This is a genomic window from Gluconacetobacter dulcium (assembly GCF_014174165.1).
Lineage (GTDB): Bacteria > Pseudomonadota > Alphaproteobacteria > Acetobacterales > Acetobacteraceae > Gluconacetobacter > Gluconacetobacter dulcium.
This window is the reverse complement of record NZ_JABEQN010000001.1, coordinates 1-56,609: the sequence shown is the minus strand read 5'-3', so window position 1 is coordinate 56,609 and position 56,609 is coordinate 1. Positions and strand designations below refer to the sequence as shown.

The window sequence follows — 56,609 nt, the reverse complement described above, 5'->3', positions numbered from 1 at the left end:
GCGGTGCGGGCCGCCGCCGAGACGCTGGCGCGGCAGGCCGGTGAGGGGGACGATGCGGCGCGGGCGATCGCGGCCGCGGCGTTGCAGCGGCTGTATCTGCTGGCGCGCGACGGGGCCGGAGGGGTGGCATGAGCGGCGGCATGATTCTCCGGGGGCTGGAAGTCGAGCAGGTGCGCCGGTTTGGCGACGCGGTGCGGCTGACGGGGCTGGGGCCAGGGATCAACCTGCTGGGGGCGCCGAACGAATTCGGTAAATCGACGCTGCTGGCGGCGCTGCGGGCGGTGTTTCTGCTCGCCCATGGGTCCAAGGCGGGGCCGGTCGCCGCCCTGCAACCCTATGGGGGACGGGGGGCGCCGCGTATCGCCGTCGATTTCACGCTCGACGGATGCGACTGGCGGTTGGAAAAGCGCTTCATGCAGCGCGCTTTCGCTCGGCTGGAGGGCGGGAGCGAACGGTTGGATGGTGACGCGGCGGAGGCGCGGCTGCACGATCTGCTGGGCGTGGAAGCGGGCCGGCGCGGCACGGAGGCGATGGGCCTGCTGAATGCGCTGTGGGTGACGCAGGGACACAGTCTGGTGCAGCCGGATTTTTCGGACCCGGCGCGGGCGACCATCCGCTCGTGCCTGGAAGCGGATCTGGACGCCATGACGGGGGGGGATGCCGCCGGGCGGGTATTGTCGCGGGTGGACGCCGACCTGGCTGTGCTGGTCGATAAACGTGACAATCCGCGCGGTCGCTTTCGTGCGGCGAAAGAAGGCGAGCAGGAGGCCGCGGCCGAACTGGCGCGGCTGGACGGTCGTCGGCAGGCGCTGGAGGATGATTTGAGCGCCATGGCGGATTTGCGCCGCCGCCTGGCGCATGAAGATGACGCCGATCGGCGTGAGAAGGAACGTGCCGATCTGGCCGAGGCCGGGCGGGTGCGCGATCGGTTGCGGGACTATGATGCCCGGTATCGGACCGCGCGTGCCGTGCGCGACCATGCGGCGGCGCAACTGGTGGCCGTGCGGCAGGATCTGGCTGCGCGCGCGGCCTGGGAGAGCGATCTGGCGATCGGCGTGGCGCGGATAGCGGAACTGGACGCGGCGTTGGGTGCCGCGCAGGCGGCGCAGGATGCGGCGGCGGCGGCGCATGCCGGGCGGCTGGAGGCGGTGCAGGTGGCCGATGCCGCGCGTCGCGCCGCACGCGAGGCGCTGGATCGGGCTGCCGGCAGGGTGGAGCGGGCGCGGCTGACGCATGAGCGGCGCGAGGCGGCGGCGGCGCTGGATCGGCTGGAGCAGGCGGCGCAGGCGGTGACGCGGGCGCGCGCGGAACTGGATGCCTGCGCGATCGACGATGCGCGGATGGGGACGATCCGCAAGGCGGAACGGGCGCTGGATGCGGCGCGGGCCGCCGGCCGGGCGCAGGCGACGACGCTGGACGTGGCCCTGGCCGATGGTGCGCGCGGGCGGCTGATGCTGGATGGGCAGGCGTTGGAAGACGGCCGCATTGTGGTGACGGATAATGCCGTGCTGCGGATCGAGGGGATCGGTACCATCACCATCGCACCGGCCAGCCATGGGCGCGATGCGTTGCGCGCGGAATTGGTGAGGGCGGAAGAGGGGCTGCGTCGGGCGCTGGAGGCGGCTGGGTGCGTTGATGTTGCCGGTGCCGAGGCGGCGCTGGCCGTAAGGCGGCGGACGGAACTGGTCTTTCAGGCGGCGCAGACGGTGTTGGGCGGCTTGCTGGCCGCTGCCGGCCAGGTGCCGGCGACGGCGACGGAGGCCGCCCGGCAGCGGCTGGCGGACCTGGATGTGCGCATTGCCCGGATCGGTGAGGCCGAGGCGGACGGTGCGGCGGGCGACCCGCTGGAGTTGCTGGATGCGGCGCGTGAGGCGATGCAGGTGGCCGAGGATGCGTATGAAGCCGCGCATCGGGCGCTGCTGGCCCCTGACGGGACGATGCGTCGGGCGGCGGATGAGCTGGCGCGCCTGCGGGCCGAAGCGCAGGTGGCGCGCGATGGCGTGGCCCAGTTGGCGCGCGACCTGGAGGCGGCGCGGGCGGTGGAGGCGGATGATGCGCTGTCGGCCCGGCTGGCGGCCAGCCTGGACGCTGCCGGGATGGCGGAGCAGGCGTTGCTGCGCATCGAGGAGACGCGGCCCGACGGGACCGAGGCTTTGGCCGATGCCGCGATCCTGCGGTTGGAGCGCACGATTCAGGACGGGCATGCCCGTCTGGCGGCGCTGCGGCAGGAGATGGCGGCGCGCGAGGCCCGTATCCGCGCGGCGGAGGGCGATGGGCTGGACGAGCGGATTGCGGCGCAGGAGCGCCTGCGCGCGGCCCATGCCGCCGAGGATGCGGCCTGCGAACGCGAAGTGGCGATTCTGAAGTGCCTGCGCGATGCGGTGGCGGCGGCGGAGCGGGCGGCGACCGAACGCTATCTGGCGCCGTTGGCGCGCGCGGTGCAGCCGGCGTTGAGCGCGCTGTTTCCGCGCGCCGTGGCCACGGTGGAGCCGGATTTCAGCATCTCGGCGCTGTCGCGGCGGATCGACGAGCCGTTCGCGACTCTGTCGGACGGGACGCGGGAGCAGATCGCGGTGCTGGCGCGGCTGGGACTGGCCGACCTGATGCGGGCGCGGGGGCGGCCGGCGATGCTGGTGCTGGATGACGCCCTGACCTATGCCGACTCGGGGCGGCTGGACCGGATGTTCGACATTCTGACCGAAGCATCCGGGCGGATGCAGATTCTGATCCTGACCTGCCGGACGGAACTGTTTACCGGGCTGGGCGCCCGGCGGCTGGCGGTGGAGCCGGTGGGGGGGCAGGATCGGTCGGCTGGCTGATCAGGGGGCTGGTTGATCGGGTCCGGCGCGGTTCGCGGTCCGCGCCGTCGGGCCTTGCCGCATGAACAGCATCAGGGGAAAGCCGCACGATACGCCCACCAGAAGCGTTGCGGCGTAAATCGGCCAGATCCGGGGCAGCCTGCCGGCCCGCCGTTCGGCCCAGGAAAACCGAAACAGCACCAGCGCGGACACCACGATATCCGCGGCGAAGAAAAGGCTGATCCGGTTGGCGGCCAGATCACGCGCGAAAGCGCCGGGCGCCAGTCCGTGATCCAGCAGCCAGGGGATGAAGAAGGCATAGGGGATCACCGTCCCCAGGATGCACAGCGCAAGGTAGCGGTATCGTAAAGACATTGTTGTCTCCGGCGGTTTTGGCGGACGTTCAGAAGAGATGGAGCCATGACGCGGGGCTGGCGCCTCGGCGCCGCGCGACTGCGGTGCAGAGCGGGTAAAGCAGGCCCATGCCGGCCAGCCAGACCAGAAGCCCGATGGCGTAGTTGGTGCCGAAAGGGAAAAAAATCGTGCCGATTACGGCGAACAGCCACAGATGGGCCAGGTAGAACGCCAATGGCGCGCGTCCGAAGGCTATGCACAATCCTGCCAGCCGACTTCGGGGCGCGCGGGACAGGCAGCGGAACAGGCAGAGCGTGCCGCCCAGCATCGACAGGACGAATACCGGCGACGGCGGGTATTTGACGAGATTGAGAAATTCCCGCCACGACCCGTCGCGCGGCGCGCGCAGGTTGCCGAAGGTGCCGTGCCAGCGCAGCGCGAGGCCCAGCAGGAGGCAGGCGATGCCGATCCATAAGGACGCCTGTATCGTCCTGTCGGGGTGCCGGACCAGATATTGGCCGAAGAGATGGCCGAACAGCGCGATACCCAGCCATGGCAGCACCGGATATTCGACATAGAGTCCCCCCGTCTGCCCGGCCACCAGAGCCAGTCGGGCGAGCATGCCGACCGGCGATATCGGGCTGTCCGGCAGGAAGAGGGAAGGCGACGACACACAGAACGCGGCAAGACAGGCTGTGGCGACAGGTCGTCTCGACAGGGGCCTGAGCAGGGCGAGCAGGAGGGTACACAGCCCCAATGTGGTCAGCACCGTGACCGGCAGCCAGATGGCCGGCCCCGCCCCCGGCCAGCCTCCCGGAGCGGCGCCCGTGCGGTCGCCATGGATGCCGACCAGCCATGCCGGCACTTCCACAAACCAGCTCAGCAGCACGAGGAGGACGCCGCGCACGGCTGTGTGCCTTCTCAGTCGTCCTGCGGACCAGTCCGTCCGGCGGGCGGCCAGCAGGGCAATCCCGCTTCCCATCCAGAAGAAGAATCCTGGCGCGCAGAGATCGGAGAGAAGACGGAGACCCAGTTGGAGGCGGTCGGCCAGGGTGTCTCCGTAGCGCGTCCATGCGCCGGCCCAGAATTCGACCGAATGGCGGCGCACGACCAGCGCGTTGACGTGGTCCATGGCCATGATCAGCATGATGGCGCCGCGGGCCGCATCGATGCCGGGGACCCGGACTGGCTGCGTCATGGGGCGTGGCCCGCAGGGGGCAGGAGGTCGAGAAAGGCATCGACCGCTTCGGTCAGCCGTTCCACCTCGCCGGTTGCCGCCAGTTCGAGGGTGGCGCCGCGCAACATCGCGATCGTCATGCCGCCCAGCAGGCGTGCGGTTTCGGGCGATGCCCCCGCGTTGCTGAAGCGGGCGCTGATCGTGACCAGCCAGAAATGTGCGGTACGCCGCGCGTAATCGCCGAACAGGTCCGGATCGCGGGTGGCGATCGCGTACATTTCGTAGAAAAGGCAGAGGGTCGGCCGCATCTGGGGTTGGGCCAGGTACCGCCATGTCGCCTTGAAAATGCGTTTCGGATCGCCCTGCCGCGGCAGCGTCGCCTCCAGCGTGGCTCTCCCGGACTCGCGGATCGTGTCGAAGACGGTAGCGAGCAACTGCTCGCGCGAACCGAAATGATACAGGATCGTGCGGTGGCTGGTGCCGATCGCCGCCGCCAGGGCCCTGACGGAAAAGGCGGCCACGCCGTTTGCGACGACATAGGCGATGATCTGTTCAAGGAGGCGCGGGCGCAGGTCGGGGTCCACGGGGCGGGGCATCGGCACAGCCTTGTTTTTGATCCACGTGGATCATTAACAAAACATGCCGGGTATCTGTCAACCGCGCCGCGCCCTGTGGATTGATCCTGTGGATTGAAAAGACGTTGACGCCCATTCCGGCGATGGAGAACATGCCGCCATGTCGAAACTGGATCTTTCCCGTCCCTTCCTGCCCGTCCGTATCGCGGTGATGACCGTATCGGACACGCGCACCCTCGAAACCGATACCTCCGGCGCCTTGCTGGCCGAGCGGATCGTGGCCGCCGGGCATGAACTGGCGGCGCGCAGTATCGAACCGGACGATGTGGACCACATCGCCGGCTGCCTGAAGGAATGGATCGCCGATCCCGATATCGACGTGATCATCTCGACCGGGGGCACCGGGGTGACCGGCCGCGACGTGACGCCGGAAGCCTATGAGCAGGTGCTGGAAAAGCGCATCGAGGGGTTCGGCGAACTGTTCCGCATGCTGTCGTACCAGAAGATCGGGACCTCCACGATCCAGTCGCGTGCGCTCGCCGGGGTGGCGAATGGCACCTATCTGTTCGCGCTGCCGGGGTCGAGCGGGGCCGTGAAGGACGGGTGGGACGATATCCTGGTCTGGCAGCTCGACAGCCGGCACCGGCCCTGCAATTTCGTGGAACTGATGCCGCGTCTGCGCGAGCATATGCCAGCATCGCACGACTGAACGATCGACCATCGAGAACGGGGGGGGCGCAAGCCATGAGCGCGAAGAAAATCCTGCTGCTGGCGGGTGATTATGTCGAGGATTACGAGATCATGGTCCCGTACCAGGCATTGTCGATGCTGGGGTTTACGGTCGATGCGGTCTGTCCGGGCAAGAAGGCGGGCGAGCATGTGCTGACGGCGATCCATGATTTCGAAGGGGCGCAGACCTATAGCGAGAAGCCGGGCCATCGTTTTGCGCTGACGGCGGATTTCGATGGGGTCGATGTGGCGGATTATGCCGGGCTGGTGATTCCGGGGGGCCGGGCGCCGGAATATCTGCGGCTGGATCAGCGGGTGATCGACCTGGTCCGGGCCTTTGCCGGCCGGCCGGTCGCCGCCGTGTGCCATGGGGCGCAGCTGCTGGCAGCGGCCCGCGTGATCGAGGGGCGCACCGTGTCGGCTTATCCGGCCTGTCGGCCTGAGGTGGAACTGGCGGGCGGGGTCTATGCCGATATCGCGGTTGACGACGCGGTGACCGATGGCTGGCTGGTGACGGCGCCGGCGTGGCCCGCGCATCCGCGCTGGCTGGCGCAGTTCATCGCCGTGCTGGGCGTACAGGTGGCGATCTGATCGGTTCGCGGCCGCCCATGACGTGTCCCGGCATTGGCATGGGCGGATAGCTGTGCATCATGGACGGGCAAGGGCGGCGTTTCGGTCGCCCGGTCATGCTTGGGAGAATTCCGTCTTGCGCACCCGTCATCTTCTGGCCCGCTCGGCGCTGGCCGTTGCGATCGCCACCGGCTTTGCCTCCGCCTCGTTTTCCGGCCCGCAGGCCCTTGCCGCTTCGCCGCCGGCGGCCAACGCGCCGCTGAAGCTGAAATCGCTGGCCATTACCGGGAACAAGCTGGTCTCGACCGACGAGATCCTGGCGGCGCTACCGTTCCATCAGGGTGATACCGTGACCCGCGACCAGATCGCCGCCGGCGCGCAGGACGTGATGGGCGTGTATCAGAAGAAGAATGTGGGCCTGAAATTCGGCCAGAAGATGAAATTTGTCGGGGCCGCCGTCTATGTCGAGTGGATGATCGAGGAGCAGGCGCCGGAAGTGGTGCAGACCGCGCTGGTGGTCGACAAGATCGTCTTCGAGGGCAACAAGAAGCTGTCTGCCGCCGACCTGACCAATGCGACGAAGCTGCGCCCCGGATCGACGATCGATCAGGCGGCGATGGCGGCCGACCAGGCGGCGGTGCAGAAGGCTTATCAGGCGCATGATATCAGTGCGGCGATCCAGGTGGTGCCGTCGCAGGCCCCTGGGAGCAATCATGTCGTGCTGACGTATCAGATCAGCGAGAAATAATACGTGTATGGGCGGGGGACGGCTGTTGGCCGTGCCCCGCGCTCTTGGAACCGTGGCTGCTGCGGCGACCGCGTTGATCGGGACCATTCAGACGGCGGGGGCGCTGGTGGACCCGTCATATGAATCCTTTATGACATTGGCTGTCTGCCGCTTCGTTTCGTGCGCGGGAATGCGACACTGCCGGGATCGTTCATCGTGGCCCGGAGCATTTCTGCCATGTTTCAGATCAATCGACGTTCCTTTCTTTCCCTGACGGGTGGATTTGCGCTGGCGGGTGCCAGCGGCGCGCGGGCGGCGGTGCCGAACCGGCCGCCGATGCGCGCGCATGAGCCGTTCACCTTTCTGTTCATTACCGACACGCATCTTCAGCCGGAACTGAACGCGCGGGGGGGATGCCACGCGGCCTTTATCAAGGCGCGCAGGGTGCCCGCCGATTTCGCCATTCAGGGTGGCGACCATGTCTTCGATGCGCTCGGCGTCAATGCCGCGCGGGCCACGATGCTGCTGGACCTTTACAAGCGCACGGCCGACGACCTGACGTTGCCGGTTCATCATACGATCGGGAATCACGATTGCTTCGGCGTCTATACCAAGAGCGGGGTGCAGCCGACCGACCCGATGTACGGCAAGAAATATTTCGAGGATAATTTCGGGCGTCTTTATTACTCATTCGACCATAAGGGCGTGCATGTGGTCGTGCTCGATTCCATCGGGATTACGGAGGACCGCATGTATGAGGGGCGGATCGACGCGCCACAGATCGCGTGGCTGGCCAATGATCTCGCCGCCCAGCCTGAAGGGATGCCGATTATCGTGGTGACGCATATCCCGCTGGTGACGGCCGTCCAGGATTATGCGGCCCCGCCGGAGACGCCGCCCAAGCATCATGGGATGAGCGTCGTGAATGCCTACGAGGTTATTCCCCTGTTCGACCGTTATAATGTCATCGGGGTGTTTCAGGGACATACGCATGTTCTGGAGCGGATCGACTGGCACGGTGTGCCGTATATTACCGGCGGCGCGGTCTCGGGTAACTGGTGGCATGGCACGCGCTATGGCACCCCGGAAGGGTTCATGGTCGTGGACGTTGCCAACGGGGCCGTGACGACGCGGTATGAGACCTATGGGTTTCGGACGGTCGATCCGAAGAATACGTGAGGAAAGCCGGTTTATGGGCTGAGGTCTGACCGCCTTGCCGACGCGGCCGCCCTCTTCGCGAGAGAGCGGCGTGGTGGACGCACGCCGGGATTTGGTGCCGGCGTGCGTCTGTGGGGTGGGGTCAGTTCGGGTCGGTGCCCAGGATGCGGTGGTTCAGCATGGGGGTGATGTCGGGGGCCTTGCCGTAGAAGGCGCGGAACATCGGGCCGTAATCCTGCGTGTGGCCCTGGGAAAGGATCAGGTCGCGGAAATGCTGGCCGTTTTCGCGGGTGAGGCCGCCATGTTCGCGGAACCAGGCGAAGGAATCGTCGGCCAGCATCTGCGTCCACAGATAGGCGTAGTAGCCGGCGGAATAGCCGTTGGACCAGATGTGCAGGAAGTAGCTGGTGCGGTAGCGGGTGGGCACGAGGGCGGTGTTGAGGCCGGTCTTGTCCAGTGCCGCTTTTTCGAAGGCATCGACATCCTGCTGCGGGGCGCTGGCGGGGAGGGCGTGCCAGGCCATGTCGAGCTGGGCCGCCGCGATGAGTTCGCCCATATTGTAGCCGCGATTGAAGGTGGCGGCTTTCTTGATCTTGTCGACGAGCGCCTGCGGCATCGCGGCGCCGGTCTTGTAGTGGCGGGCGTAGTGGGCGAAGACGGTCGGGTCGAGCGCCCAGTGCTCGTTGAACTGCGAGGGAAATTCGACGAAGTCGCGCGCGACCTGGGTGCCTGAGACCATCGGGTAGGTCTGGTTGGCGAACAGGCCGTGCAGGGCGTGGCCGAATTCGTGGAACATGGTGACCACGTCTTCGAAACTGATCAGGTCGGGCTGGCCGGCCGCCGGCTTGGCGAAATTGGCGACGTTATAGATGACCGGCTTCGTGCCCAGCAGCCTGGACTGGCCGACGAAGTTCGACATCCACGCGCCGCCATTCTTGTTGTCGCGCTTGAAATAATCGAAATACATCAGTCCGAGCGTCGAGCCGTCCTTGTCGAAGACTTCGAACACCATCATGTCGGGGTTGTAGACGGGGATGTCGGTCCGCTGTTTGAAGGTGATGCCGTAGAGCTGGGTGGCCGCGAAGAAGACGCCGTCGCGCAGGACCGTGTTGAGCTCGAAATAAGGCTTCACCTGATTTTCGTCGAGGGCGTAATCCTGTTTGCGCACCTGCTCGGCGTAATGCATCCAGTCCCAGGGCTGCAGGGTGAAGGTCTGGCCGTCCTTGCGGATGGTTTCCTGGATGCGGGCGGCTTCGCGGTCCTGCTGCGTGCGGGTGGCCGGAGCCAGTTCGGCGATGAAATGCTGCACGGCGGCCGGTGTGTCGGCCATCTGGTCGTACAGCACGTAGGATGCGAAATCCGGATAGCCGAACAGGGCGGCTTTCTGCGCCCGGGCGTGGGCCAGGGTTGCGATCGTGGCGCGGGTGTCGTTGGCGTCGCCCTTTTCGGCGCGCGTCCAGCTCTGCTTGAACAGGGCCTCGCGCGTGGCGCGATCGGTCATGTCCGTGAGGTCGGGCTGCTGCGTCGTGTTTTGCAGCGGGATGACCCATTTGCCCGGCAGCTTGCGGTCGGCGGCATTTTTCGCGAAGGCGGTGATGCTGCCGTCATCCAGGCCGGCGAGGGCGGCCTTGTTGTCGACGACCAGCGCGCCGTCGCGCGTGGCGGCCAGCAGTTTTTGCTGGAACGCCGTTTCCAGCGTGGAGATCTGCGTATTCAGGGCGCGCAGCCTGACCTGGTCGGCGGGAGAGAGCTTCGCGCCGGCATGGACGAACTGCTGGTAATAGAGCGTGAGGACCTGTGCCTGTTCCGGAGTCAGGTCCAGATGCGCGCGGTCGTTGTACAGGGTCTCGACACGTTTGAAGAGTTTCGCGTCGAGATAGATCGAATCCTGATGTTGCGAGAGCAGCGGGGCGATGTCGCTCTGGGTCTTGTCCAGGGTCGGGTTGGTGTTGGCCTGATAGACGCCATAGAAGGTCAGCGACACGCGATCGAGCATGCGGCCCGAGCGTTCCATCGCCGCGATCGTGTTGTCGAAGGTCGGGGCGGCGTGGTTGTTCGCGATCCGGCGCATTTCGCCTTTCTGGATCGCCATGGCCTGGAGGAAGGCCGGCTTGTAGTCGCTGTCATGGATCACGTCGAAACGCGGTGCCTGGAGCGGAAGCGTGCTGGGACTTGCAAACGGATTGGGTGCGGCCATTGCGGCACCGGAAAGACCGGCGAGGGCGGTCGTGGCGACCAGCGCGCCGAAGCGGAAAAATCGTGTCATTCGGTGAACCCTTGGAACCCAGGCGGCGCCGGACGGTACCGCTGGCGGAAGCCGGATGATCCGGCCGATGGGTATTTATAGGCAGGCTGGGCCGGTGTGGGAACCCGCGCGGGGTGGCAGGCGCGGGCTTGTTTGGTAGTGCTATCTAATATAGCATATTGCATATTTTGGTTCGATACGATTGCGTGTCGCGTGGCGTTCCGTTGCTCTGGTCTTCGGCCGGAGCCGCGTTCGTTCCATGAGGTCCCTTGGGTTGTTTTTGGAATGTCTTCTGGAGGACGCATGTTTCTGATATCTCGCCCTGTATATAGCAAATGCTATAATTATGAGTGTATGCGTTTTCGTGGTAGGTCGGGAGGCGCGCGTCTCCGGCTGTGTGCGGGAGGGTGGCGGGCCGTCCTTGCCTGTCTGGTGGTCGGAACGGGTTTGCCGGGCAAGGGCAACGCATCGGCGGTGCCGGCGAAGGGAATTACTCCTGCTGCGGTGGATACGACGCGGAGAGGAGATGTGCGGCAGAATGTCGCCGATGCCGCGCCGGAACGCTCTGCGAAGAGTGTGCGGGGCCATGGCGCCGGAGAGGCGCGGGTTGCCGCGTCGGCACCGCCGGACGGTGGTGAGAGGGTCAATGTCGTAGGGTACCTCAATCGGGAGCGTGTCCGCATCTTCCCTGGGTTGGGGGCCGTCGATTACAGGATCGATCAGCGCCAGATCGCGGCCACGCCCCAGGGGCAGAATGCGGCGTTCAATCAGATCCTGTTGCGTGTGCCGGGCGTCGTGCTGGACAGTTACGGAGAGGTGCATGTGCGCGGCGAGCATGGTGGCCTGACCTATCGCGTCAATGGCGTGCTGCTGCCGGAAGGGCTCAACGGGTTCGGGCAGGAACTGGATACCCGTATCATCCAGTCGCTCGACCTGTTGACCGGCACGCTGCCTGCGCAGTTCGGCTTTCGCACCGCCGGGATTGTGGATGTCACGACCAAGACCGGCGAGAGTCTGAAGCATAATCAGGTTTCGCTTTACGGGGGGAGTTACGACAGCTTCGTTCCGTCGCTCCAGCTCGGTGGGCAGAGCGGCAGGCTGGACTATTTCACGACGCTGTCGTTTACGCGCAATGCGATCGGGATTGAAAACCCGAGTGACACGTTTCGCGCTGTTCATGATGTGACCGAGCAGGAAAAGGCTTTTTCCTATCTGTCCTACCATATCGACGAGGCCAGCCGGGTGACGCTGTTGACCAGCGCGTCCTATGCCGATTTCGAGATTCCGAATTCGTTCAAGACGTTCGATGTGAACAGTCCCGATTACACGACCATTTATGATGTGGCCGGCGTGGATCGGCACGATCCGGCCATGAACTGGGCCAAACTGGATGACAGCCAGACGGAGCAGAATTATTACGCGGTGCTCTCCTATCAACGGAGCACGGACAAGTTGAATGTCCAGGTATCGCCGTATTTTCGGTATGGCCGTATAGATTATACGCCGGATCGGGATCGTGACCTGATTTATCAGGGGGTTTCGGAACATGAGGTCAATGACTTCACGACCGGCGGCATGCAGTTCGATCTGTCTTACGAGATCGCACCCCGTCACACCGTGAGGGCAGGCGTTCTGGGGCAATATACGTCCGAACGGCTGGATACGAATACGCTTGCCTTTCCCGTCGATGCGCGGGGGGCGCAGGCTTCCGACGTACCGGTGCGCCTGATCGACAATACGGGGAACTGGTCGGTGGAGGCCGGGGCGTATATTCAGGACGAGTACAAGATTGCCCGTAACCTGACATTCAATTACGGGATTCGCTACGACCGGTTTGCGTCGTCCTTCTGCAATGAAGGCCAGTTGAGCCCGCGTGCGAACATGGTCTGGAAGCCGGCTGACGGTACGACCCTGCATATTGGTTATTCGCGCTATTTCGCGCCGCCTTCGCCGCAATATGTCTATCCCTCGACGCTGGCGCGTTTCGCGGGGACGACCAATGCGGCGGCGAACAGGATCGACGATGCGACGAAAGTTGAAAAATCGCATTATGTGGACGGGGGCATTCTTCAGAAGATCACGCCGGACTTTCAGATCACGCTCGATGCCTATGCCAAATGGGCGCATGACCTGACCGACCTTGGGCAGTTCGGTCGCGCGGTGATCCTGGCGCCGTTCAGCTACAGGCGCGGGCGTGTCTATGGCGCGGAATTCGGGAGTTCATGGCGGCATGGTCCGTGGTCGGTGTTCGGGAATTTCTCTTATGTGAAAACATCCGCGCGGGACATCAATTCGGCGCAATACCAGTTCGATATGGCGGAACTGGCTTACATCCAACGCCACGCGATCCAGCTGGATCATCAGGGGGAGTATACGGCGACGGCCGGTGCCTCGTGGACCACGGCGCATGACATGGCTTACGTTGATTTCGTATATGGCTACGGCCTGCGCAGCGGCTTCGCAAACCTTGAGAAGGAGCCGGAATACGACGTGTTCAATATCGGCTACGAACATCGTTTCACGAAGGTGCCGTTCGGGCATGACATCAGGGTTCGTGCCGATGTCGTCAATCTGTTCGACAAGCGCTACCAGCTTCGGAACGGGAGCGGTGTCGGGATCTATCAGGCGCAATACGGGCAGCGGCGGGGCACGTATTTTTCGGTCGTTACGGAATTCTGATCTTTTCCGACGGCAGAATGGCCCTCAGGGCGTGTTTTCGCAGCACGCGCGGAGGGCCTCGGCCACACGCTGCTGGTCGGGTTCGGGCAGGGGAAGGATCGGCCTGGGCGGCGTGGCCTCGGACAGTCCCAGGTGATTGAGTGCGGCGTAGGCGACGCGGAGGCTGCCGAACGCACGGAAAAGCGCCCATAATGGCCGGAGTTTCTGGCTGTAATGCAGAACCGTGGCGTGGTCGCCGTTTTGCGCGGCGGTGGTCAGGGTGCGCGCCAGGTGCGGCAGAAAGCCGCCAAGGACGCTGAACCAGCCGTCGTACCCCGCCAGCAGGGCTTCGGCGGCGATCCAGTCGCCGCTACAGCCGATCGCCAGTTTGCTCACCGGGCCGGCCCGGAGCCGGGAGAGTTCGTCGGCGAGGGTGCCTTCGGGCGGGGGCGGCATCTTGACCGCGGCGATGTTGGGGACGTCCGCCAGTCGTTCGAGCAGTTCCATGCCGAAGGTGAAATGGGTGGTGCTGGGGTTGTTGTAGATGCACAGCTTCAGACGGGTGGCGCCGGCGATCGCCACATAGTGCTGGTATGCCTCTTCCTGCGTCAGGGGCGTGTAGGAAACCGGAGCCATGAGCAGGCCGTCGGCGCCTTCGGCCTCGGCGTCGCGCGCGAGGGCCTGGGCGTCGTCGGTGCGCAATGTACCGATGCCCACAATCAGAGGCGTGCGGCCGCCGACGCTTTCGACCGCGGCAACGATGGCCCGGCGCCGTTCGGCGCGCGTGAGATAGGCATAGGTGCCGGTGCTGCCGAGCAGGCCGATGGAATCGACACCGGCCGCCGAGAGATACGCCGTCAGGCGGGCGACGCCTTCGACATCCACGGTTCCGTGCGCGTCGGCCGGTGTGATCGGGAAGGCGGACAGGCCGTGGAAGATCGACATGCGCGGACTCGGTGTCGGAGAGGGGATATTACAGGTGGGCTGTGGCGACCGACGGGCGGTTGAGCATGGACATCAGCTCGCGCCTTGTATCGGAATTGCTGCGGAAGACGCCCAGCATGCGGCTGGTGACCATCGAGACGCCGGGACGGTGGACGCCGCGCGTGGTCATGCACTGGTGGCCGGCTTCCAGGATCACGGCGACACCGTGCGGTTGCAGTACGTCGTTGATCGTGTTGGCGATCTGTGCCGTCAGGCGTTCCTGGATTTGCAGACGGCGAGCGAAGGCATCGACGACGCGGGCCAGTTTTGAGATGCCGACCACCCGCTTGCTGGGCAGGTAGGCGACATGGGCGACGCCGATGATCGGCACCATATGGTGTTCGCAATGGCTTTCGAAGCGGATGTCGCGCAGCAGGACGATCTCGTCGTAATCATCGACCTCGGAGAAGGTGCGCGACAGGATGGCTGACGGGTCCTCGCCATAGCCTTCGAAGAATTCCTCGTAGGAGCGGACGACTCGGCCGGGCGTGTCGAGCAGGCCTTCGCGCGACGGGTCCTCGCCTGCCCAGCGCAGCAGGGTGCGGATCGCATCTTCCGCCTCCTCGCGGGAGGGGCGCAGAAGGGGGGGCTGGGACATTTCGGTCATGAATCCTGTCTTCGGGGCGAAGCGTGCGCGGCGCGTTAGTGGATGATGGTGGGGTGGTAGGGGCAATCCAGGCTGAAGGGGGGGACCTGGACGTCGAACGGCTGGTGCGAGCGGGCGTCGATCATGTGGTAGCGGCCGCGCATGAAGCCGGTGGGCGTCTGCAAGCCGGTGCCCGACGTGTATTCGAAGACCTGGCCGGGTTCCAGCACCGGCTGTTCGCCGACCACGCCGTCGCCGTGGACATGCTCCATCCGGCCGGTGCCGTCCATGATTTCCCATGTGCGGCGCAGGAGCTGGACCGTCTCGCCGCCCAGATTCTCGATCCGGATGCGGTAGGCCCAGGCGAAGCGGTGTTCCTCGGGCGTGGACTGGTCGTCCAGCCAGAAGGTCTGCACGACTACGCGGATCGCGTTGGTGGTCGCCTCGTAACAGGGGGCGCCTTCCATGGCCTCCGCCAGAGCGGCATCCGGGTCCGGGGGCATTCCCGGCGGTGGCGGTCTGTCAATGGCCATGGCGTGCTTCCCGTTGGTTCAGCGCGACCGCAGGGCCGCGAGGCCGCGATCGAGGTCGTCTTTCAGGTCGGCGATATCTTCCAGGCCGACGGAGAAGCGGATCGCGCCGTCGCTGATGCCCAGACGCGCGCGTTCCTCGGGGCCGATCTTCATGTGCGTGGTGGTGGCCGGGTGGGTGACCATCGAGCGGGCGTCGCCCAGATTGTTGGAGATCGCGATCAGGCGCAGGGCGTTCATGAAGGCGAAGGCGCCTTCCTTGCCGCCCGCGACCTCGAACGCCACCAGCGTGGAGGCGTCGCTCATCTGGCGTCTGGCCAGTTCGTATTGCGGGTGGTCGGTGCGGCCGGGGTAGAAGACGCGGGTCACGCCCTCGGCGGCGGCCAGATGGTCGGCGGCGGCGGCGGCGTTCTCGGTCATCGCGCGTACGCGCAGCGGCAGCGTTTCCAGGCCCTTCAGCATCACCCACGCGTTGAACGGCGACAGGGCGTTGCCGGTGTTGCGGGTGAAGGGTTGCAGCGTTTCGGTGATCCAGTCGCGGCGGCCCAGCACCGCGCCGCCCAGCACGCGGCCCTGGCCGTCGATATGCTTGGTGCAGGAATAGACGACCACGTCGGCGCCCAGTTCCAGCGGCTTCTGGTAGAGCGGGGTGGCGAAGACGTTATCGACCACCACCAGCGCGCCGGCCTTGTGTGCGAGGTCGGAGATTGCCCGGATATCCAGGATGTCGAGCATCGGGTTGGACGGGCTTTCCAGCAGCACCGCCGCCGTCGGGCGGGAGAGGGCGGCGGCCCAGGCATCCAGGTCGTGCCCGTCGACGAATTCGGTTTCGACGCCGTAGCGCGGCAGCAGGTTGGCGACGATCCAGTGGCAGGAGCCGAACAGGGCGCGCGACGCCACGACCCGGTCGCCGGCCCTGACGTGCGACAGCAGGGCCGAGGAGACGGCGCCCATGCCGGTGGAGGTCGCGATGCAGGCCTCGGCGCCCTCGAGGTCCGCCAGGCGGGATTCCAGCGCCGCGACGGTGGGGTTGCCGAAGCGGCTGTACTGGTAATGGACGACATCGCCGGTGAAGGTGGCCTCGGCTTGCTCGGCATTGTCGTAGACGAAGCCGGAGGTGAGGAACATCGCCTCGCTCGTCTCGCCGAAGGGCGTGCGCTCGACGCCCGCATGCAGCAGGCGGGTGGCGGGGCGGTAGGTGGAGTCGTTGCTCATCGTCAGTTCCCGGAACAAAACCGTCAGGAGGCCGAGGCTGGGAGCGTCTGGGTGACGAACCGGTTCCATGGCCCCGCGTCCTGACGCGGCAATCCGACCGTGGAAACCGTGACGCCCGCGGAGTCTGGCGGTGTCAGGCCTCTTTAGCGCGTCTGTTTAACCTCGTCGCAAGCCGGCCGATCCAAATCCCGAGGGTCCGTTGGTCCCATGGGGGCTATCGGACGACAGGGTTATTGCGGATCGGGGGGGCGCTCGTCAACCATAGTGGGGCGGCGGCAGTTGTGGAGCAACTCAGCGGATTGCGTCGGGACGTGCGGTGAGGTATAGGGCTGGACGCGACGCGGGTGTAGTTCAATGGTAGAACGGCAGCTTCCCAAGCTGCATACGAGGGTTCGATTCCCTTCACCCGCTCCAGAATCTCTGAAAAAATACGCGCTGATACAGTCATCTTTCTGTTTTCTGTGCGCGGCCCGTCCGGGTCCCTCCGCTTCGATGCAGTCGGGCTTGCGGCTCAGTCCTTGTGGGTGGCGACGAAGAGTGTGCCGTTGGCGTCGATCCAGCCGCGAAACATGCCTTCGGTATTGAATTCCGCGCTGATCGTACCCGCCTGGTCGATGGCGATGATGCCGCCGCCGATTCCATGTGGCGTGAAGGCCTCCTTCAGGATTGCGCTGGTGACGTCGGCGAGCGGGCGGTGCTCGTAACGCATTCGCGCCGCGATTTCGTGTGCCACGACATGGCGGATGAACTGTTCGCCCTGTCCGGTGCAGGATACGGCGCAGACGCCGTTCCGTGCGTAGGTGCCGGCGCCGATGATGGCGCTGTCGCCCACACGGCCGACCGCCTTGTTGGTAAAGCCGCCGGTGGATGTGGCGGCTGCCAGATTCCCGTTGCAATCCAGTGCGACCGCGCCGACCGTGCCGTGCTTCTCGCTTTCGCTGGCGAAGGTGCCCAGCCGATCGTGCGCGCGCATTGTTGCCAGGGCTTCTGCCCGGCGCGGCGTGGTGAAATAGGATTGGGGCATTGTTTCCAGCCCGTGGGCTGCGGCGTACGCGTCGGCGGCCGGGCCGGCGAGCATCATGGGAATCTTCTGCTCCATGAGTTGTCGGGCCAGGCGCACAGGGTTTCGTACCGCCTGGGCGCCCGCGACGGCGCCTGCCTGAGCAGTTGCCCCGTCCATGATCGAAGCATCCAGTTCATGTTGTCCGGCGGCGTTCAGCGCGGCGCCGTGCCCGGCGTTGAAATGCGGGGAATCCTCCAGGACCGTCACGCAGGATTCGACGGCCGAAACGGCGGAGCCGCCTTCGGACAGAATCGTATATCCGGCTTCAAGAGCCTTGCGGATGTCTGCGCGTGCGTTGGTCCATTCCGCCTCGGACAGGAGGGCGCGGGACATGACGCCGCACCCGCCATGGAGGGCGATGACGGGGCGGCGGGGCGATGTCGTGGTCATGATGTCTTTCCGTTCGATTGGGCCATGCACCAGGTGGCCACTTGCTCGTGTGTGGCGAACCAGACATCGCCTTTCCGCCGGGCGGCTTCGAGCAAGGAGGCGATGACGCCTATGCGGCTACGGTGGCCGCTGATGTGTGGGTGCAGCGTCAGCAGAAACAGGCCGCCTTCGTCATGAGCGCCCTGGAATTCGGCCATGAAGATGTCCAGCACATCGCGCGGGGCCGTGTATGGGCGCAAGGCCGAGAAGCGGTCGAAGTTGAAATAGACGGCGTCGTCCCTGATCCATTCGGGCGGCAATTCGGCGACGCCGGTGGCTTCTCCGTCCTGCATCAGTTCGTAGGGATCGTCATCGGCCATCAGGCTGCTATCGTACAGCAGGCCCATCTGGCGGATGATGGGCAGGGTAGCGACCGAGAAATCCCAGCTTGCCGTGCGGATGCCGACGACCGGGCTGCGGCTGATATCCTGCAGTACATCGCGCGCGCGCGATGTCAGATCCATCTCGGTTTCGGCGTCTAGGTGGGTATTGCGCTCGTGAATCCATGAATGGATACCGATTTCATGCCCGTCGGCGACGATGCCGCGCAATTCCTCGGGGTAGAGGAGGGCTGAAACGGCCGGGTAGAAAAAAGTTGCCGGAACCCCGTGGCGTTGCAGCAACGCTCGGATGCGTGGCACGCCGCGACGGTTGCCGTAATGGCCCTGGCTGATCCGCATCGGGCTTTCGTCGCCATCGCGGAGGGGGATCGTGTCGTGGTCCGCATCGAAAGAGATGGCGAAGGCGCAACGTGCGCCGCCCGGCCATGTCGCGGGATGCAGCGAGCGCCCGGCCCGGGCACGCCCGACGGCCGCGCGCCAGCGGCTTTCGGGCCATCGCCAAGGAGGGAGGGGTGCGTCGGGAGGCATTGTCATGGCAGGATTTCCGGAGGCGTTTCGTCGGTGGAGGGGGAGGTGAGAAGGGCACGGCGCCAATGTGCGTCCATCCTGCGGGCGAAGGGGATGAACAGCGCGGAGGCGAGTGCGACGATGGCCGCGAGTGCGGCGAGATTTCCGAACAGATGGGTATAGCCGGCGGTTGATGCTGTGCCGGTGCCTGCTGCTCCATAGGTGGCATCGGTGGCGACGAGGCTGCCGAGATAGCTCGCAAGGCCGCCGAGGACGGAAAAGCAGCCCATCAGTCGACCGACCGCATCGGGTGGCGCGTAGCGGGCGATGACGGCGAGGCCGAGGGCCGCGATCAGGAGTTCGCCCAGAGAGAACAGTGCATATCCCGCAACCATCCACCAAGGAGAGACCGGGCCAGCCGCTCCTGCCAGGGCGGCCGTGCGCCACAGGATGAAAGAGCCCGTCAGCAGCACGAAGCCGCACAAGAAGCGGATGGGAACGGAAATAGGGCGCCCTTTTCGCGCCGCGCTATGGTACAGCGCGGCAAGGCAGGGGGCGAAGATGAGGATCCAGAGATTGTTCAGCGACTGGAACTGGCCGGGCTGCACGATCCAGTCCATGCCCGCCATGTGGATGGTGCCCGCGACATGGTCGCGCGCGAAGCCGGTAAGGGACGTTGCGATCTGCTGATTGAACAGGAAGAACAGGATAGCTTCGGCCTGGAGGGCAAAGGACAGTTTGAGGCCCGCGCGCCAGGCCGGTGCCGCGCGCCGGTAAAGCACGATCCAGATCAGAAGAATGGCGGTGGCGGCGATCCAGATGCAGGTTCGGGCCAGGGTCGGGTAATGCAGCAGCGTGAACGCGGCGCCGATACCGGCGGCGAGCAGCAGCCACAGGCGGCGATCTGCCGCGCCGGTCGGGGCGGGCGTGGTGGCCGGCAGTGTCAGCGAGACGGCGAAGCCTGCCCAGAGCACGGCGGAGGAGACGCCGAAGCTCGCCCGCCAGCCGATATGCACGGCGAGGAAGGGGATGGCGAGGGCTGCGATCGTCGCCCCGATATTGATGGACATGTAATAGATGGTGAACACGATATCGAGCCGGTCATCGCCGTCGCTGAAGGCATGACGCAGCAGGCTGGTGATGTTGGGCTTGAAGATGCCGCCGCCGCAGACCAGGACGGCCAGTACGAGGGAGATGCCAGCCGCGCCGCCCACGCCGCTGGCTAGCCCGGTATAACCGGTGGCCAGAAGCGCGAGCGCCACCGCGACGGTGCGCCGGGCGCCCAGGATCCTGTCGCCAAGCCAGCCGCCCAGAACGGGTACGCCGAACATGAGGGCGCTGAACGCGCCCCACAGCATGATGGCGCCCTGTTCCGATAGGCCCATGGTTTTGACGAAATACAGGATCGAGACACTTTGCAGACCATAGAAACCGAACCGTTCGCACAGTTCGAGCGTCGCGATCCGCAGGAAGATGCGTCGGCGGGCTTCCATCACGTCAGAACTTGGCGCTGACGGAGCCGAAAAACTGGCGGGGGGAGCCTGCCAGCAGGGATTGGCGGTCGCCCTCCAGGGGGAAGCCCTGTTCACCCACCGTGGAGATGTATGGCGTGTTCAGTAGGTTGTAGACATCGAACGAGACCGAGAGGTCGCGGAAAATGCTCTGCTGGCCGAAGCTGTAGCGTGCGCCGATATTGGTCATCCAGAAGCCGGGTACACTGGTGTCGTTCGTGTAGCTGAGATAGCGCCGCGAGATGTAGTTTGCATCGAAATGCGCGGAGAGCCCGTGGTAGCTGTAGATCAGGCTCGTTTTATACATGAACTGGGGATAGGCGGGAACTTTCTTGCCTTGCAGGTGATAGAGCACGCCCGCGGAGGTGATGTTGTTGTCGTAGGTCGAGTGATTATAGCTGATGCTGTTGTCGATCGCGAGGTGGCGGACCGGACGGATCACGACGTCGGCATCTACGCCGTTCATGGTCACGCCGCCGAGATTGCCGACGGTCGAGGTTGGATTGACCAGCGAGCCGGAGGCCATGAGGCCCAGGCGGTTGGTGAAGTTGGAGCGGTAGGCGTCGACCGAGGCCGATGCGACCTTGCCGTAATAATGATAGCCGACGACGTAAGTCCAGTTCCGTTCAGGATGCAGTGTCCGGCGCGCGACGTCGAATGCCGCCTGGTTCTTGACGCCCCATAGCGAGGGCACGCTGCCTGACTGGTAGCCTTCGTAAGTGAAGGCGCGCATATTTTCGGCGACGTCGAAATAGATTTCGTGATTCTTGAGAAAATGCCAGTCGATGTTGACGTGCGGCAGGAATGCAGCCGACGAGGTGACGCTGCCGTTCGGCAACTGATCGACGTGGGTATAGGTGGTGTTGTTTTCGTTCGCGCCGCCGGCCGTTGTGACGACCAGCGACTTGAAACCACCCGTGATCGCGAGGCCGGGCAGGACGTGATACGTGTCGGTGAGGTGATACTGGACCGTGTTGGTGTTGAAACCCATTCCCCAGACTTGGGCGAACGGACCACCATAGGTGTTGAACGGACCGACGGCACCGATCGGAGCGCCCTGACCCAGAACGGGCTCGGAATAATAATATTTACCGATATTGTATGCGTTGTTCTCGAACCATACACCTGTGCGCAGAACGTTGTTTCCGTATGTGTGTGTCATCTCGGTTGTGAAGCCGAGGCGCCGGACCTGCTCGGGGATGGCCATGAACGACAGAGGAGCGCCAGTCGGCGAGGCGACGTAAGGGTTGGCCCAGGTCGAATATTCCTGACTGCCATGGCCGTAGAACAGGGTCTTCCAGCGGATATGATGGCCCATGTCGAAATCGAGCGTCAGGCCGCCCAGATAGTCGCGTTCGGCCTGTCCGCCATTGTAATAGGCGGCATCGGCGGGATCGGACAGCGACGCGAAGGACGCGGGGTAGATACCCTGGGCGGCCAGGTAGGCGGTGCGATAGTCGGGTGCGTAATTGTCCAGACGTTGGCCGACCTTGTGCAGCAGTTCGAGCGACAGGTCCTGATACTCGTACTGTGCGAGGTCGCTCCAGTTGAAAAAGGCCTTGATGCTGCTGTTGTCGCCGATCGGCTGGACGATCTTGGCGTTGACCTGCTGGGTGAACTGATCACCATAGCCCTTCCACTTGTCGCCATCGACGCGCATGTAGGAGATGTAGGCCTTCGTGCCGAAACGGGTAAATGTGCCAGTGTCGCCTTTTACATAAGTGCGATAGCTGTTGTAGCTGCCGAACATCTGAGAAATGATGCCGCCAGCCTTGTCGGCCGGATCGGCGGAGTAGAATTCCATCGCGCCGCCGAGTTCACTGGTCGATGGAAGTGTGACGTCTCCGCCGCCCTGGCTGAGATTCATGCGGGCGATATTGTCCTGCGTGATCGCCGAGTTGACGTCGAGGCCGTTATATTTGTTGTAAGACTGATCGCCGAGCGGAATGCCGTCGAGGGTGGCGCCGAGCTGGCTCTGGTTGAAGCCGCGTACGTAGAACGATTTGGAATAGATATCGAGACCGAGCGGATCGTTCGACACGAAGTTCGCACCCGTCAGGCTGCCAAGAATCTTGAGTGGGCTGGTGCCGGCGACGAATTTTTCCATGTCTTTGCGGGACACGTCGGTGATTGCGCTGTGGGCGGCCCGCAGGGCGGCGGTGACCATGACGCTTTCGTTCTTTGCCGCGGAATCGGTGTGTGGATGCTCCGAGCCGGCGTGCGGCTTCTGGCGAGGATGGGCATCCGGTGGCGTCGCGGCCAGGGCGGTCGAGGACAGCAGCATGAAGGCTGCGGCGCCGAGGGGGGTCATCTTTCTGGTGAACATATGCGTGCCTGCGTCTCCGTTGCGTCATGTCGGGTCGTCGAGTCCGCCGGCTGGTCATTCATTGACCGGAACGAACCGTTATCGGATTAAGCACACAATATGTTACTCTGCAATGATACAAGATGGACAAAATGGCCGATTTTAGCATCCTTGTATGTAACAAGTTTCCATTCTAATATGTCCGTGCAGATCGGGCCCAGTCGGAATGCCGTCGTGACGGCCCGGTTGTCGGCCGGCAACGGGGAGGATGGGTCATTCGACAGGACAGCGCCAACCTCGACGCGCGAGGGCAGGAAGAATTCGAGCGTCTGGACGTAACCCTTTTCCGGATCGACAGGACACTCGAGTTGCCCATTGGAACGCAACTCAAGGGGCAGATCGAATATGGTATCGGCCTGGGTGTCATCCGGCCGGGCCAGCGCTTGCCTCCGGTACGCGAACTGGCCGAGCGGCTGGGCATTTCTCCGGTGACGGTGGGGCAGGTCTATGCCGAACTCAAACGTGGTGGTGTGTTGCGCGGACGGACGGGGGCGGGGACTTTCGTTGCCGACCTGATGGCAGGATGGCCTACGCGCGGTGGACGCAGTTCGGAGATTCAGTCGTCCATCGATGCGCTGGTCACCCGTGCCCGAGCGCTGGGGTTGAGTACGAGCGAGGTTCTGGGTCTGGTCAGCGCGCGGATGGAGGGCGGTGGTCTGGGCGTGCCGCCACCATCGGTGATGGTCGTCGGCAATTTCATGCAGACCACGATTGCCTATTGTCGGCAGATGGAACGGCTGAGCGAAAGAAAAGTACGTTTTCTGCCGACGACCATCACGCAGTTGCAGACCAATCCTTCGGAACGGCAGCGTGTTGACTTGTGTCAGATGGCTGTGACATTTGCTCACCGGCGTGCGGAAGTCGCGCGTATGCTGCCCGGGTTGGGTGTGGCGGTCATCACCTTCATTCCGTCGATGGAGACTCGGATGAAGCTGGCGCAGATCGATCCGGGGAGTCGCGTTGTTCTCGTCGTCATCAATCCGGAATTTGCGGGGTCGATGAAAGCGGGGGTCGAGCAGTTCGCTCCCCATATCACGGAGCCTGCCGTCGTTCTGATTGATGCTCCGGAATGCCAGGACCTGATGAAGAATGCCGACGTGATTGTCTATGCGACCGGCGCGGATGATCTCGGCCTGAAATTTCCCGATGAATCGGTCTATTTCGAGTATCAGCACACGCCCAACCCCCATGATGTCAGCCGCCTGATCGCGGAACTGACCACACGGCGGCCATAAAGGGCGCATGTTACAGGAAGAATCATGAATTTACGCGAGATGAACTGGATGCAGGTCGAGGCCTATCTGGAGGAGGATGACCGCATCGTCGTTCCGCTCGGTTCGACCGAGCAGCATGCCTATCTAAGCCTGTTCACCGATGCGATCCTGGCCGAGCGTGTGGCGCTTGAAGCGTGTGCGCCACTGGGCGTACCGGTCTGCCCTGTCGTTCCGTATGGCATGACGCCGCGCTTTCTGGCCTATCCCGGTACGATCTCCCTTCGCAGTGAAACCTATCTTGCTCTCCTTGAGGACCTGCTCGCCAGTCTGCATGGCCAGGGATTTCGGCGTTTCGTGTTCGTGAACGGCCATGGGGGCAATAGCCCGATCTGGCCGGCGCTTTCCTTGTGGTTTGAAGAAAAACCTGATTGCAGAGCGTTGTTTCATGACTGGTGGCGGTCTTCAGAAACCTGGCGTCTCGTCATGGAGACCGATCCGGTGGCGATGCATGCGTCCTGGATGGAGAATTTTCCGTGGACGCGGATTGCCGGCATTGCCCAGCCCGACGGCGAAAAGCCGGCCATCAGGCCGGAGCAACTGCATGATGCGACGCCGGAAATGGCCCGGGACTGCCTCGGTGACGGTAATTTTGGCGGGCGTTACGAGCGTGCGGACGCTGAAATGCACGCCATATGGAGCGTGGCGGTTGAGGAGACGCGGCGGATCGTTGCGGCGGTCTGAACGTCGGCCAGCATCGGCGCCATGGCGGCAAAACTATTGTTGTTGCTGTCGCTCGGGATGTCGGGCCTGGAAGCGTTCGATGGATTGGCGCAGGTCGCTGTCTGACGCGGCAGGCATGGTGTCGTGGTAGGTGGTGCCGTTCCAGACCCAGCGGTCGGTACTGTCCACGATCAGGTCGCGCATGCCGCCGTGGCTGCGGCGGGACAGGGCGATCGGGCCGCTGACCGAATCCAGCACCTTGACCCAGTCCTTCCGGTCGCGCCGCAGATAGACCGAGGTGGCGCAGCCGGCCGAGCCGCAGAGATTGGCCGATTGCAATTGTACGAACAATGCCGTGTCTCCGGCGTGGGTCGAGAGCGGGGCGGAGCCGACCAGGACTACGGGGGTATCGCCCTTCTTTACGGCCGCTGCGAGGTCGGACTGGTTCAGGGTGCGGGCTGTCTGGTCCAGCGCGCCGCCGGGTTGCTGGGCCAGGATGACCGGGTCGCCGCTTTCGGTTGTGGCGGATGGCTGGTGGCGGGGAGCGGAGAGAGCGGCGGGCGCGTGGGCCAGCGCCATGGCGGCGGCCAGCGTGGCGAGGAGGCGGGTATGACGGGGTGGGCGAATCATGCGATGAGGTCCGTCGGTTCGCGGGCGGCCTTGTGGGCTGCCTGGGGAGAGGCTGGCTCCGGACCGCGATCCGGAGCCCCGTGAGGGTAGTAACGCATGAACGAGACCGAAAGGACACGGCCGGGTCTGTACCGTCATTATAAGGGCGGACTATACACCCTGATCTGTGTTGGCCGTCATTCCGAGACCGAGGAATGGCTGGTGACCTACCGCAGCGAGGCGCGTGGCGATTACTGGGTACGGCCGCTGGCCATGTGGGTTGAGGATGTGGCGGGAGTACCCCGTTTCAGCCCCGTTCATGGTGTGGAAGGCTGACGGGCGCAGCCTGTTGCGTTTTTGAATCGATCGCCGCACCATCGCCTGATGTCACGATTCTTCATTGTCTCTGGTCTGGCCGCCGGCCTGCTTCTGTCTGCCGCCGCTGCCGCCGCGCCCTCGTCCGATGCCGCGTCGCGCGCGTTCGTGATGCTGGATCGCGATCCGGCCCGGCTGGAGGAATTGCTGCGTGCCATGCCCAAGGGGGCGGACCTGCATAATCATCTGGCCGGCGCGATTTATGCCGAGAACATGCTGGATTGGGCGGCCCAGGACGGGTTGTGCGTTTCGCCCGCGCAGGGGCGGATTCTCAAGGGCGCCTGTGCACCGGATGAAGCGGGGCGGGTTCGGGCCGCCGAACTTGCCGGCAAGCCGGATCTGCGGGCCGGCATGATCGATGCGCTGTCGATGCGCGATTTCGTGCCGACGGCTTCGGACCGGTCGGGGCATGACCATTTCTTCGCGACGTTCGGGCGGTTCGGAGCCGTGCAGGCCGCCCATGGTGGCGATATGCTGGCCGAGGCGGTGACGCACGCGGCCGGCGATCATGTGCTGTATCTGGAATTGATGATCTCGCCCCAGCTTGGTCCGGTGGCGGGGCTGGGGGTGCGGCATCCGTTGCAGGGCGAGGCTTTTGCCGAGGCCGATCGCGCCATCGCCGCCGAACTGCCGGCGCTGGTCGGGGCGGCGCGGCAGGAGGTCGATGCGATGGAGACGCGGATGCGGGCCGTGCTGCATTGCGGGACCGCGCAGGCCGCGCCGGGATGCGGGGTGGCGGTGCGCTATCTGTACCAGACCATCCGCACCATGCCGCCGGCCATGGTCTTTCCGCAGCTTGATTTCGGCTACGCGCTGGTCAAGGCCGATCCGCGCTTTGTCGGCGTGAATATCGTGGCGCCCGAGGACGATGCGGTGGCGATGCGGGATTATGGCCTGCATATGCGGATGTTCGGCTGGCTGGCGGCGCGCGATCCGGGGGTGAAACTGTCGCTTCATGCCGGGGAACTGGCGCCGGGGCTGGTGCCGCCCGAAGGGTTGCGGGACCATATCCGGCAGGCGGTGGAGATCGCGGGCGCGCGGCGGATCGGGCATGGGGTGGATATCCTGCATGAGGACGATCCTGACGGGCTGATGGCGGAAATGGCGCGGCGCCGGGTGATGGTGGAGATCAACCTGACCAGCAATGACGTTATTCTCGGCATCGTCGGGGCGGGGCATCCGCTCAACGCCTATCGCGCGGCGGGGGTGCCGGTGGCGCTGTCGACCGATGACGAGGGGGTGTCGCGCATCGACCTGACGCATGAATATGCGCGGGCGGCGACGGTCTATGCGCTGGATTATGCCGCGTTGCGCGACCTGTCGCGTTCGGGGCTGGAATATGCCTTCGTCCCCGGCGCCAGCCTGTGGCGCGGGGTGATGCCGTTCCGTATGGTTGCGGCCTGTGCCTCTGTCCCGGCTGGGGCGGTGCCTGAAGCGGGGGCGTGCCATGATTTTCTGGCCGCGAGCGAGAAGGCGCGGCTGCAATGGACGCTGGAAGCGCGTCTGCATGATTTTGAAACCACGATGATCCGCGCGGCGGGGCGGAATGCGTCCGTCGTGCCCGCGAAGGGGCATGGACCGGGATGAGGACAGGCATAATGCGGAAATGGGCGGGGCGACGGCTGGCGGTGGTGTGTCTGCTGGGGACAATGGTCGCCGGTGGTGCGGTCGCGGCGCGTGCGGAGCAGATTCCCGTGCGCGTGGTGGTGGTGACCACGTTCGAGATCGGCAAGGATACCGGCGACACGCCGGGCGAGTTCCAGACCTGGGTGGAAAAGTTGCCTCTACGGCAGGAACTGCCGGCGCCGGGTACGTGGCATGGGGTGATGCGTTACAATCCCGACTTGCAGGTGCTTGGCATCGCCAGTGGCGAGGGGCCGGAACATATGGCCTCGGCCATCACCGCGCTGGTGCTGGACCCGCGTTTCGACCTGCGGCGGGCTTATTTCGTACTGGCGGGCATCGCGGGGATCGATCCCAATTTCGGATCGGTCGGCGGGGCGGTGTGGGCGCCGCGCATCGTCAATGGCGGGCTGGCGCATGCCGTCGATGCGCGCGAAATTCCATCCGACTGGCCGGACGGCTATACGCCGGTGCAGGGCAGCACGCCGACCGACAGCCCGGTGCCGCCCCTGCATTCGCTCTCCGGCGACATGGAATATACGCTCAATCCCGCGCTGGTCGCCTGGGCGTATAATCTGACGCGCTCGGTGACATTGCCCGACACGCCGGCGCTGAAGGCGATCCGGGCGCGCTATGTCGGGTATCCGCAGGCGCAGAAGCCGCCGGCGGTGCTGCTGGGCGATACGCTCTCCAGCGAGACATTCTGGGTCGGTGCGCGCATGAATCGGTGGGCCGAGCGCTGGGTCGGCTACTGGACCGGGGGCAAGGGTACCTTCGCGACCACGGCGGAGGAGGATGTCGGCCTTATGCAGGCCCTGACGCTTCAGGCCCAGGCGGGGCGGGTGAACCCGGATCGCGTGCTGGTGCTGCGAACCGCCAGCAATTTCGACATGCCGCCACCGGGCGAGACGGCTGCCCAACTGCTGAAATCCGAGGCCAGCGAAGGCGGGTATTCGGGCTATCTGCCTGCTGTGGCCGCCGCCTATCAGGTCGGCAGCGTCGTGGTGCGCGAACTGGCGCTGCATTGGGACCGCTATGGGGAGCACACGCCGGGTACGCCGCCCGCGCAGGGGCGGTGACGCCGCGTCTGTCAGGCTTTCCGGGGGCGGGGATTCCTTATGGTGATCGGCATCGCCATTCCGGTCTGGAGAAGAGTTACGCCTGAGCGCCTGGGCGGGCTGCGATCCGGGTGAACCAGGCGTGCAGGGCAGTGGCCTCGTCGGGCAGGGCCAGCTTCAGCCGGGCGCGCGCGAAATCGAGCGTGACGAAGGCGGTGATGTCGGCGATCGAGAAAGCCTCGCCCGCGATATGGGACGTGTCGCGCAGGCGGACATTCAGGTCGGTCATGAAATCGGCCAGTCTCTGACGGCCGCGCGCGGCGAGGTCGGGGATCTGCGCATAATTGTGCGGACCGACCAGGGCGCGCCCCGCCAGCCCCGGCAGGCTGTTGCGCACGGCCTCCATCGCGGCAAGATAGCCGTCATTTTCCATGCGGCGGTCCCACATGCCGATGACGGCGCGATGCTCCGCCGTGTCGCCCATCAGCGTGGGGGTGGGGTGCCGATCTTCCAGATAGCGGCAGATGACGGGGACCTCGCTGATCGCGGTGCCGTCGTCCAGTTCCAGCACCGGAACGGTGCAGGCGGGATTGAGGGCGCGGAAGGCCGGTGCGAACTGCGCGCGTTGCGCCAGATCGACCGTGACGGTCGGGATCGCCAGCCCTTTCTCGGCCATGAAGAAACGGACACGCCGTGGGTTGGGGGCCGTGGGGTAATCGTGCAGTTTCATGATAATGCGCCACCCGGCTGGCGAGTGGGCGGTGAGGTCGATCGGTCGCGGATGGTCGCGAGCACGCGGCGGCGGATCAGGCCGCTGACGGGTCGGATCAGATACCAGTAGGGCGTGAAGCGGCGCTTTGCGTGGGCCGTGGCGCACAGCACGCGGGTTTCGGTCGTCAGGCGGCGGGTGGGTCCGGCACCGGGCTGGAGTGTGAAGCCGATGACCAGCTTGCAGACATCGTCCGTGCGCGGGGCGCGAAAGGCGTCCGCCGACGGGATGTCGTGCAGCCCGTAATCCGCCTGCCAGAACGCACCGATCAGGCCGTAGACCAGAGCCGCGTCGCCCCGCCGCTCCAGCAATGTGAAGTCGGAAATGTCCAGAGGCTGTTGCCGTGTGTGGCCGAGCAGCCGGGCGGGTATCTCCCGCAGGCGGATGGCGGCGCGGATCAGCGGATCGTCCTTGTTCCGCCACGCGGCGGCCATGTCCATGATGCGGTGGGCCGGAGCGGCGATGTCGATCGTGTGCCGCTCGCTGAAATCGAAGCGCGGCAGGAAATCATCCAATGGGCTCATCGCTTTTCCGTTCTCTGTCCGGGGGCGGCGCGCCGGGGAGTCAAGGTCGGGCTCTGCCCGAACCCGGCAAGGGCCTCGGCCCTTGCATCCCGATGCGTTGGTCAGGCGCGGTTGGTTGGCGTCAGCGTGGCCAGCTTGCGGCGATGCGCTCCGCCAGATCGTTCAGGATCGCCTGGGTCAGGGTCGCGACCTGATCGTCGGTCGCGGCGGGGCCTTGGCGGGTCAGGCTGGCGCGCTGGTGCAGCAGGGGCTGGCGTTCATCATGCGGGACGATCGACCAGTCGGCCACGAGCGATGCCGTGCCGTCATGCGCGATGTCGAGGCGGCTGATATTCACCGCGAGGCGCCAGGTCGCGGGCAGGACCTGCGGCTGGTCGGTCACGAACAGGTCGGTGCGGCTTTCGGCCAGTCGCGCGGTAATCAGGTCGGTGGCGCCGAGCGACAGGCGGCTGGCCCAGCGGCCGGTGGCGCTGCGTTCGATCCGGTTGCCGTCGCGGGCGATCAGGTCCTGGCCATCGAGATAATCGGGCAGGGTGACGCGGGCGACCGTGACGACCGGCGTCGTCGGGGTGACGCTGCCGACCGGCACCGCGCCCGTGGCGATGGCCGGCGCGCCCAGCGTGTAGAACCGCACCGGCGGCGAAGCGCACGCGGCGACCATGGCCGGTAGCAGCAGGGCGAGCAGGCGTGCTGAAGCGCGAGGTGACAAAAACCGCTCTGCCAGCCGGGCTGCCGAGCGAGAGTGCCGCGCAGCGGCACGCCCGGCGTGTGTCCGCGAGCATCGCAGCGGAGCGGCCTTGATGGCCGTGAGCAGCGAAGCGCAGTGGACGCGCGTCGGATCGCCGGCAGCCCGGCTGGCAGAGCGGTTTTTCATGGGCGGCGTCCCATTAGGAGGAGTTGCGGATTACGCTCGACGTCGCTGGCGAAGCCACGCAGGGCAGCGGCGGCGGCGGACAGGTCGCGCAGGGTGGAGTCGATGTTCGCGCGGTCGGCCGAGCGGGGCGATGTCATGTCATGCAGGGCGGACAGGCTGTCGCGCGCCTGGATCACCGTATCGTTGGCGCTGTGCAGCAACTGGTGCAGGTCGGCGCCTCGGGCGTCGAGCTGCTGGGTGCCGGTGGTGGCCAGTCGGTCGATGGCCGTCAGCGTCGTGTCCAGCCGCTGCTCCAGGTCCTGGATGGCGTGGGTCGCGCTGTCGACGGCGATACGCGAATGGTCGGAGGTCTGCTTGATGCTGTCGACCAGCGGCGGCAGGTCCTGATCCAGCCGTTCGCTCAACTGCTTGATGCTGGCCAAGGCGGCCTGGGCGTTGTCGGCCAGTTCCTTCAGAGGCAGTTGGGTCAGGGTTTCCTGCACCTTCTGGATCGCGGACTGGCGGGTGGGAATTTCGATATCCTTGCCGGTGACGATATCGGGGTGCAGCACGGCGGGAGCGGAAGGGTCGAAATCGAGATCGATTTCGGCCTGGCCGGTGACGAAGCTCTGCATGTTCAGCGAGGCGCGCAGCCCGTGGTCGATCATGTTCTGCAGGCTGATGCTGCGGTGCGTGCCCGAGGCGCCGGCGATGGAGATGCTGTTGGGCTGGAGCTGGACCGATACCGGGATATAGGCGGCGTGGGTGCGGGCGTCATAGGTGATCGAGATGGCATCGACCGCGCCGACCCGGACCCCGCGGAACGTGACCGGGGCGCCGATGCTCAGGCCCGACGTCGAGCCCTGGAAGACCACGGTCGCCTCCTTGGTGGGCGAGAAGAGATTGAAATTGCCGAAGAAGACCAGCGCCCCCATGCCCAGGGCCACGCCCCCGACGACAAAGGCGCCAACGATCGTTTCTCGATTTGCCATGGGTCAGTCGGTCCTCCCGGACTCGGTTTCGCGTTCGCGGTGCATGAAGGCGTGGACCTGCGGTTCGTCGCAGTGATCGTGGAGCCAGGACGGCGCGCCGTGGGCGATCGGGGTCTTGGTCTTGGCGTCGAGGAAGATCCCGTCATCGGCGATCTTGAACAGGCTGGGCAGTTCGTGGCTGACGATGACGATGGTGGCCCCCAGCCCGTCGCGCAGGTTCAGGATCAGGTCGTCGAGCCGGGCGGAGGTGATCGGGTCTAGCCCGGCGGAGGGTTCGTCGAAGAACAGGATGTCCGGGTCCAGCGCCATGGCGCGGGCCAGGCCGGCGCGCTTTTTCATGCCGCCGCTGACTTCCGACGGATACTGGTCGATGGCATGCAGCATGCCGACCAGACCCAGCTTGAGTTCCACCTGGTTGCGGACGGTGGCCGGGTCCATCTTCGTGAGCATCTGCATCGGCAGGGCGACGTTTTCGCCGACTGTGAGCGAACTCCACAACGCCGCGCTCTGGAACAGCACGCCGAAGCGCCGGCTGACCGTCTGGCGGTGGGCCGGGTCGGATGTCCAGTAATCCTCGCCATCGACCAGATAATGACCGGCGGCGGGCTTCAGCAGGCCGATCATGCTTTTGAGGACGGTGCTCTTGCCGCAGCCCGATCCGCCCATGACGGCGAAGATGCTGCCGCGCTTGATGTCGAAGGAGATGCCCTTCTGGATCACTTTCGGTCCGAATGCGAGGGTGACATCCTGAAGGGACATCAGGGTTTCGCGGCTGTCGGTGTCGGGGGTTTGGGGCGCCATGTCAGAGTCCGATCGTCGTCGCGATGACGGCGAAGATCGCGTCCAGCGCGATGACGCCCACGATGCCAACCACCACCGCGCGGGTTGCCGCCACGCCGACATCGGCGGCGCTGCGGCCGGCTTGCAGGCCGATGCGGCAACTGGTCAGCCCGATCAGGATGGCGAAGAAGATGCTCTTGACGAAGCCGAACCCGAACTGGTCCAGCGCCACGGCATTGAGCGTCTGGTGGAAATAGCCGGCCCCGGTGACGGACAGCATGCCGATCGCCACCGTGAAGCCGCCCAGCATGCCGACCAGCGAGCCGTACAGATACAGGAACGGCATGGTGGCGGTGAGGCTGAGGATGGACGGCAGGATGATATAGCTGGAGACCGGGATGCCGAAGACGGTCAGGGCGTCGATTTCCTCGTTGCCCTGCATGGTGGCGATGCGCGCGGCATAGGCGCCGCCGGTGCGGCCGGCCATGATGATCGCCGTCATCACCGCCGACATCTCGCGCACCATCGCGATGCCGACCAGGCTGGCGACGTAGATGTCCGCCGCGAATTTGCGCAGTTGGACCGCGCCGACGAAGGCCAGGATCGCGCCGACGAGAAAATTCACGACGCTGACGATCAGCAGCGCCGAGGGGCCGGCGTCGCGGATGTTCGACATCAGGTCGGTCAGGCGCATCCGGCCGCGCCCGGTCAGGCTGGCGACGCCGCCTTTCGCGGTCTCGACGCCCAGTTCGGTGACGGTGCCGATTTCGGTCAGGCTGTCGATCGTCAGGCTGCCGATTGTGGCGAGGGGGGCGAAGCGGCGCCGGGGGATGGGAGGCGCGGGGGCCGGCCGGTCGGGCAGCAGGTCGAGCAGCTTGTGCGCCGCGTCGGGCAGGGTGTCGGCGTCCATCTCCAGATGCGCCTGGGCCGCGCCCTGCTTGAGCGCCCAGAGGAAGCCGATCAGCCCGGTATCCCAGCGGCCCAGACGATCGGTGCGGAAGGTCAGCTTCTGGCCCGGTCGTGCCTGGCGCAGCCCGTCGGACGGGAAATCGGGGACGTGGCCCTGCTGGGCGATCCAGTCGCCGGACAGGACGATCACGTTGGCAGTGTCGCTGGCCTCCAGGGACCATTCCGGACCGCGATCGGTACTGTTCACAGCCTCTCCATATCGCAGCACGTCCCGAGACGGGGCTGGAAAAAGGTGGGCAGGCGACGGAGCGCCCGTGGACGGGTTCTGTCTCCTTATCAGATGGAAGCCGTCCGGCAAGGGGGGCGGCCATCAAGGATGGGGTGGCACCAGAACCCTGCCCTGCGTCGCGGGCACGTCTCGACCCATGGCGGCGGCCGCCAGATCGTCCATCACCATGTGGGCGACCGCCTGGCGGTAATGGATCGGGTCCCAGAAGCTGGCCCGGCTGTCGGCGACGGGGCCGGGGATTTCGAAATCGATCGCCATGGTGTGCGGGGTGGCGCGGGCGATGGCGGCCATGGCGGTGCGGCAGGCGGCGCGGGTCGCCGCGACCTGGCTGCCCGGTGCGCCCTGCTGTTCCCGCGATGACGGGGGGAACCACAGGATCTTGGTGGTTTCCGCCGGAATGGCGGCCAGCAGGTCGATCAGGAACGGGACGGAGGCGGGGGCGCGGGCGGGGCCGTCCGCCTTCGCCGTGTCGAAGGCCCAGGTGCGGAACAGTTCGTCGACCCGGCGCGGGTCGTAGCGGCTGTCGGGGGGGACGAAGCTGGTATAGCCGTCGGAGCCGAAGCGCTGCTGCTTGTGCCCGATCAGCCACATGAACTGGTTGGCGGCTTCCTGCACCGCATACATGGTCAACATCTCGGTATAGCCGCGCCAGGGTGAGCCCTCGTACATCCAGTCCGGCATCGGCCGGTTGGGTTCGGACAGGCCGTGCCGGTCGGCGAAGCACCATTCGGCGTCGATGTCGATCAGCACCACGCGGGGGGTGGGATGGTGGCGCAGGAACAGGCGCAGGATGCGGCCCTGTTCCCACGGCGTGGCGCTGTTCATGGCCAGGTTGACGAAATGCGCGTCGAACGGGGCGTCGAGGATGGCCGGTTGCAGCAGGCGGCCGGTCGAGGTGCCGACCATCGCCGAGTCGAAACGCGGGCTGATGGCCAGCGCCGGCATGCTGTAGCGCGCGTTGCTGGAAATCGGAATCCGGTGCCAGGGCGGCGACAGGGGGAGCATGTCCCATGGATCGACCAGGGCGACGAACAGGGAGAGGGTTGCGCCGAGCACGACCGCCGTGACGGCGAACGCGCGGGCAAAGCCCCGCCATCGGGTCTGGGGGTCAGAACTGGAAATAGATGAAGGCATCGGGAATCCGCCCGCCGATCAGCAGAAGCAGAAAGACGAAGGCGATCGCGGCGGGGACCGCGACCAGGGGGCTGGGGCGCAGCATCCGCAGCATCGCGTCCTGCGAGGAGGGGCCGACCAGCGCCACGGCCAGGGCGACCCAGAACACCGCCGCATCGAGGATTCGCGCATGCCCCAGCCCGCCCAGGCCGGCCATGCCGCGCAGGACGCGCCCGGCAGTGGGGAAGTCGGGCGCGCGGAACAGCACCCAGCCGATGATGACGAACAGCATCGTTGCCGCCCATCCCGCCAGCGCCGGCAGGCGCAGGCCCGCGCGCGTCCAGACATGGTTGACGGCCAGGCCCGCGCCATGCAGCGCCCCCCAGGCCACGAAGGTCCAGCCCGCGCCGTGCCACAGGCCGCCCAGCATCATGGTCGCCATGAGGTTGGTCATCTGGCGCATCAGCCCGCGCCGGTTGCCGCCGAGGGGGATGTAGACGTAATCGCGCAGGAAGCGCGACAGGGTCATGTGCCAGCGCTGCCAGAAGGCGCGGATGCTGGTGGCGCGGTAGGGTACGTCGAAATTGAACGGCAGGCGGAGGCCGAACATCAGCGCCATGCCGATCGCCATGTCGGAATAGCCCGAGAAATCGAAGAAGATTTCCAGCGTGTAGGTGAGGGCCGCGACCCATGCTTCCGCGAGGTTTGGCGTGGCGCCCGTGGCCGCGTGCGCGAAGAGCGGGTTGCAGGTGAGGGCCAGCGTGTCGGCCACGCCGGCCTTTTTCGCCAGACCCAGCAGCAGGAGCATCGCGCCGCGTGACAGGTTCTCCCACATCGCGGGGCCGCGCGGGCTGGTGCCGAATTGCGGCACGATTTCCGAGTGGCGGACGATGGGGCCGGCGATCAACTGGGGGAAGAAGGTCACAAATTCCAGGAAATCGAGCATGCCCCGCACCGGGCGGGCGCCGCGCAGCAGGTCGGCGTGATAGGCGATTTTCTGGAAGGTGAAGAACGAGATGCCCAGCGGCAGGAGGATGGTCCAGGCGGGCGGAGGACGGCCCGTCGCCCAATCCAGGCTCTCGGCGAAGAAATGCGCGTATTTGAAGGTGAAGAGGATCGTGAGGTTCAGCACGATCCCCGTGATCGGCCAGAGGCGGCGCCCGGTGGCCGCCCAGGCGCGGCCCAGCGCCCAGTTGGCCAGCGTGAGCGCCACCAGCGCCGGGACGAAACGCCAGTTCCACAGGCCGTAGAACAGCAGCGAGGCCGCGACCAGGACCGCCTGGCGCGTCGTGCGGTGGCCGGCGCACAGATAGAACAGGGCGAGAGTCGGCGGCAGGAAGCCGAGCAGGAAAGCCTGGGTGCTGAACAGCATGTGGGTGGGGGCAGCCCTACTGGTGCCGGAAGGTCACGACCAGGACATCGCGCCAGGCGGGGCGCGCGGGGTCGATCGGTCGGACGGCGGTGACGCCGTGATAGACGCGGTTATCGTCCACCAGGGCGGCGTCCAGCGGGTCGGTCAGGGTGAAATGCCCGACGGGGCGGCGATGCAGGTCGTGGATCGTCGTCTCGCCGCTGGCCACGTTCTCGCGTTGGATCATCAGGACCAGCACCCAGTCCACGCCGTCGCGATGCAGCCCTTCGGGCGTCGGCTCGCCCGGTTCCCCGGCGCGGGCTTCGATGCGGAACTGGTGGATTTCGACATGCCAGATATCGGGGCGCCGGTCGGGCGGCGTGAGGTCGGTGACCAGCCGACGCATCAGCCGCAGCACGGCGATGAGGGCGGGATGGGTGCCGATCGTGGTTTCCACGGGGCGAAACCAGCGTTCGATGCCGCCATTCAGTTCGTTGTAATCGCGGCTCTGGTAGTGGGGCTGGTGCTTCTTGCGTTCGATCGCCTCGGCCGAAACCGTGTAGGTGGCGTGCCGCCGCCGCCGGTAGCGGCCGCCATCGGCCATGTAGCGGTCCAGCCCCAGCCGGTTCCAGCTTGCGGCGAAACCCGCCCAGTCCGCCAGGCCGTACGGTTCCAGCAGCGCGCGCGTCGTGGAGGCGTGCAGGCAGGCGAAGCCGTCCTGCTCCAGGGGGGATTCGACGCCGGCCAGATCGGCTGGCAGGGAGGTGTCATTCATGGGAGGGGTCCGATTGGGGGGCCGCCGGTGCGGTGTTGGTATTGGCGGGCGGCCCCGGCGGCGTCTGTCCGACCAGCAGGGGCGCGCCCCCGAAATTGCTCATCAGCGAGATGGCGGTGGGGACCGGGAATTTCACCCCTTCGGCGACCATGCGCAGGCCCAGGCGGCGGTAATATTCGCGCCACACCTTCCATTTGCTGCCGGCTGTGGTGCGGAACGACCCGAGGAATTTCGCGCCGTTCCCGTCGGCGTTATCGACGCCGAGGAAGGTGAAGTCGGACAGGATCATCGGGGCGAACTGGGCGTCGGCCCGCATTTCGGTGACCACTTTCGCCAGGATGCCGGCCACGCGGTCGGGGTTTTCGGAGAGGTCGAGCATGAAGCTGACGATCACCACGTTATAATCGCGCGAGGTATTGGCGATCGAGGTGACGGACGAGAAGGGGATGATGTGGACGTCGCCCGTGACGGTACGCAGGCGCAGCGTGCGGATGGAGAGATGTTCGACCGTGCCGGAGACGCCGCCGGCGGTGACCCAGTCGCCGACCTGCATCGCGTTTTCCACCAGCATGAAGAAGCCGGTGATGAAATCCTTGACCAGGCTTTGCGAGCCGAAGGCGATGGCGGCGCCCATGATGCCCGCGCCGGTCAGCAGCGGCGCGACGTTGAGGCCGATCTGCGACAGGGTGGTGACGGCGACGATGATGACGATGATCGTCAGCAGCACGGTGCGGATGATCGGCAGGACCGTGCGCAGCCGGATGGCGCGCGAGACCTGCTCGCTGCTTTCGTACCGGTTGATCTGGTTCTGCAACGCGGCGTTCGCGGCCTCCCACACCACGATCGCGACCGTGAAGGCGATCATGACCGACAGGATGGCGGCGACGATCCGCGTGCCCAGGTCGCCATGCAGGAAGAAGGTGACGGCCGGAAGGCCCCATGCCTGCAACAGGACGACGACCGTGACGAACACCAGCAGCGCCGACAGGGTGCGCCTGGCATAGGGATAGTAGTGATCGGCGCGCGCCCGCAGGCCGGGATAGCGCGTTTCGGTGTCGTCACTGATATGGAACAGGCGGTTCTGCGCGCCGAAGAGCAGCAGGGCCAGCATGCGCGAGACGATGATGACGACGACCGTCATGACCGCGGTGCGCCAGATCCAGGCATAGCCGCCACGGATCTGGGTGGCCCAGACCAGCCACAGCGCCAGGTCGAACACCATGGCCGGTAGCCACCACAATTGCGCCAGGCGGCCCAGGAACTGCCAGAACGGGCTGTTCTGGAAGCGGGCCGGCGGATGCAGGGCCGCCGCCACCTGATGGCGGATGCGCCAGATGAACACCGCGACCATGAGATGCTCGGCCAGCACCAGCGCGCGGATCAGGGCCTCGGTGCCGCGCGGGGCGAGATGGAACAACCCGCCCAGCGTGGAGAGGCAGACCACGATCGAGGGCATCGCGACCAGCACGTTCCACCAGCGCGTGACGATCCGGGCGGTGCGGTCCGATGCCTTGCATAGCCGGATGGTGGGCGATTTCGGCACCATCACGGTTTCGACCAGCAGGTAGATTCCACGGGCCGCGGCATAGGCATTGGCCAGGGTGAGCGTGACCAGTTCGGCCTGCTCGCTGCCGCCGAGGAAGGCCGCGCCAGCATAACCGATGCCCAGGAACAGGGCCACGGGCAGGAGCTTGGTCAGCAGATGCAGCAGCGAGAAGGGAATGCGGCGGATGATGCGCAGGGTTTCGACCTGTTTGCGGTCATCCTGGCGCCGCGTGTCCTGGACGGTGCGTTCGGCCTGTGTTTCCCCGCTGGGCACGGGTGCGCTGTCCGCGACCCGGACCCGGGCCGCGCGCTGGTTCAGACGGTGCTCGGCATCGACCGCGCGGGCGGTGATGCTGTTGAGCGGCCGGCGCAACGCGATGGACAGGCCGCGCTCGGCGGCCATGGCGAGGAGGATGATCAGCCCCGCGCGGCCGAATGCATCGAACAGGGCGTTGCGCGACTCAGGGTCGGACAGTTCGGTGCGGAACCAGTGGCCGACGAAGGCCAGGTCGGCGAAGAGGGCGGCGAACTGGCGGGTCTGGTGGACGATGCCGTTGCGCATGGTGGACAGTTCGCCCAGCACGTCGCTGCCCACGCTGTCGGGTTCCAGCGCCACATCCGACGTGTCGGCGGAGGTGGCGGCCGGAGGATTGGCCGCCGAAGGCGCGGCTGAGGCCGTCTGTGGCAGGCCTTTTGCGATCGCATTCAGGGTGTTTGTGAACTCGGCGCGCTTCTGCGGATCGTTCAGCACGCCCAGCACCTGCTGCGCCTGCTGGGCGGTCATGCCTGGTGGGGCGGATTGCGCCGTGGACGGGGATCCGGCCGCGGTATCGGCGGCCCGGCCGGGAGCCGACGGCAGGCAGAATGTGCAGAATGTGCCGAGAAGCAGCACCAGGATCGGCATCATCCGGCATGGGCGCCGTCCGGCGCGGGGAAAGGAAGGACCACGAACGGGGAAGACCGACATGCCTGTGTATGACCTCCTGGAGGGATGACCGGGTTGGGACCGGGTGGTTACGCAGGGCCTGATTGGAAATGCGCGCTGGTGGTCCGACGCGCATCTCCAGTCAGGCTCTCATGGAGTCAGGATAGCGATCCGCGCCTCTTGCGTCACCGTGTTGCGGTCCAGTTGATACAGTGCGTCCAGCAGGCGCACTTGCAGGCTGCCGGGGCCGGCGGCTTCGCGGGCCGCGCGCTCGCCCGCCAGGCCGATCAGAACCATGGCATGCGCGCAGGCGGCCATCGCATCGGGCTCCACGGCCAGGCAGGCGCCGGCCAGTGCGGTGGCGGTGCAGCCCAGGGCGGTGACGCGCGTCATCATCGGGTGGCCGTTCGCGACCGTGGCGATCCGCGTGCCGTCGGTGATGTGGTCGGTCGCGCCGCTGACGACGACGCAGGCGCCGGTTGACCGTGCCAGCCGGGCGGCTGCGTCCACGGCCTGTTCGGCGGTTTTTAGCGAATCCACACCGCGCCCTTGGGGTGGCGGTTCGGCATGGCCGTCGCGCAGGTGGGCGAGTGCGATGATTTCCGAGGCGTTGCCGCGAATCGCCCGTGGGGCGTGGGCCAGGCTGTCCAGCGCGATCCGGGCGCGGAAGGCGAGTGCCCCGACCGCTACCGGATCGAGAATCCATGGCGTGCCGGCACGTTGGGCCGCCTGTATGGCGCGGGCGATGGCGGCGGCCTGGGGGGCGGTGATGGTACCGATATTGACCACCAGGGCGGCCGCCTGGGCGGCGAAGGCTTCGACTTCTTCCTCGGCATCGACCATGGCGGGCGAGGCGCCGAGCGCCAGCAGGGCGTTGGCCGTGGTGTTCGCGGCCACGATGTTGGTGATGTTATGGACCAGTGGCGTGCCGGCCCGGACGCGCTCCAGCGTCGTGGCGACGGCATCGGGCGTGAAGACGGCGTTCGACATGAGGTGTGGCCTCCCGCGAAAGCCGCCTTTTTATCGGGGTGGATTGAAGCTGACGAGCGCTTCCTCCTGCTGGCGGATGACGCAGGTGCCGGCCAGCAGGTCGTGCAGGGCCTGTTTGCGGCGGGTCCACATCACCATCAGGAACCCCAGGCCCAGTGTCAGGATCGACAGGAAATGGCCGAAATACCGCACCGTCGCGCGGCCGAGGCCGATTCTCTGGCCGTGCAGGTCGGTGACGCGCATGCGGCAGGCCCGCTTGCCGGGCGTGCCTTGCAGGCGTGAGGATTCGAACAGGATATAATAAAGCGCCGGCAGGAGAATCTGGAGCACCTCGTACAGTCCGTTGCCATGCCATGTCGGATGGAAACCGCTGTAGGAATAGGAATAATCCGCCGGGACGGTGCTGATGACATCGCTGATGCGGACGATGTCCGAGATCTGGTATTTGTTCGCTGCCGATCCGCTGTTGGTCACCGTGAGGGTGAGGCTGGGCGAGACCGCCAGCCGCATGATGCCACCCAGCACGCTGAGGATGAACGCGTCGATGATCCAGGCCAGCGTTCTGAACCAGAAGCCGGCATAGACCCAGACATAGCGGGGATGGAGGCTGCCGAACGGGTCGGAAAGCGGTGGCACGTCAGGCATGGAGCGGTCTCCGCGCGATCGGTCGGCTACGCGCAGTCAGCTGCGATAGGACCCGTTGATGTCGATATAGCCGTGGGTCAGGTCGCAGCTCCAGGCCGTGCCGATGCCGTTGCCGAGACCCAGGTCGATCGTGATGTCGATCTCCGGACCCTTCATGTGGGCGACGACCGGCGTTTCGTCATAGCCCGGCACCACGGTGCCTTCGCGGGCGATCCAGACGCCGCCGATGGCGACCGACAGCGTGTCGCGGTTCGCGGGTTCGCCGCTCTTGCCCACGGCCATGACGATGCGGCCCCAGTTGGCGTCCTCGCCGGCGATCGCGGTCTTGACCAGGGGGGAGTTGGCGACGGCCATCGCCACCCTGCGGGCGGATTCGTCGCTGACGGCACCCTTGACCTGGATTTCGATCAGCTTGGTGGCGCCCTCGCCGTCGCGCACCACCAGCAGGGCCAGTTCCAGCAGCAGAGCGTTCAGCGCGGTGGCGAACGCGGCCAGTGCCGGATCGTCGGGCGTGGCGACGGGCGGGTTGCCGGCCTGGCCGGTGGCGAACAGCAGCACCATGTCCGAGGTCGAGGTATCGGAATCGACCGTGGTGCGGTTGAAGCTGCGGTCGGTGCCCGCCGCCAGCAGCGGTTGCAGGATGCTGGGCGGCAGGGCGGCGTCGGTGGCCACGAAGCACAGCATGGTTGCCATGTCGGGCGCGACCATGCCGCTGCCCTTGGCGATGCCCTGGATGCGGACCGGCACGCCGCCGATTTCCGTCTCGCGCACCGCCGCCTTGGGGAAGGTGTCGGTGGTCATGATGCCGCGCGCGGCGTCCGCCCAGCCGGTTTCCGACAGGGTGGCGTAAAGGCCGGGCAGGGCGGTGGAAATCTTCTCGTAGGGCAGGACCTCGCCGATCACGCCGGTCGAGGCCAGGAAGACCTCGCTGGCCGCGCAACCGACCAGGCGGGCGGCATCGGCGGCATTGGCCTGGGTGGCTTCGTAGCCGGCGCGGCCGGTGAAGACGTTGGCATTGCCGGCATTGACCACCAGCGCGCGGGCCGAGCCGTCCGGCAGCGCGGCGCGGCACCAGTCAACGGGTGCGCCGGGGCATTTATTGCGGGTGAAGACGCCGGCGACCGTGGTGCCGGGGGCGAAATCCGCCATGACCAGATCGGTCCGCCCGACATAGCGGATGCCGGCTGCCGCCGCGCCGAAACGCACCCCGGCCACGGGCGGAAGGTCCGGCAGCGCGCGGGCGAGGGGAGATACGGGGAGGGGAGCCATCGGTCCGGTCTTCTTTGTCTGGGAGCGGTTTTATCTGGGAGTGGTGTGGTCCGACCCGCCGGGGGGCGGGGAGGGCTTGGTGTGCATGGAACCGGCCGCTTCATCCGGGTTTCATGTGAAACCGGATGAAGCGGCCGGGTTGGCCGTTACTTCTTGGTCGGAGCAGCCGGGGCCGCTGCCGCCGGGGCGGGGGTGTCGGCGATCGGCTTGCCGCTGGGGTCGTAACGCACGACCTTGACGCCGGCCACGGCCTTCTCGACCGCCTCGCGGACGCCCTGCTGGATCAGCTTCTGGCGCACTTCGTCACGCACCGCGTCCAGCTTGGGGATGGCGGCGGTGCGGGTGTCCAGCACCTCGATCACATGCCAGCCGTACTGGGTATGCACCGGCGTCTGGCTGATGGTGTGGGGCTTCATGGCGAAGGCGGCGTCGGAGAAGGCCGGCAGCATGTCGCCCTTCTTGAACCAGCCGAGGTCGCCGCCATTCTGCTTGGCCGAGGCCTTGTCGGTCGACAGCTTGGTGGCCAGGGCCGTGAAATCGGCGCCAGCCTTGAGCTGCTTGATCACGTCCTTCGCCTCGGCTTCCGTCGCCACCAGGATATGGCGGGCGTGGACTTCCTGCTCCGGCTTCTTGTTCGCGTAGTTCTGGTCGTAATAGGCCTGGATCGCGGCGTCGGTCAGCGTCGGCGTGACCTTCTGCGACAGGTAGGCGTTCTGCAGCGCGTTGGAGGCGGCGGTCTGCATCTGCTGCTTGACCTCGGGCTGGTTCTCCAGCCCTTCCTTGTGCGCCGCGACCTGGATCGCCTTCTGGTCGATGATCTGGTTCAGCAGCATCGGGAAAATCATGTTCGGCGGCAGCTGGCGCAGCTGCTGCGGCATGCCGGCTGCGGCCTGGCGCACATCGTCCAGGTGAATGTCTTCGCCATTCACGGTGGCGACCAGCGGGTTCGGATTGGCCGGGGCTGCCGGCTGAGCCGTGCTGGCGGCCGGTGCGGCAGCCGGGGCCGCGGCACGGGCATGAGGAATGGAAAGCGCAGGAACGAGCAGGGCTGCCGCCAGAATGGAGGCTGCCGGGCTGGAAGGCCGCATGTGTTGAGAACCCTAAAATATAAAGCGTCCGTTTCATCATGGCCGAGCCTGTCCGGTCCTGCAAGGCTGGGTGGGCGCGGGGCGGGAAGGAGGCTTTTGAAACAGCCCTCCAGGCGGGCTTCGGTTGACCGGTGGCGGTGTGGGTCCTATCTCAGATGCCGCGCGCGCGAATGCCCTTGCTCCAGTTCCAGCCCGTCCGGGAGTCCGGCCGGGGGTGGGGCCGCGCCATTCCGGAAGGTCTACATGTTCGCCAGTCTTGCCCGTGCCCTGTTTGGAACCGCCAACGATCGTTCTCTGAAGGCTTTCCAGCGCCGCGTGCCCGAGATCAACGCGCACGAACCCGCGCTGCGCGCGCTGGACGATGCCGCCCTCGCGGCCAAGACGGGGGAGTTCCGGGAGCGGATCGCGAAAGGTACGTCGCTGGATGCGCTGCTGCCCGAGGCGTTTGCGGTAGCGCGCGAAGCGGCGCGCCGCGTGCTGGGGATGCGGCATTTCGACGTGCAGCTGATCGGCGGCATGGTGCTGCATGCCGGGCGGATCGCGGAAATGCGGACCGGCGAAGGCAAGACGCTGGTGGCGACGCTGGCCGTGTATCTGAGCGCGCTGGCCGGCAAGGGCGTGCATGTGGTGACGGTCAATGACTATCTGGCCCGCCGCGATGCCGAGGAAATGGGCCAGGTTTACAGCTTCCTGGGGCTGACCACGGGCGTGATCGTGCCCAATATGGCCGACGAGGAACGGCGGGCGGCCTACCGGGCCGACATCACCTACGGCACCAACAACGAATTCGGCTTCGATTATCTGCGCGATAATATGAAGTACCGGATCGAGGACATGGTGCAGCGCCCCTTCCACCACGCCATCGTGGACGAGGTGGATTCGATCCTGATCGACGAGGCGCGGACGCCGCTGATCATCTCCGGCCCGGCCGACGACAGTTCGGACCTCTATCGTTCGGTGGACGAGGTGGTGCGTGAACTGGTGAAGCTGCCCGAGACCTTCGAGAAGGACGAGAAGTTCCGCACCGTGATCCTGACCGATTCGGGGTCGGAACAGGTCGAGACCATGCTGCGCGAGGCGGGGGTGCTGGCCGAGGGCGGGCTGTACGACATCCACAACATCGCGGTGATTCACCATGTGCAGCAGTCGCTGCGCGCCCATACGCTGTTCTCGCGCGATGTGGACTACATCGTGCGCGGCGGCAAGGTGATCATCATCGACGAGTTCACCGGCCGCATGATGGATGGCCGCCGCTATTCCGACGGGCTGCACCAGGCGCTGGAAGCCAAGGAGCATGTCGAGGTCCAGCAGGAAAACCAGACGCTGGCCTCGATCACCTTCCAGAATTATTTCCGCCTCTATCCCAAGCTGTCGGGCATGACCGGCACGGCGATGACCGAGGCTGATGAATTTGCCGAGATCTACAAGCTGGACGTGGTCGAGATTCCGACCAACCTGCCGGTGTCGCGCAAGGATGGGGACGACGAAGTCTATCTGACCGCGCGCGAGAAATATGAGGCCGTCAGCAACCTGATCGAGGAGATCGCCAAGACGCCGCAGCCGGTGCTGGTGGGAACGACCTCGATCGAGAAGAGCGAGTATCTGTCGGAGCTTCTGAAGAAGCGGGGCATTCGCCACAATGTGCTGAATGCCCGTTTCCACGAGATGGAGGCGACGATCGTGGCCCAGGCCGGCGCGCCGGGGGCGATTACGATCGCGACCAACATGGCCGGGCGCGGCACCGACATCAAGCTGGGCGGCAACGTGGAGATGCGCATTCGCCAGGAACTGGCGGATGTGGAGGACCCCGAGGAAAAAGCGCGGCGCGAGGCTGAAATTCGTGCGCAGGTGGCGGAATATCACGGCATCGTCCGCGCGGCGGGCGGGCTGTATGTGATCGGCACCGAGCGGCATGAAAGCCGCCGGATCGACAACCAGTTGCGCGGCCGGGCCGGGCGGCAGGGCGATCCGGGCAATTCGCGCTTTTTCATCTCGCTCGAAGACGACCTGATGCGCATCTTCGGGACCGAGCGCATGGGCGGGATGCTCCAGCGCCTGGGCCTGAAGGACGGCGAGGCGATCGTTCATCCGTGGATCAACAAGGCCCTGGAGCGCGCGCAGAAGAAGGTCGAGGCCCGCAACTTCGACATGCGCAAGAACACGCTGAAATATGACGACGTCATGAACGACCAGCGCAAGGAGGTTTACGCCCAGCGCCGGGAATACATGGGGGCCGAGGACCTGTCGGCGACGGTGCAGGACATGCGGGCCGAAATCATCCACGACATGGTGCGTCGGCGCATTCCCGAGAAGGCGTTTGCCGAGCAGTGGCAGAGTGCCGAACTGGCCGAGGATGTGCGCGAGACCCTGGGGCTGGATCTGCCGGTCGCGGACTGGGCCCGCGAGGACGGTGTGGACGGCGACGTGGTGACCGAACGGCTGGAGCAGGCGGCGACGCAGGCCCAGGCGGCCAAGGCGGCCAATTTCGGCCCCTCGGTGATGCGCTATATCGAGAAGCAGGTGGTGCTGACCACATTCGACTCGGCGTGGAAGGAGCATCTGCTGGCGCTGGACCAGCTTCGGCAGGGTATCGGCCTGCGTGCCTATGGGCAGAAGGACCCGCTGAACGAGTTCAAGCACGAGGCATTTCAGCTCTTTACCGCCATGCTCGATGAGATGCGCCTGCGCGTGACCTCGACCATGGCGCGTGTCGAGGTGGCGCCGCCGGTTCTGGATAATCCGTTCTCGCACGCCGCCGAGATCCATGCCGACCCGCAGGTGCCGGGCCTGACCTCGGAGCCCGGACCCGGTGCGCTGTTCGCCGAGACGGCGGGGGACGTTGCGATTGCAACCCCGATCGGGGCCAGTGCGATCATGCCCGATGATCCGTCAAGCTGGGGCGAGACGCCGCGCAATGCGCTCTGTCCCTGCGGGTCGGGGAAGAAGTACAAACACTGCCACGGCCGCCTAGCCTGAGAGGCTGGCCGTAAATGCGCGCTGGTGGCGATCCGGCGCGCGTTTCCTGTGCTCCGATGCTCACGGCCCATAAGGCCGCTCCGCTTCGGTGCTCGGAAACACACGACGGACGCGACCCTTCGGGCCGCTCTCGCTCACCAGCCCACATTTCCGGCCAGCCTCCGGGCGGCCGGGTGGGGTAGCGATGAATGAAGATTTGACGATTTGATGAAGAGTTAGAGAAGACGGACGATGGCGGGTCATTCGCAATTCAAGAACATCATGCATCGCAAGGGCGCGCAGGACGCGCGCCGGGCCCGGCAGTTTGCCAAGGTGATCCGCGAGATTACCGTGGCGGCGCGTTCGGGCCTGCCTGACCCTGCGAGCAATCCGCGCCTGCGCGCCGCGATTTCGGCGGCGCGCGAGGTCAATATGCCGAAAGACACGGTCGAGCGCGCGATCAAGAAGGCGACGGGTGCCGGCGGCGGCGACGATTATGTGGAAGTGCGCTACGAGGGCTACGGCCCGGCGGGCGTGGCCGTGATCGTCGAGGCGCTGACCGACAACCGCAACCGCACGGCATCGGACGTGCGGGCCGCGTTCTCGAAATATGGCGGGTCGCTGGGCGAGACCAATTCGGTGTCGTTCATGTTCACCCGGCTGGGCGTGATCACCTATCCCGCCAGTGTCGCCAGCGAGGACGGGATGCTGGAGGCGGCGATCGAAGCCGGCGCCGAGAATGTGGAGAGCACCGCCGACGGGCACGAGGTGACCTGCCCGGTAGAATCGTTCTTTGCGGTGCGTGATGCGTTGGAGACGCGCTTCGGCGAGCCGGCGAGCGCGAAATTCGACTGGCGTCCCGGAACCGTCGTGACGCTGGACGAAGAAAAGGCGCGCACCGTGCTGAAGCTGATCGACGTGCTGGACGAGAGCGACGACGTGCAGGCCGTCTACGCCAATTTCGACCTGCCGGACGACGTGGCCGAGAAGCTGTCGGCCTGACCGGGATGGCGGTGGTCCGGCTGCTGGGCATTGATCCGGGCCTGCGTTTTACCGGCTGGGGCATGATCGACGTGGCGGGCAACCGCCTGAGCCACGTCGCCGACGGCGTGATCGCGACCGATGGGGACGCGGCGGTGCCCGACCGGCTGCGCTGCCTGCATGACGGGTTGATGGACCTGGTGCATCGGTTTGAGCCGGCCGAGGCGGCGGTGGAGGAAACCTATGTCAACCGCAACGGGTCCTCGACGCTGAAGCTGGGCTATGCGCGCGGGGTTGCGTTGCTGGTGCCGGCGCTGGCCGGAATCGCGGTTTCCGAATACGGTGCCATGGCGGTGAAGCGGGCGGTGGTCGGCACCGGTGCCGCCAGCAAGGAGCAGGTGGAGATGATGGTGCGCCGTCTTCTGCCCACGGCGACGATCAAGCGGGCCGATGCCTCGGACGCGCTGGCGGTGGCGATCTGCCACGCGCATCATCGCGCCAGCGCCCTGCGCGTGGCGGCGGGGACGCGCACGGCATGATCGCGCAACTGACCGGGCTGGTCGGGCAGATCGAGGCCGATCGCTGCGTGGTCGATGTGCATGGCGTGGGCTATCTGGTTCATGCTTCGACCCGCACCCTTTCCGCGCTCGCGCGGCCGCCCGAAATCTCCCGCGTGTTGGTCGAGACCGTGGTGCGGGAGGATGCCTTCCTGCTCTACGGCTTTGCCGATGCGGCGGAGCGGGACTGGTTCCGGTTGCTGACGACGGTGCAGGGGGTCGGGGCCAAGCTGGCGCTGGCGATTCTCTCGGCGCTTTCGCCCGCCGATGTGGCGGCCACCATCGCGGCGGCGGACAAGGCGGGGCTGACGCGGGTTTCGGGCGTGGGCGCACGGCTGGCCGAGCGGATTCTGTCCGAACTGCGTGACAAGGCGGGCAAGCTGCCCGTGGGCGCGGGCATCGTGCTGCCGGTGGCACCGGCCTCGGCCGGGGTCGAGGGCGATGTGCTGCTGGCGCTGGCGGGGCTGGGTTTCCGCCGGGCCGAGGCGCAGCCGGTGGTGGCGCGGATTCTGGCACGGCTGAAGGAGGCCGGGGCTGGGCAGGAAGGTGATCTGGACGTGGTGATCCGTGAGAGTCTGCGGGACCTGGCGCGATGAGCGATCTGCCTCCGCGCGCGGTCGATCCGGGACGCATGGACGAGGACGCGGGCGAGGTCGGGCTGCGGCCGCAGACGCTTGAGGATTTTACCGGCCAGAAGGCCAGCCGCGAAAATCTGGCGATCTTTATCGCCGCCGCCCGCGCGCGGGGCGAGGCGATGGACCATGTGCTGCTGCATGGGCCGCCGGGGCTGGGCAAGACGACGCTGGCGCAGATCGTGGCGCGCGAACTTGGGGTGGGGTTCCGCGCCACCTCGGGGCCGGTGATCCAGCGCGCGGGGGATCTGGCGGCGATCCTGACCAATCTGCAGCCGCGCGATGTGCTGTTCATCGACGAGATCCATCGCCTGCAACCGGCGATCGAGGAAGTCCTGTATCCGGCGATGGAGGATTTTCAGCTCGACCTGATTATCGGCGAGGGGCCGGCCGCGCGATCGGTGCGGATCGACCTCTCACCCTTTACCCTGGTGGCGGCGACCACGCGGGCCGGGCTGCTGGCGACGCCGTTGCGCGACCGCTTCGGGATTCCGCTGCGGCTGGTGTTCTACACGGCCGAGGAGTTGCGGCAGATCGTCTCGCGCGGGGCGCGGAAGCTGCAATTCGACCTGACGCCGGAGGGGGCGGAAGAAATTGCCCGCCGCTCGCGCGGGACGCCGCGGATCGCCGGGCGCCTGCTGCGGCGGGTGCGCGACTTTGCCTCGGTCGCGCGGCCGGGGCCGGTGGACCGGGCGATGGCCGATGCGGCCCTCTCGCGGCTGGAAGTCGATTCGCTGGGGCTGGATGCGATGGATCGGCGCTATCTGCGCCGGATCGCCGAATTTCACCATGGCGGCCCGGTGGGGGTGGAGACGCTGGCGGCGGCGCTGGCCGAGGCCCGCGATACGCTGGAAGATGTGGTGGAGCCCTATCTGATCCAGGAAGGGCTGGTGCTGCGGACCAGTCGCGGGCGGATGCTGGGTGAGCGCGGATGGCGCCATCTGGGGCTGCAACCGCCCGCCCGGCAGGCCGATCAGGGCGATCTTTTGCAGGGAGAGGACAGATGAAGCACAGCATCCCGTTTCGCGTCTATTACGAGGATACCGACGCGGGGGGGGTTGTCTATCATGCCCGCTATTTCGCCTTTGCCGAGCGGGCGCGGACCGAGGCGATTCGCGGGTTGGGTCGTTCGGCGTTCTCGCTACTGGAAGAATACGGGCTGGCCTTCGTCATTCATCGCGCGACCATCGACTACAAGCGGCCGTTGCGGCTTGACGATGTCGTGACCGTGACGACCCGGCTGGTCGAGCAGGGGTCGGCCAGTTGCCGGCTGGAGCAGGAATTCCTGCTGGACGGCAAATGTTGCGCGCATCTGGACGTGCGACTGGCCTGCGTGCGCGCCGCCGACGGCCGGGCTGCCCGATTTCCGCCTTTATGGCGTGATCTTCTGATCGGATTGCTGGATTAGGGCGAGGCGTTTCCCGCGTTTCTGTCCGGAAGAAAATTTTTCCGCGCGGCGTATGTGTCCCGCCGTGGGGTGCTTCTGCTTTCTTCTGGAAGCCTATAAGGAACAGTATGGAAAGCAGTGTCGGACTGCCCCGACTCGGCGTCGGGAGGCGGTGCTGAAGCTGCGTGCGGAAGGTGCAGGAGGCGTTTTTGGACCAAGCGGTTAACGCGGCGAATCTGGGCGCGGCGGCGTCCGACCTGTCGCTGTGGAGTTTGTTTCTGCACGCGGCGATCGTCGTCAAGCTGGTGATGATCGGCCTGGCGGTCAGCAGCATCGTCGTGTGGGGTATCATCTTCGACAAGATCGTGACCCTGCGTCGCGTGAATCGCGAAGCGTCGGCGTTCGAGGACAAGTTCTGGTCCGGCGGCAGCCTGGACGACCTGTATGAATCAGACGGCGCCAAGCCGCTTCATCCGATGGCGGCCGTGTTCGGCGCCGCGATGGGCGAATGGCGCCGCTCGGCGCGCATCGCCGGCATCGATCTGGCGCGCGGCGGGGTGAAGGAGCGCGTGGATCGCGCCATGAACATCACCATCACGCGCGAGATGGAGCGGCTGGGCCGCTGGATGATCTTCCTGGCCACGATCGGGCCGGTGGCGCCGTTCATCGGTCTGTTCGGCACGGTGTGGGGCATCATGCATGCGTTCGGGTCGATCGCGGCGATGCACAACACCAACCTGGCCGTCGTGGCCCCCGGTATTTCCGAGGCGCTGTTCGCCACCGCCATCGGCCTTGTGACCGCCATTCCGGCGGTGATCGCCTATAACGTCATCAGCAACAGTCTGGGCCTGTTCGAGGACCGGATGGCGGCGTTCGGTACCGAATTCGCCGCGATCCTGTCCCGCCAGTCCGAAGAAAGGGGCTGAATCATGGGCGTTTCCCTCGGTGGAGGGGGCGGCCGCCGCGGGCGTCGCCGCCCCATGTCGGACATCAACGTCACCCCGCTGGTCGACGTCATGCTGGTGCTGCTGATCATCTTCATGGTGACGGCACCGATGATGACCAGCGGCGTGAATGTCGACCTGCCGAAGACCGACGCGGCGCCGGTCAATGCCGATACCAAGCCGATCACGGTATCCATCCGCAGTGACGGGTCGCTGTATCTGGGTGACAACCCGGTGTCGGCGGACCAGTTGCTGGACCAGTTGCGCGCGGCTGCCCAGAACGATCCGTCGCATCGCATCTTCGTGCGCGGCGATTCGCATATCGATTATGGGCGCGTGATGGAGGTCATGGGCCGTATCACGTCCGGCGGCTTTACCCATGTCGCCCTTCTGGCCCAGCAGCCGCCTTCGGGCGGCGGCGCGCCCTGACCGCCATCGGGTAGGAGAGCCGCCGTCGTGGTTCCGCCGCGTCGTTCCGAACGCAAGCTGATGCGGCGATCGATCGTCGTATCGGGCGTTGCGCATATGGTGCTGCTGACGGTCATGCTGCTGGGCCTGCATGTGCCCGTGCCGCCCGAGCCGCCGCCGCCGCCGACCATCGAGATGGAGTTTGCGCCGTCGGATAGCGGCGGCACGCCGCACAAGGCCGACAAGCCGGCGCCCAAGCCCGCGCCGGCTCCGGTGCCGCAGGATGCTCCGCCGGCGCCCACGCCGCCGGTGAAGGCGCCGAACGAGGAGGCCCCGCCGCCGCCTCCGCCGCCGCCGCCGATTCCTCCGCCGCCGGAGACGCCTCCGCAGAAGCTGCCCGACACCCCGGTGCCGCCCAAGGTGCAGCAGCCGTCGCCCGATGCCGTCCCGGCACCGCCGACCCTGCCGTCGCCGCCCGTGCCCTCGCATGAGACGGCGCCGCCGTCGCCGCAGCCCGAGCCCGCGCCCCTGCCCAAGATGCAGCAATTCTCGCACATCACGCAGCCGAACGAGGCGAAGAAGGCGGTGCCGGATTCTCATTCGCTGCTGGCGACGCTGGATGCGTTCCGGGCCGACCAGAAGCAGACCCATCCGCCGAAGGCGCGGGCCAATCCGGTGCAGGGCGGTGCGCCCGACGGTGGTGGCGCGCCCGATGGCGACATTACCAGCGCGCTGAGTTCGGCCCAGCAGAAGGCGATCGGGAATGCCGTGCGCCGTTGCTATACCGAGGATACGGCGGCGAAGGACTATGCGCAGTTCGTCGCACACCTTGTGGTGACGGTGGATGGTACGGGCATGGCCCGCATCGTACAGTTCGCGCCCGAGACCCAGGCGCGGATGGCGGGGGATTCGTCCTATCGCGCGTTGGCCGAGCGGGCGCGGGCGGCGGTGCTGAGCCCGACCTGCGCGCAATTGCCCATACCCAAGGCGATGCTGGGGCAGACCCAGCAGCTTAAATTCGTTTTCCGTCCGTGAGGCAGCCCAGGCGCTGCCCGGTCGGTGCCTTCGAGGAGAAGACCATGCGTTCGAGTGAACTTCCGCTGATTTCCGATGCCGAGGCCTCGGTGCTGGCGACCTATTTCGGCCGTCGGGCCTTGCTTGGGACCGGTTGTGTCGCTGCCGGTGTTCTCACCATGCCCTTATCCGCCCTGGCCCAGGCGGCGCCCGGCGCGTCGGGCGATGCGGAAATTACGGTGGACCAGGCGCGCACGGCGCCGATTCCGATCGTCATTCCGGTGCTGGGCGGCGATGCCGGGCAATTGGTGAGCAGCGTGATTTCGGGCGATCTGGGCAATTGCGGCCTGTTCTCGCCCATCAATGGCGCGCTGCCGGTGGGGGTGCCGGATTTCGGCACCTATAAATCGCTGGGTGCGCGGGCGCTGGTCAGCGGCACCGCGACCACGGGCGGCGGTGGGCTGCGCGTCGAGTTCCGGCTGTGGGACGTGCTGACCGGACAGCAGATCCAGGGCACCGCCTACACCGCGGGGGCCGGGGATGCGCGCAAGATCGCCCATATCATCGCCGATGTGATCTATGAGCGGCTGCTGGGCGAGAAGGGGTATTTCAACTCGCGAATCGCCTATATCGCCCGGTCCGGCCCGCGTGCGCACCAGATCACCCGGCTGGCGATCATGGACCAGGACGGCGCCAACAGCCATTACCTTTCCGGTGGTCAATGGCTGACCCTGACCCCGCGTTTCAGCCCGGTCAGCGAACAGTTGGCCTTCATGTCCTACGCCAATAACCGGCCGCGCGTGTATGTGCTGAACCTTGCGACCGGGCGGCAGCAATTGCTGGGTGATTTCGACGGGATTTCGTTCGCACCGCGCTTTGCCCCCGATGGGCGGACGGTCGTGATGTCCGTTACGCGCGGGGGGGGATCGGACATCTATACGGTCGATCTGGCCTCACGCGCCAAGCGGCAGCTCACCAGTTCCGGCGCCATCGATACCAGCCCCTGTTACAGCCCGGACGGGTCGCAGATCGTCTTCAACTCGGATCGCGGGGGTACTCCTCAGCTTTATATCATGAGCGCGGGCGGTGGCGGTGCGAAGCGGATTTCCTATGGGAACGGGACGTACGGCTCGCCGGTCTGGTCGCCGCGTGGCGACCTGATCGCCTTTACCCGCATCGCGAACGGCAGCTTCTCGCTGGGTGTGATGGCACCTGATGGTACCGGCGAGCGAATACTGACCCAGGGCTTTACTGTGGATACTCCGACCTTCTGCCCCAATGGCCGGGTATTGGCCTTCTGCCGCCAGACGGCGGCGGGGTCCGGAGGGGCTGGGTTCTCGTCCTCGATCGGCACGATCGATATTACCGGCTTTCATGAGCGGTCGATCCCGGCCGTTGGCATGTCGTCAGATCCGGCCTGGTCGCCGCTGAACGGCTGAAAACGCGACCGAAATAGCGCATTACTGTGCTTTTCAGGCCGATCTGCAAAACAAGATGCCCGGCATGTGTTACGGGCATCTTGACGGTCTGTCATGTCTGGCGGTAACGGGCGGATGGGCTCCACGGTCTCGCATAGTTTCGTCGTTGGGTTGTTGACGGAACAAAACGAGTGTCGGAACCAGATAACGCTTACCGGCAACTTAATCATATGGTTCCGTGCGGGAACCGATCTCAGGATCTAAAACCAATGAGACTGAAGCTTCTTGGTGCGCTTGGCATGGCCGTGTTTCTCGCGGCGTGCTCGGATGATACGAACAAGGGCGCCACGACCGGTACCGGCGCCGCCGCTCAGACGACTGGCGTGACGCCGGGCAGCGAAGCCGATCTGGTCGCCAATGTCGGCGATCGCGTCTTCTTCGAACTGAACAAGAACAACCTGTCCAGCGAAGCTCAGGCGACTCTGGACCGTCAGGCCGCCTGGCTGGCGAAGTATCCGCAGGTGACCGTGCAGCTTGCCGGCAACTGTGACGATCGTGGCACCGAAGAGTACAACATCGCCCTGGGCGAGCGTCGTGCCAACGCGGCGCGCGATTACCTGGTGGCCAAGGGCGTTGCCGCCTCGCGCATCACGACGATTTCCTACGGCAAGGATCGTCCGACCGCGACCGGTGACGACGAGGAAGCCTGGGCGCAGAACCGTAACAGCATCACGTCGGTTCGCTGAGCGAACCGGCCGAAGCATTCGTTCGGCTGAAGGAAGCCGGCCAGGTATTGACCTGGCCGGCTTTTTTATTGCCGGCGTGACGCACGGTCTCTTCTTCATTGTCCGGGTGCGTGATCTCTTCACGGCTTTGGAGCAGGCGTGCATAAGAAGGTGGTTGTGACCTCCGGTGCTCGGCATTGGTCCGGGCCGGCGGTGGTGCGTTCATGGAGACATCCATATCATGCGGTCTGTTGCCTTCCGCTCTTTTTCGCCGTTTCGACATCGTGGGGGCCTGCCGCCGCGCGCGAAGGGGCTGGTGATCCTGACTTTGCTGGCCGGCCTGTCGCCGCTGGCGGTGCAGGCGCAGGACACCGAGCAGATGACGAGTCGCGAAGGGATCGCGTTGCAGAACCAGATCATGGATCTGCGCCAGCAGCTTTCACAGATGCAGTCGGCGGTGCCTGGCGGGCAGGGTGGTGGCATCCTTCCGCCGCCCATGCCCGAAGGGGGGGGCAGGAGCGGCAATGGCGGGTCGTCGGCGGCCGGTGGCGACCTGACCGCGCAGTTGCTGGACCGGGTGATGACCCTGGAGCAGCAGGTGCGCGACATGCGCGGGCAACTCGATCAACTGACCAACCAGGTGCAGCAGCAGAATGCGACCCTGGCGAAGCAGATCGACGACATGAATTTCGCCATGCAGAATGGCGGCCATCCGTCGCCCAGACCCGCGGCATCGGCGGCGCCCGATGCCACCGCTGAGACTGACGGCGGCGGAGGAGATGCCGCGCCTCCGGTCAAGCGCACGCCCGACATTGTGCTGAAGGATGGCAATGCCGCCCTGATGCGTGGCGATTATGCCGGGGCGCAGAGTGCCGCCAAGCAGGTGCTGGCCGGCCCGAAGGGTCCGTTGCAGATCGACGCGCAATTCCTGCTGGCGCAGTCGCTGGCCGGGCAGAAGCAGTATCGCCAGTCGGCCGTAGCCTATTACGATACCTATAACCGTTCGCCGCGTTCGGGCCGGGCTCCGGATGCGCTGCTGGGGGTGACGGCGTCGCTGCTCGCGATGGGGGACAAGAATTCGGCGTGTCAGGCCCTGGCCAAGCTGAAGAGCGAGTTTCCGTCGCCAGCGCCGCGCGTCAAGACGGCGGAGACGGCCTATCGCACCCGCGCGGGATGCCACTGAGCGGCTTTGATGCGGGTCTGACTGGCGGTTGCTCCGTCGGGGTGCTGGATGACGGTCGTTTCGCCGCCATCATGGCGGGGCTGGGGCCGTGGCTGCCCGACGGGGTGGGCATGCCCGAAATCGGCATCGCGGTGTCGGGCGGGGCGGACAGTCTGTGTCTTGCCTATCTCGCGGGACGGTGGCGGCGTGCGGTGCGCGCATTCATCGTGGATCACGGGTTGCGGCCGGCGGCTGCCGCCGAGGCGCGTCTGACGCGCGATCGTCTGGCCCGCCTGGGGATTCCCGCCCAGATTCTTGTGTTGGAGGGGCTGCGGTCCGGCCCCGGCGTGGCAGACCGGGCGCGGCGCGCCCGCTATGCGGCGTTGTCGGCCGCATGTCGCCGGGCCGGGATCGTCGATCTGCTGCTGGGCCATCATGCGGGCGATCAGGCGGAAACCGTGCTGATCCGGCGGCGTGCCGGCAGCGGGCCGGACGGTCTGGCGGGCATGGGCGCGGTGACGTTTACCGGGGATTTGCGTCTGGTGCGCCCGTTACGTGACATCGAACCGGCGATCTTGCGTGGCACGTTGCGGTGCGCGGGGCTTGAATGGGTGGAAGACCCTTCGAATGCGGACCTGCGCGCCGAGCGTGCCCGTCTGCGTGCCGGGCTTTCCGCCGATGCGTCGGCTGTGTCGCTGCTTTGTTCGGAGGCAGGACATGCCGGGGCCGCGCGTATGGCGCGTGATGCCGGGCAGGCGTTGCGGTTGGCCCGGAGGGTGACGGTTGCCGAGGGCGGCTGGGTCGCGCTGGCGGAGGACCCCGCTTGCCCGCGCACCATGGCCTTTCTGCTGCGTGCGGTGTCGGGGCGGGATTATCTGCCGCCCTCGCGGGCAGTGGCGGCGTTGTGCGCGAATCCGCGCCCTGTCACGCTGGCGGGGGCCTGCCTGGTCGAGGCGAGCGCGGCCTTGCGCCGGGCGGGGCTCCGCTGGCTGCTTCTACGCGAGGAGGCTGCGATGCAGGTGCCGGTGCCGGCGGAGGTGGGCTGTGTGTGGGACGGGCGTTTCGTGCTGTCGGCGCCGCCTGCGGTCGATCTGCGGGGTGTGATGCTGGGGGCTGCCGGACCGCCGGGACGATGGATGGCGCCTGCCGACAGGAGGACGCCGTGGCCTGCCCGTGCGCTGCGCACCCTGCCGGCCCTGTTCCGTGCCGGGAGGGTGGTAGGCGTTCCGACGATGGGGATCTGTCATGATCCCGCCCTTTCCGGAGTGCGGCTGACGCTGATGCCCGGTGCGGTGGCGGCCGAGGCGGCGCGATTTGTGGGCAACTGTGTTGATCATGTGATCTGCAAAGTCTGACCTTTCTGGATCATGGCATTGAGGATGACGAGAAGCTGGCGTGCGATGGCGATAAGGATGGTCTTGGGTGCCTTGCCCTTGGCGCGCATCCTATCGCGCATGGCGATGAGCGCAGGCACGCGGCGGGACGCGG

General features: G+C 66.1%; 53 protein-coding genes, 1 tRNA gene and 1 riboswitch (1 of these 55 running past the window's edge). Of the genes, 26 read left to right on the top strand and 28 right to left on the bottom strand.

The genetic code is table 11. The annotated features are described in order from the left end of the window. Positions 1–132, top strand: the 3' portion of a protein-coding gene (locus HLH25_RS00270) for a metallophosphoesterase family protein (RefSeq protein ID WP_182972164.1). 1,011 nt of this gene lie to the left of the window's left edge; 132 of the gene's 1,143 nt are visible here — the last part of the coding sequence; its start codon lies beyond the left edge, outside the window; its stop codon occupies positions 130–132. Then, the gene (locus tag HLH25_RS00265) at positions 129–2,819 is read left to right on the top strand and encodes an AAA family ATPase (RefSeq protein ID WP_246400722.1); all 2,691 of its coding nucleotides are present in this window, start codon (positions 129–131) and stop codon (positions 2,817–2,819) included. Before HLH25_RS00270 ends, HLH25_RS00265 begins: the two co-directional genes overlap by 4 nt. Here the strand turns inward: HLH25_RS00265 and HLH25_RS00260 are convergent, their stop codons facing one another. Genes HLH25_RS00260 through HLH25_RS00250 form a run of 3 tightly spaced genes read right to left on the bottom strand, consistent with a single transcriptional unit; the run spans position 2,820 to position 4,925 of the window. Next, on the bottom strand, positions 2,820–3,173 hold the full coding sequence (locus HLH25_RS00260; RefSeq protein ID WP_182972163.1) for a DUF2834 domain-containing protein: 354 nt from the start codon (positions 3,171–3,173) through the stop codon (positions 2,820–2,822). A 28-nt stretch (positions 3,174–3,201) separates the two neighbouring features. Continuing rightward, positions 3,202–4,350, bottom strand: a complete 1,149-nt coding sequence (locus HLH25_RS00255; protein WP_182972162.1) for an acyltransferase family protein — start codon at positions 4,348–4,350, stop codon at positions 3,202–3,204. Continuing rightward, positions 4,347–4,925: a TetR/AcrR family transcriptional regulator gene (locus HLH25_RS00250; protein ID WP_182972161.1), complete on the bottom strand. Its 579-nt coding sequence runs from the start codon at positions 4,923–4,925 to the stop codon at positions 4,347–4,349. The genes HLH25_RS00255 and HLH25_RS00250 overlap by 4 nt, the downstream gene beginning before the upstream one ends. Positions 4,926–5,064: 139 nt before the next feature. Between HLH25_RS00250 and moaB the strand changes: the two genes are divergently transcribed. From moaB to HLH25_RS00230, 4 genes are all read left to right on the top strand, one after another. Next, positions 5,065–5,613 (top strand): molybdenum cofactor biosynthesis protein B, encoded by a 549-nt coding sequence (gene moaB, locus HLH25_RS00245; protein ID WP_182972160.1) that lies wholly within the window; start codon positions 5,065–5,067, stop codon positions 5,611–5,613. A 35-nt stretch (positions 5,614–5,648) separates the two neighbouring features. Continuing rightward, complete coding sequence (locus HLH25_RS00240) at positions 5,649–6,224, top strand: DJ-1/PfpI family protein (protein WP_182972159.1); 576 nt, start codon at positions 5,649–5,651, stop codon at positions 6,222–6,224. Positions 6,225–6,339: 115 nt separating this feature from the next. Then, the gene (locus tag HLH25_RS00235; protein ID WP_182972158.1) at positions 6,340–6,951 is read left to right on the top strand and encodes a POTRA domain-containing protein; all 612 of its coding nucleotides are present in this window, start codon (positions 6,340–6,342) and stop codon (positions 6,949–6,951) included. Positions 6,952–7,167: 216 nt separating this feature from the next. Next, positions 7,168–8,109 carry a metallophosphoesterase family protein gene (locus tag HLH25_RS00230; protein WP_182972157.1) on the top strand — a complete coding sequence of 314 codons (942 nt, stop codon included), beginning with the start codon at positions 7,168–7,170 and terminating at the stop codon, positions 8,107–8,109. A gap of 121 nt (positions 8,110–8,230) precedes the next feature. Here HLH25_RS00230 and HLH25_RS00225 read toward each other — a convergent pair whose 3' ends face one another. Continuing rightward, positions 8,231–10,354, bottom strand: coding sequence for a M3 family metallopeptidase (locus HLH25_RS00225; protein WP_182972156.1), 2,124 nt, complete (start codon positions 10,352–10,354; stop codon positions 8,231–8,233). A 507-nt stretch (positions 10,355–10,861) separates the two neighbouring features. Between HLH25_RS00225 and HLH25_RS00220 the strand changes: the two genes are divergently transcribed. Continuing rightward, the gene (locus HLH25_RS00220) at positions 10,862–13,012 is read left to right on the top strand and encodes a TonB-dependent receptor (RefSeq protein ID WP_310889037.1); all 2,151 of its coding nucleotides are present in this window, start codon (positions 10,862–10,864) and stop codon (positions 13,010–13,012) included. A 24-nt stretch (positions 13,013–13,036) separates the two neighbouring features. Here the strand turns inward: HLH25_RS00220 and HLH25_RS00215 are convergent, their stop codons facing one another. The 4 genes from HLH25_RS00215 to metZ are packed head-to-tail and all read right to left on the bottom strand — an operon-like array spanning position 13,037 to position 16,306. Next, positions 13,037–13,936 (bottom strand): dihydrodipicolinate synthase family protein, encoded by a 900-nt coding sequence (locus tag HLH25_RS00215; protein ID WP_182972155.1) that lies wholly within the window; start codon positions 13,934–13,936, stop codon positions 13,037–13,039. A gap of 28 nt (positions 13,937–13,964) precedes the next feature. Next, a complete protein-coding gene (folE, locus tag HLH25_RS00210; protein ID WP_182972397.1) occupies positions 13,965–14,573 on the bottom strand; it encodes a GTP cyclohydrolase I FolE in 609 nt (202 codons plus the stop codon). Positions 14,574–14,617: 44 nt separating this feature from the next. After that, positions 14,618–15,094 carry a Co2+/Mg2+ efflux protein ApaG gene (gene apaG, locus HLH25_RS00205; protein WP_182972154.1) on the bottom strand — a complete coding sequence of 159 codons (477 nt, stop codon included), beginning with the start codon at positions 15,092–15,094 and terminating at the stop codon, positions 14,618–14,620. Between the two features lie 18 nt (positions 15,095–15,112). Beyond that, the gene (metZ, locus tag HLH25_RS00200) at positions 15,113–16,306 is read right to left on the bottom strand and encodes an O-succinylhomoserine sulfhydrylase (protein ID WP_182972153.1); all 1,194 of its coding nucleotides are present in this window, start codon (positions 16,304–16,306) and stop codon (positions 15,113–15,115) included. Between the two features lie 122 nt (positions 16,307–16,428). Next, positions 16,429–16,509, bottom strand: a riboswitch (SAM riboswitch). A 137-nt stretch (positions 16,510–16,646) separates the two neighbouring features. On the opposite strand from metZ, the gene HLH25_RS00195 reads away from it, so the two are divergent. Further along, a tRNA-Gly gene (locus HLH25_RS00195) sits at positions 16,647–16,720 on the top strand. A gap of 97 nt (positions 16,721–16,817) precedes the next feature. On the opposite strand, the gene HLH25_RS00190 is transcribed toward HLH25_RS00195, so the two are convergent. Genes HLH25_RS00190 through HLH25_RS00175 form a run of 4 tightly spaced genes read right to left on the bottom strand, consistent with a single transcriptional unit; the run spans position 16,818 to position 22,483 of the window. Beyond that, on the bottom strand, positions 16,818–17,759 hold the full coding sequence (locus HLH25_RS00190) for an isoaspartyl peptidase/L-asparaginase family protein (RefSeq protein WP_182972152.1): 942 nt from the start codon (positions 17,757–17,759) through the stop codon (positions 16,818–16,820). Next, positions 17,756–18,673 (bottom strand): polysaccharide deacetylase family protein, encoded by a 918-nt coding sequence (locus HLH25_RS00185; RefSeq protein WP_246400710.1) that lies wholly within the window; start codon positions 18,671–18,673, stop codon positions 17,756–17,758. The genes HLH25_RS00190 and HLH25_RS00185 overlap by 4 nt, the downstream gene beginning before the upstream one ends. Further along, positions 18,670–20,139 carry a peptide MFS transporter gene (locus tag HLH25_RS00180; RefSeq protein WP_182972151.1) on the bottom strand — a complete coding sequence of 490 codons (1,470 nt, stop codon included), beginning with the start codon at positions 20,137–20,139 and terminating at the stop codon, positions 18,670–18,672. The genes HLH25_RS00185 and HLH25_RS00180 overlap by 4 nt, the downstream gene beginning before the upstream one ends. Positions 20,140–20,143: 4 nt before the next feature. Next, positions 20,144–22,483, bottom strand: coding sequence for a TonB-dependent receptor domain-containing protein (locus HLH25_RS00175; RefSeq protein WP_246400708.1), 2,340 nt, complete (start codon positions 22,481–22,483; stop codon positions 20,144–20,146). A gap of 347 nt (positions 22,484–22,830) precedes the next feature. Between HLH25_RS00175 and HLH25_RS00170 the strand changes: the two genes are divergently transcribed. Further along, complete coding sequence (locus tag HLH25_RS00170) at positions 22,831–23,757, top strand: GntR family transcriptional regulator (RefSeq protein WP_182972150.1); 927 nt, start codon at positions 22,831–22,833, stop codon at positions 23,755–23,757. A 24-nt stretch (positions 23,758–23,781) separates the two neighbouring features. Beyond that, the gene (locus HLH25_RS00165; protein WP_182972149.1) at positions 23,782–24,477 is read left to right on the top strand and encodes a creatininase family protein; all 696 of its coding nucleotides are present in this window, start codon (positions 23,782–23,784) and stop codon (positions 24,475–24,477) included. A 33-nt stretch (positions 24,478–24,510) separates the two neighbouring features. Here the strand turns inward: HLH25_RS00165 and HLH25_RS00160 are convergent, their stop codons facing one another. After that, positions 24,511–25,086, bottom strand: a complete 576-nt coding sequence (locus tag HLH25_RS00160) for a hypothetical protein (protein ID WP_182972148.1) — start codon at positions 25,084–25,086, stop codon at positions 24,511–24,513. A 96-nt stretch (positions 25,087–25,182) separates the two neighbouring features. On the opposite strand from HLH25_RS00160, the gene HLH25_RS00155 reads away from it, so the two are divergent. From HLH25_RS00155 to HLH25_RS00145, 3 genes are all read left to right on the top strand, one after another. Beyond that, on the top strand, positions 25,183–25,401 hold the full coding sequence (locus HLH25_RS00155) for a DUF1653 domain-containing protein (RefSeq protein ID WP_114726559.1): 219 nt from the start codon (positions 25,183–25,185) through the stop codon (positions 25,399–25,401). A gap of 48 nt (positions 25,402–25,449) precedes the next feature. Then, positions 25,450–27,027: an adenosine deaminase family protein gene (locus tag HLH25_RS00150; RefSeq protein WP_182972147.1), complete on the top strand. Its 1,578-nt coding sequence runs from the start codon at positions 25,450–25,452 to the stop codon at positions 27,025–27,027. 62 nt (positions 27,028–27,089) lie between these two features. Beyond that, positions 27,090–28,142, top strand: a complete 1,053-nt coding sequence (locus HLH25_RS00145) for a purine nucleoside permease (protein WP_246400853.1) — start codon at positions 27,090–27,092, stop codon at positions 28,140–28,142. A 76-nt stretch (positions 28,143–28,218) separates the two neighbouring features. Here the strand turns inward: HLH25_RS00145 and HLH25_RS00140 are convergent, their stop codons facing one another. The 14 genes from HLH25_RS00140 to HLH25_RS00075 form a co-directional block, all read right to left on the bottom strand. Beyond that, entirely contained in the window at positions 28,219–28,851 is a 633-nt protein-coding gene (locus HLH25_RS00140; RefSeq protein WP_182972145.1) for a glutathione S-transferase family protein, read from the bottom strand. Then, positions 28,848–29,414, bottom strand: a complete 567-nt coding sequence (locus HLH25_RS00135) for a hypothetical protein (RefSeq protein WP_182972144.1) — start codon at positions 29,412–29,414, stop codon at positions 28,848–28,850. The genes HLH25_RS00140 and HLH25_RS00135 overlap by 4 nt, the downstream gene beginning before the upstream one ends. A gap of 121 nt (positions 29,415–29,535) precedes the next feature. Continuing rightward, positions 29,536–30,288, bottom strand: coding sequence for a PqiC family protein (locus HLH25_RS00130; RefSeq protein WP_246400699.1), 753 nt, complete (start codon positions 30,286–30,288; stop codon positions 29,536–29,538). Continuing rightward, complete coding sequence (locus HLH25_RS00125; protein ID WP_182972143.1) at positions 30,285–31,259, bottom strand: MlaD family protein; 975 nt, start codon at positions 31,257–31,259, stop codon at positions 30,285–30,287. The genes HLH25_RS00130 and HLH25_RS00125 overlap by 4 nt, the downstream gene beginning before the upstream one ends. A gap of 3 nt (positions 31,260–31,262) precedes the next feature. Beyond that, positions 31,263–32,060 (bottom strand): ABC transporter ATP-binding protein, encoded by a 798-nt coding sequence (locus tag HLH25_RS00120; protein ID WP_182972142.1) that lies wholly within the window; start codon positions 32,058–32,060, stop codon positions 31,263–31,265. 1 nt (position 32,061) lies between these two features. Next, positions 32,062–33,195 carry an MlaE family ABC transporter permease gene (locus HLH25_RS00115; protein WP_182972141.1) on the bottom strand — a complete coding sequence of 378 codons (1,134 nt, stop codon included), beginning with the start codon at positions 33,193–33,195 and terminating at the stop codon, positions 32,062–32,064. A 123-nt stretch (positions 33,196–33,318) separates the two neighbouring features. Next, on the bottom strand, positions 33,319–34,371 hold the full coding sequence (locus HLH25_RS00110; RefSeq protein WP_182972140.1) for a hypothetical protein: 1,053 nt from the start codon (positions 34,369–34,371) through the stop codon (positions 33,319–33,321). Continuing rightward, positions 34,346–35,722 carry an MBOAT family O-acyltransferase gene (locus tag HLH25_RS00105; protein ID WP_182972139.1) on the bottom strand — a complete coding sequence of 459 codons (1,377 nt, stop codon included), beginning with the start codon at positions 35,720–35,722 and terminating at the stop codon, positions 34,346–34,348. The genes HLH25_RS00110 and HLH25_RS00105 overlap by 26 nt, the downstream gene beginning before the upstream one ends. Positions 35,723–35,738: 16 nt before the next feature. After that, complete coding sequence (locus HLH25_RS00100; RefSeq protein ID WP_182972138.1) at positions 35,739–36,476, bottom strand: 2OG-Fe dioxygenase family protein; 738 nt, start codon at positions 36,474–36,476, stop codon at positions 35,739–35,741. Further along, positions 36,469–38,928 (bottom strand): mechanosensitive ion channel family protein, encoded by a 2,460-nt coding sequence (locus HLH25_RS00095; protein ID WP_182972137.1) that lies wholly within the window; start codon positions 38,926–38,928, stop codon positions 36,469–36,471. Before HLH25_RS00095 ends, HLH25_RS00100 begins: the two co-directional genes overlap by 8 nt. Before the next feature lie 168 nt (positions 38,929–39,096). Then, positions 39,097–39,936 (bottom strand): hydroxyethylthiazole kinase, encoded by an 840-nt coding sequence (thiM, locus tag HLH25_RS00090; protein WP_182972136.1) that lies wholly within the window; start codon positions 39,934–39,936, stop codon positions 39,097–39,099. A 30-nt stretch (positions 39,937–39,966) separates the two neighbouring features. Next, entirely contained in the window at positions 39,967–40,581 is a 615-nt protein-coding gene (locus HLH25_RS00085) for an RDD family protein (RefSeq protein WP_182972135.1), read from the bottom strand. A 36-nt stretch (positions 40,582–40,617) separates the two neighbouring features. Further along, entirely contained in the window at positions 40,618–41,850 is a 1,233-nt protein-coding gene (gene argJ / locus HLH25_RS00080) for a bifunctional glutamate N-acetyltransferase/amino-acid acetyltransferase ArgJ (protein ID WP_182972134.1), read from the bottom strand. 146 nt (positions 41,851–41,996) lie between these two features. Further along, entirely contained in the window at positions 41,997–42,938 is a 942-nt protein-coding gene (locus HLH25_RS00075; protein WP_182972133.1) for a peptidylprolyl isomerase, read from the bottom strand. 243 nt (positions 42,939–43,181) lie between these two features. On the opposite strand from HLH25_RS00075, the gene secA reads away from it, so the two are divergent. The 11 genes from secA to pal all read left to right on the top strand — a co-directional run bounded on the left by secA (position 43,182) and on the right by pal (position 53,980). Continuing rightward, positions 43,182–45,914: a preprotein translocase subunit SecA gene (gene secA, locus HLH25_RS00070; RefSeq protein WP_182972132.1), complete on the top strand. Its 2,733-nt coding sequence runs from the start codon at positions 43,182–43,184 to the stop codon at positions 45,912–45,914. A gap of 231 nt (positions 45,915–46,145) precedes the next feature. Continuing rightward, on the top strand, positions 46,146–46,895 hold the full coding sequence (locus HLH25_RS00065; RefSeq protein ID WP_182972131.1) for a YebC/PmpR family DNA-binding transcriptional regulator: 750 nt from the start codon (positions 46,146–46,148) through the stop codon (positions 46,893–46,895). Between the two features lie 11 nt (positions 46,896–46,906). Beyond that, positions 46,907–47,413 (top strand): crossover junction endodeoxyribonuclease RuvC, encoded by a 507-nt coding sequence (ruvC, locus tag HLH25_RS00060; protein WP_182972393.1) that lies wholly within the window; start codon positions 46,907–46,909, stop codon positions 47,411–47,413. Then, positions 47,410–48,027 carry a Holliday junction branch migration protein RuvA gene (ruvA, locus tag HLH25_RS00055; protein WP_182972130.1) on the top strand — a complete coding sequence of 206 codons (618 nt, stop codon included), beginning with the start codon at positions 47,410–47,412 and terminating at the stop codon, positions 48,025–48,027. The genes ruvC and ruvA overlap by 4 nt, the downstream gene beginning before the upstream one ends. Then, complete coding sequence (ruvB, locus tag HLH25_RS00050) at positions 48,024–49,070, top strand: Holliday junction branch migration DNA helicase RuvB (protein WP_182972129.1); 1,047 nt, start codon at positions 48,024–48,026, stop codon at positions 49,068–49,070. Before ruvA ends, ruvB begins: the two co-directional genes overlap by 4 nt. Then, on the top strand, positions 49,067–49,471 hold the full coding sequence (locus HLH25_RS00045) for a YbgC/FadM family acyl-CoA thioesterase (protein ID WP_220791608.1): 405 nt from the start codon (positions 49,067–49,069) through the stop codon (positions 49,469–49,471). The genes ruvB and HLH25_RS00045 overlap by 4 nt, the downstream gene beginning before the upstream one ends. A gap of 188 nt (positions 49,472–49,659) precedes the next feature. Then, positions 49,660–50,376, top strand: a complete 717-nt coding sequence (gene tolQ, locus HLH25_RS00040; protein WP_182972128.1) for a protein TolQ — start codon at positions 49,660–49,662, stop codon at positions 50,374–50,376. Positions 50,377–50,379: 3 nt separating this feature from the next. Further along, the gene (gene tolR / locus HLH25_RS00035) at positions 50,380–50,823 is read left to right on the top strand and encodes a protein TolR (protein ID WP_114726577.1); all 444 of its coding nucleotides are present in this window, start codon (positions 50,380–50,382) and stop codon (positions 50,821–50,823) included. Between the two features lie 27 nt (positions 50,824–50,850). Next, entirely contained in the window at positions 50,851–51,837 is a 987-nt protein-coding gene (locus HLH25_RS00030) for an energy transducer TonB (RefSeq protein WP_182972127.1), read from the top strand. Between the two features lie 44 nt (positions 51,838–51,881). Next, positions 51,882–53,255, top strand: a complete 1,374-nt coding sequence (gene tolB / locus HLH25_RS00025) for a Tol-Pal system beta propeller repeat protein TolB (RefSeq protein ID WP_182972126.1) — start codon at positions 51,882–51,884, stop codon at positions 53,253–53,255. Positions 53,256–53,503: 248 nt separating this feature from the next. Then, positions 53,504–53,980 carry a peptidoglycan-associated lipoprotein Pal gene (gene pal, locus HLH25_RS00020; protein ID WP_114726580.1) on the top strand — a complete coding sequence of 159 codons (477 nt, stop codon included), beginning with the start codon at positions 53,504–53,506 and terminating at the stop codon, positions 53,978–53,980. Here pal and HLH25_RS00015 read toward each other — a convergent pair. Continuing rightward, a complete protein-coding gene (locus tag HLH25_RS00015; protein WP_182972125.1) occupies positions 53,964–54,185 on the bottom strand; it encodes a hypothetical protein in 222 nt (73 codons plus the stop codon). The two genes, pal and HLH25_RS00015, sit on opposite strands and share 17 nt — an antisense overlap. A 15-nt stretch (positions 54,186–54,200) precedes the next feature. Between HLH25_RS00015 and HLH25_RS00010 the strand changes: the two genes are divergently transcribed. Both HLH25_RS00010 and tilS read left to right on the top strand, forming a co-directional pair. After that, positions 54,201–55,142: a tetratricopeptide repeat protein gene (locus HLH25_RS00010; RefSeq protein ID WP_246400697.1), complete on the top strand. Its 942-nt coding sequence runs from the start codon at positions 54,201–54,203 to the stop codon at positions 55,140–55,142. Then, on the top strand, positions 55,133–56,476 hold the full coding sequence (gene tilS, locus HLH25_RS00005; protein ID WP_182972124.1) for a tRNA lysidine(34) synthetase TilS: 1,344 nt from the start codon (positions 55,133–55,135) through the stop codon (positions 56,474–56,476). The genes HLH25_RS00010 and tilS overlap by 10 nt, the downstream gene beginning before the upstream one ends. The last annotated feature ends 133 nt before the right edge of the window (positions 56,477–56,609 follow it).

Coding starts and splice junctions, on each gene's coding strand:
- HLH25_RS00015 (WP_182972125.1), bottom strand. CDS start 54,185: ATGAACGCACCACCGCCGGCCCGGACCAATGCCGAGCACCGGAGGTCA.
- HLH25_RS00160 (WP_182972148.1), bottom strand. CDS start 25,086: ATGATTCGCCCACCCCGTCATACCCGCCTCCTCGCCACGCTGGCCGCC.
- HLH25_RS00145 (WP_246400853.1), top strand. CDS start 27,090: ATGGTCGCCGGTGGTGCGGTCGCGGCGCGTGCGGAGCAGATTCCCGTG.
- HLH25_RS00110 (WP_182972140.1), bottom strand. CDS start 34,371: ATGCCTTCATCTATTTCCAGTTCTGACCCCCAGACCCGATGGCGGGGC.
- tolR (WP_114726577.1), top strand. CDS start 50,380: ATGGGCGTTTCCCTCGGTGGAGGGGGCGGCCGCCGCGGGCGTCGCCGC.
- HLH25_RS00120 (WP_182972142.1), bottom strand. CDS start 32,060: ATGGCGCCCCAAACCCCCGACACCGACAGCCGCGAAACCCTGATGTCC.
- HLH25_RS00095 (WP_182972137.1), bottom strand. CDS start 38,928: ATGATGCCGATCCTGGTGCTGCTTCTCGGCACATTCTGCACATTCTGC.
- HLH25_RS00045 (WP_220791608.1), top strand. CDS start 49,067: ATGAAGCACAGCATCCCGTTTCGCGTCTATTACGAGGATACCGACGCG.
- HLH25_RS00265 (WP_246400722.1), top strand. CDS start 129: ATGAGCGGCGGCATGATTCTCCGGGGGCTGGAAGTCGAGCAGGTGCGC.
- HLH25_RS00155 (WP_114726559.1), top strand. CDS start 25,183: ATGAACGAGACCGAAAGGACACGGCCGGGTCTGTACCGTCATTATAAG.
- HLH25_RS00190 (WP_182972152.1), bottom strand. CDS start 17,759: ATGACCACGACATCGCCCCGCCGCCCCGTCATCGCCCTCCATGGCGGG.
- HLH25_RS00105 (WP_182972139.1), bottom strand. CDS start 35,722: ATGCTGTTCAGCACCCAGGCTTTCCTGCTCGGCTTCCTGCCGCCGACT.
- ruvA (WP_182972130.1), top strand. CDS start 47,410: ATGATCGCGCAACTGACCGGGCTGGTCGGGCAGATCGAGGCCGATCGC.
- apaG (WP_182972154.1), bottom strand. CDS start 15,094: ATGGCCATTGACAGACCGCCACCGCCGGGAATGCCCCCGGACCCGGAT.
- HLH25_RS00165 (WP_182972149.1), top strand. CDS start 23,782: ATGAATTTACGCGAGATGAACTGGATGCAGGTCGAGGCCTATCTGGAG.
- HLH25_RS00140 (WP_182972145.1), bottom strand. CDS start 28,851: ATGAAACTGCACGATTACCCCACGGCCCCCAACCCACGGCGTGTCCGT.
- HLH25_RS00180 (WP_182972151.1), bottom strand. CDS start 20,139: ATGGAAGCCCGCCGACGCATCTTCCTGCGGATCGCGACGCTCGAACTG.
- thiM (WP_182972136.1), bottom strand. CDS start 39,936: ATGTCGAACGCCGTCTTCACGCCCGATGCCGTCGCCACGACGCTGGAG.
- HLH25_RS00085 (WP_182972135.1), bottom strand. CDS start 40,581: ATGCCTGACGTGCCACCGCTTTCCGACCCGTTCGGCAGCCTCCATCCC.
- HLH25_RS00130 (WP_246400699.1), bottom strand. CDS start 30,288: ATGAAAAACCGCTCTGCCAGCCGGGCTGCCGGCGATCCGACGCGCGTC.
- HLH25_RS00150 (WP_182972147.1), top strand. CDS start 25,450: ATGTCACGATTCTTCATTGTCTCTGGTCTGGCCGCCGGCCTGCTTCTG.
- HLH25_RS00010 (WP_246400697.1), top strand. CDS start 54,201: ATGCGGTCTGTTGCCTTCCGCTCTTTTTCGCCGTTTCGACATCGTGGG.
- HLH25_RS00215 (WP_182972155.1), bottom strand. CDS start 13,936: ATGTCGATCTTCCACGGCCTGTCCGCCTTCCCGATCACACCGGCCGAC.
- moaB (WP_182972160.1), top strand. CDS start 5,065: ATGTCGAAACTGGATCTTTCCCGTCCCTTCCTGCCCGTCCGTATCGCG.
- HLH25_RS00260 (WP_182972163.1), bottom strand. CDS start 3,173: ATGTCTTTACGATACCGCTACCTTGCGCTGTGCATCCTGGGGACGGTG.
- folE (WP_182972397.1), bottom strand. CDS start 14,573: ATGTCCCAGCCCCCCCTTCTGCGCCCCTCCCGCGAGGAGGCGGAAGAT.
- tilS (WP_182972124.1), top strand. CDS start 55,133: ATGCCACTGAGCGGCTTTGATGCGGGTCTGACTGGCGGTTGCTCCGTC.
- tolB (WP_182972126.1), top strand. CDS start 51,882: ATGCGTTCGAGTGAACTTCCGCTGATTTCCGATGCCGAGGCCTCGGTG.
- secA (WP_182972132.1), top strand. CDS start 43,182: ATGTTCGCCAGTCTTGCCCGTGCCCTGTTTGGAACCGCCAACGATCGT.
- argJ (WP_182972134.1), bottom strand. CDS start 41,850: ATGGCTCCCCTCCCCGTATCTCCCCTCGCCCGCGCGCTGCCGGACCTT.
- pal (WP_114726580.1), top strand. CDS start 53,504: ATGAGACTGAAGCTTCTTGGTGCGCTTGGCATGGCCGTGTTTCTCGCG.
- HLH25_RS00065 (WP_182972131.1), top strand. CDS start 46,146: ATGGCGGGTCATTCGCAATTCAAGAACATCATGCATCGCAAGGGCGCG.
- metZ (WP_182972153.1), bottom strand. CDS start 16,306: ATGAGCAACGACTCCACCTACCGCCCCGCCACCCGCCTGCTGCATGCG.
- HLH25_RS00230 (WP_182972157.1), top strand. CDS start 7,168: ATGTTTCAGATCAATCGACGTTCCTTTCTTTCCCTGACGGGTGGATTT.
- HLH25_RS00125 (WP_182972143.1), bottom strand. CDS start 31,259: ATGGCAAATCGAGAAACGATCGTTGGCGCCTTTGTCGTCGGGGGCGTG.
- HLH25_RS00255 (WP_182972162.1), bottom strand. CDS start 4,350: ATGACGCAGCCAGTCCGGGTCCCCGGCATCGATGCGGCCCGCGGCGCC.
- HLH25_RS00175 (WP_246400708.1), bottom strand. CDS start 22,483: ATGTTCACCAGAAAGATGACCCCCCTCGGCGCCGCAGCCTTCATGCTG.
- ruvB (WP_182972129.1), top strand. CDS start 48,024: ATGAGCGATCTGCCTCCGCGCGCGGTCGATCCGGGACGCATGGACGAG.
- HLH25_RS00135 (WP_182972144.1), bottom strand. CDS start 29,414: ATGAGCCCATTGGATGATTTCCTGCCGCGCTTCGATTTCAGCGAGCGG.
- HLH25_RS00225 (WP_182972156.1), bottom strand. CDS start 10,354: ATGACACGATTTTTCCGCTTCGGCGCGCTGGTCGCCACGACCGCCCTC.
- HLH25_RS00240 (WP_182972159.1), top strand. CDS start 5,649: ATGAGCGCGAAGAAAATCCTGCTGCTGGCGGGTGATTATGTCGAGGAT.
- HLH25_RS00100 (WP_182972138.1), bottom strand. CDS start 36,476: ATGAATGACACCTCCCTGCCAGCCGATCTGGCCGGCGTCGAATCCCCC.
- HLH25_RS00185 (WP_246400710.1), bottom strand. CDS start 18,673: ATGACAATGCCTCCCGACGCACCCCTCCCTCCTTGGCGATGGCCCGAA.
- HLH25_RS00075 (WP_182972133.1), bottom strand. CDS start 42,938: ATGCGGCCTTCCAGCCCGGCAGCCTCCATTCTGGCGGCAGCCCTGCTC.
- HLH25_RS00250 (WP_182972161.1), bottom strand. CDS start 4,925: ATGCCCCGCCCCGTGGACCCCGACCTGCGCCCGCGCCTCCTTGAACAG.